Source organism: Pseudomonas sp. PHC1 (assembly GCF_046487845.1).
Taxonomy (GTDB): Bacteria; Pseudomonadota; Gammaproteobacteria; order Pseudomonadales; family Pseudomonadaceae; genus Aquipseudomonas; species Aquipseudomonas sputi.
This window is the reverse complement of sequence record NZ_JBJXHJ010000029.1, coordinates 1-57112: the sequence shown is the minus strand read 5'-3', so window position 1 is coordinate 57112 and position 57112 is coordinate 1. Positions and strand designations below refer to the sequence as shown.

At 60.2% G+C, this 57112-nt stretch carries 48 protein-coding genes and 2 pseudogenes (1 of these 50 cut by a window edge); 31 read left to right on the top strand and 19 right to left on the bottom strand.

Annotated features, from left to right (window positions below; all coding sequences use genetic code 11):
* Together mrdA and ACKJSM_RS26285 are read left to right on the top strand one after the other, a co-directional pair.
* Positions 1-1464, top strand: partial view of a penicillin-binding protein 2 gene (gene mrdA, locus ACKJSM_RS26290; protein WP_410239283.1) — the 3' portion only. The gene continues 429 nt to the left of window position 1, outside the view; only the last 1464 of its 1893 coding nucleotides appear in the window; its start codon lies off the left edge, out of view; it ends in the stop codon at positions 1462-1464.
* A gap of 28 nt (positions 1465-1492) precedes the next feature.
* Positions 1493-1745, top strand: a pseudogene (locus tag ACKJSM_RS26285) (IS110 family transposase); the annotation flags it as partial.
* Between the two features lie 78 nt (positions 1746-1823).
* Here ACKJSM_RS26285 and ACKJSM_RS26280 read toward each other — a convergent pair.
* Positions 1824-2228 (bottom strand): annotated as a pseudogene (locus ACKJSM_RS26280) (lysozyme inhibitor LprI family protein).
* A 55-nt stretch (positions 2229-2283) separates the two neighbouring features.
* On the bottom strand, positions 2284-3204 hold the full coding sequence (locus tag ACKJSM_RS26275) for an ADP-ribosylglycohydrolase family protein (RefSeq protein WP_410239282.1): 921 nt from the start codon (positions 3202-3204) through the stop codon (positions 2284-2286).
* A gap of 196 nt (positions 3205-3400) precedes the next feature.
* Between ACKJSM_RS26275 and ACKJSM_RS26270 the strand changes: the two genes are divergently transcribed.
* Both ACKJSM_RS26270 and ACKJSM_RS26265 read left to right on the top strand, forming a co-directional pair.
* Positions 3401-3889 carry an SRPBCC family protein gene (locus tag ACKJSM_RS26270; protein ID WP_221614298.1) on the top strand — a complete coding sequence of 163 codons (489 nt, stop codon included), beginning with the start codon at positions 3401-3403 and terminating at the stop codon, positions 3887-3889.
* Positions 3882-4046 (top strand): hypothetical protein, encoded by a 165-nt coding sequence (locus ACKJSM_RS26265; protein ID WP_236181594.1) that lies wholly within the window; start codon positions 3882-3884, stop codon positions 4044-4046. Before ACKJSM_RS26270 ends, ACKJSM_RS26265 begins: the two co-directional genes overlap by 8 nt.
* A 280-nt stretch (positions 4047-4326) precedes the next feature.
* On the opposite strand, the gene acnA is transcribed toward ACKJSM_RS26265, so the two are convergent.
* The gene (acnA, locus tag ACKJSM_RS26260; protein ID WP_410239281.1) at positions 4327-7068 is read right to left on the bottom strand and encodes an aconitate hydratase AcnA; all 2742 of its coding nucleotides are present in this window, start codon (positions 7066-7068) and stop codon (positions 4327-4329) included.
* Positions 7069-7289: 221 nt separating this feature from the next.
* Between acnA and rlmM the strand changes: the two genes are divergently transcribed.
* Both rlmM and tusA read left to right on the top strand, forming a co-directional pair.
* Positions 7290-8363 (top strand): 23S rRNA (cytidine(2498)-2'-O)-methyltransferase RlmM, encoded by a 1074-nt coding sequence (gene rlmM / locus ACKJSM_RS26255; protein ID WP_064598139.1) that lies wholly within the window; start codon positions 7290-7292, stop codon positions 8361-8363.
* A 65-nt stretch (positions 8364-8428) separates the two neighbouring features.
* Complete coding sequence (gene tusA / locus ACKJSM_RS26250; protein WP_410239280.1) at positions 8429-8680, top strand: sulfurtransferase TusA; 252 nt, start codon at positions 8429-8431, stop codon at positions 8678-8680.
* Between the two features lie 49 nt (positions 8681-8729).
* Here the strand turns inward: tusA and ACKJSM_RS26245 are convergent, their stop codons facing one another.
* Positions 8730-10139, bottom strand: coding sequence for an MATE family efflux transporter (locus tag ACKJSM_RS26245; RefSeq protein WP_410239279.1), 1410 nt, complete (start codon positions 10137-10139; stop codon positions 8730-8732).
* Between the two features lie 160 nt (positions 10140-10299).
* On the opposite strand from ACKJSM_RS26245, the gene pdxB reads away from it, so the two are divergent.
* On the top strand, positions 10300-11442 hold the full coding sequence (gene pdxB, locus ACKJSM_RS26240) for a 4-phosphoerythronate dehydrogenase PdxB (RefSeq protein ID WP_410239278.1): 1143 nt from the start codon (positions 10300-10302) through the stop codon (positions 11440-11442).
* Between the two features lie 57 nt (positions 11443-11499).
* Here pdxB and ACKJSM_RS26235 read toward each other — a convergent pair whose 3' ends face one another.
* Positions 11500-11679 carry a PA1571 family protein gene (locus tag ACKJSM_RS26235; protein WP_236181589.1) on the bottom strand — a complete coding sequence of 60 codons (180 nt, stop codon included), beginning with the start codon at positions 11677-11679 and terminating at the stop codon, positions 11500-11502.
* 259 nt (positions 11680-11938) lie between these two features.
* On the opposite strand from ACKJSM_RS26235, the gene ACKJSM_RS26230 reads away from it, so the two are divergent.
* Both ACKJSM_RS26230 and ACKJSM_RS26225 read left to right on the top strand, forming a co-directional pair.
* Positions 11939-13714 carry an ABC transporter transmembrane domain-containing protein gene (locus tag ACKJSM_RS26230; protein WP_410239277.1) on the top strand — a complete coding sequence of 592 codons (1776 nt, stop codon included), beginning with the start codon at positions 11939-11941 and terminating at the stop codon, positions 13712-13714.
* Positions 13715-13779: 65 nt separating this feature from the next.
* Positions 13780-14814, top strand: a complete 1035-nt coding sequence (locus ACKJSM_RS26225; RefSeq protein WP_410239276.1) for a Fic family protein — start codon at positions 13780-13782, stop codon at positions 14812-14814.
* Between the two features lie 84 nt (positions 14815-14898).
* On the opposite strand, the gene ACKJSM_RS26220 is transcribed toward ACKJSM_RS26225, so the two are convergent.
* Positions 14899-16827, bottom strand: a complete 1929-nt coding sequence (locus ACKJSM_RS26220) for a transglycosylase SLT domain-containing protein (RefSeq protein ID WP_410239275.1) — start codon at positions 16825-16827, stop codon at positions 14899-14901.
* A 215-nt stretch (positions 16828-17042) separates the two neighbouring features.
* Between ACKJSM_RS26220 and ACKJSM_RS26215 the strand changes: the two genes are divergently transcribed.
* Complete coding sequence (locus ACKJSM_RS26215; RefSeq protein ID WP_410239274.1) at positions 17043-18965, top strand: ATP-binding cassette domain-containing protein; 1923 nt, start codon at positions 17043-17045, stop codon at positions 18963-18965.
* 75 nt (positions 18966-19040) lie between these two features.
* On the opposite strand, the gene ACKJSM_RS26210 is transcribed toward ACKJSM_RS26215, so the two are convergent.
* The gene (locus ACKJSM_RS26210; RefSeq protein ID WP_236181584.1) at positions 19041-19478 is read right to left on the bottom strand and encodes a universal stress protein; all 438 of its coding nucleotides are present in this window, start codon (positions 19476-19478) and stop codon (positions 19041-19043) included.
* Positions 19479-19581: 103 nt separating this feature from the next.
* Between ACKJSM_RS26210 and ACKJSM_RS26205 the strand changes: the two genes are divergently transcribed.
* The 7 genes from ACKJSM_RS26205 to ACKJSM_RS26175 all read left to right on the top strand — a co-directional run bounded on the left by ACKJSM_RS26205 (position 19582) and on the right by ACKJSM_RS26175 (position 28032).
* Positions 19582-20019: a hypothetical protein gene (locus tag ACKJSM_RS26205; protein ID WP_410239273.1), complete on the top strand. Its 438-nt coding sequence runs from the start codon at positions 19582-19584 to the stop codon at positions 20017-20019.
* Between the two features lie 540 nt (positions 20020-20559).
* Positions 20560-22707 (top strand): fatty acid oxidation complex subunit alpha FadB, encoded by a 2148-nt coding sequence (gene fadB / locus ACKJSM_RS26200; protein WP_410239272.1) that lies wholly within the window; start codon positions 20560-20562, stop codon positions 22705-22707.
* 29 nt (positions 22708-22736) lie between these two features.
* Positions 22737-23912 carry an acetyl-CoA C-acyltransferase FadA gene (gene fadA / locus ACKJSM_RS26195; protein ID WP_007953060.1) on the top strand — a complete coding sequence of 392 codons (1176 nt, stop codon included), beginning with the start codon at positions 22737-22739 and terminating at the stop codon, positions 23910-23912.
* Positions 23913-24011: 99 nt separating this feature from the next.
* The gene (locus tag ACKJSM_RS26190) at positions 24012-24248 is read left to right on the top strand and encodes a DUF1653 domain-containing protein (protein WP_007953059.1); all 237 of its coding nucleotides are present in this window, start codon (positions 24012-24014) and stop codon (positions 24246-24248) included.
* Between the two features lie 114 nt (positions 24249-24362).
* Positions 24363-26993, top strand: coding sequence for a type I DNA topoisomerase (gene topA, locus ACKJSM_RS26185; protein ID WP_236181581.1), 2631 nt, complete (start codon positions 24363-24365; stop codon positions 26991-26993).
* A gap of 174 nt (positions 26994-27167) precedes the next feature.
* Positions 27168-27692 (top strand): DUF6586 family protein, encoded by a 525-nt coding sequence (locus ACKJSM_RS26180; RefSeq protein ID WP_410239271.1) that lies wholly within the window; start codon positions 27168-27170, stop codon positions 27690-27692.
* Positions 27693-27798: 106 nt separating this feature from the next.
* Positions 27799-28032, top strand: coding sequence for a hypothetical protein (locus ACKJSM_RS26175; protein WP_007953047.1), 234 nt, complete (start codon positions 27799-27801; stop codon positions 28030-28032).
* Between the two features lie 80 nt (positions 28033-28112).
* Here ACKJSM_RS26175 and sulA read toward each other — a convergent pair whose 3' ends face one another.
* Positions 28113-28586, bottom strand: a complete 474-nt coding sequence (gene sulA, locus ACKJSM_RS26170) for an SOS-induced cell division inhibitor SulA (RefSeq protein WP_410239270.1) — start codon at positions 28584-28586, stop codon at positions 28113-28115.
* A gap of 10 nt (positions 28587-28596) precedes the next feature.
* A complete protein-coding gene (gene lexA / locus ACKJSM_RS26165; protein ID WP_207983440.1) occupies positions 28597-29205 on the bottom strand; it encodes a transcriptional repressor LexA in 609 nt (202 codons plus the stop codon).
* A 230-nt stretch (positions 29206-29435) separates the two neighbouring features.
* Here lexA and ACKJSM_RS26160 point away from each other — a divergent pair, with 230 nt between their 5' ends.
* The 3 genes from ACKJSM_RS26160 (at position 29436) to ACKJSM_RS26150 (ending at position 32062) form a co-directional block, all read left to right on the top strand.
* Positions 29436-30143, top strand: a complete 708-nt coding sequence (locus tag ACKJSM_RS26160) for a TetR/AcrR family transcriptional regulator (protein WP_236181578.1) — start codon at positions 29436-29438, stop codon at positions 30141-30143.
* 158 nt (positions 30144-30301) lie between these two features.
* Complete coding sequence (gene nagZ / locus ACKJSM_RS26155) at positions 30302-31312, top strand: beta-N-acetylhexosaminidase (RefSeq protein ID WP_236181577.1); 1011 nt, start codon at positions 30302-30304, stop codon at positions 31310-31312.
* Positions 31313-31324: 12 nt separating this feature from the next.
* The gene (locus ACKJSM_RS26150; protein ID WP_410239269.1) at positions 31325-32062 is read left to right on the top strand and encodes an S-methyl-5'-thioinosine phosphorylase; all 738 of its coding nucleotides are present in this window, start codon (positions 31325-31327) and stop codon (positions 32060-32062) included.
* A gap of 42 nt (positions 32063-32104) precedes the next feature.
* On the opposite strand, the gene ACKJSM_RS26145 is transcribed toward ACKJSM_RS26150, so the two are convergent.
* The 3 genes from ACKJSM_RS26145 to mfd are packed head-to-tail and all read right to left on the bottom strand — an operon-like array spanning position 32105 to position 38848.
* Entirely contained in the window at positions 32105-34795 is a 2691-nt protein-coding gene (locus tag ACKJSM_RS26145) for an SNF2-related protein (RefSeq protein WP_410239268.1), read from the bottom strand.
* An 11-nt stretch (positions 34796-34806) separates the two neighbouring features.
* Positions 34807-35388, bottom strand: coding sequence for a CsiV family protein (locus tag ACKJSM_RS26140; RefSeq protein WP_236181574.1), 582 nt, complete (start codon positions 35386-35388; stop codon positions 34807-34809).
* A gap of 10 nt (positions 35389-35398) precedes the next feature.
* Positions 35399-38848 (bottom strand): transcription-repair coupling factor, encoded by a 3450-nt coding sequence (gene mfd, locus ACKJSM_RS26135; protein ID WP_236181573.1) that lies wholly within the window; start codon positions 38846-38848, stop codon positions 35399-35401.
* Between the two features lie 354 nt (positions 38849-39202).
* On the opposite strand from mfd, the gene ACKJSM_RS26130 reads away from it, so the two are divergent.
* Positions 39203-40666: a glyceraldehyde-3-phosphate dehydrogenase gene (locus ACKJSM_RS26130; protein ID WP_236181572.1), complete on the top strand. Its 1464-nt coding sequence runs from the start codon at positions 39203-39205 to the stop codon at positions 40664-40666.
* Between the two features lie 65 nt (positions 40667-40731).
* Here the strand turns inward: ACKJSM_RS26130 and ACKJSM_RS26125 are convergent, their stop codons facing one another.
* The gene (locus ACKJSM_RS26125) at positions 40732-42024 is read right to left on the bottom strand and encodes an MFS transporter (RefSeq protein WP_236181571.1); all 1293 of its coding nucleotides are present in this window, start codon (positions 42022-42024) and stop codon (positions 40732-40734) included.
* Between the two features lie 53 nt (positions 42025-42077).
* Here ACKJSM_RS26125 and ACKJSM_RS26120 point away from each other — a divergent pair, with 53 nt between their 5' ends.
* Together ACKJSM_RS26120 and sthA are read left to right on the top strand one after the other, a co-directional pair.
* Positions 42078-43127 carry an FAD:protein FMN transferase gene (locus ACKJSM_RS26120; RefSeq protein ID WP_410239267.1) on the top strand — a complete coding sequence of 350 codons (1050 nt, stop codon included), beginning with the start codon at positions 42078-42080 and terminating at the stop codon, positions 43125-43127.
* Between the two features lie 197 nt (positions 43128-43324).
* A complete protein-coding gene (gene sthA / locus ACKJSM_RS26115; protein ID WP_007953019.1) occupies positions 43325-44719 on the top strand; it encodes a Si-specific NAD(P)(+) transhydrogenase in 1395 nt (464 codons plus the stop codon).
* Between the two features lie 42 nt (positions 44720-44761).
* On the opposite strand, the gene ACKJSM_RS26110 is transcribed toward sthA, so the two are convergent.
* A complete protein-coding gene (locus tag ACKJSM_RS26110) occupies positions 44762-45484 on the bottom strand; it encodes a glycerophosphodiester phosphodiesterase (protein WP_064381085.1) in 723 nt (240 codons plus the stop codon).
* Between the two features lie 13 nt (positions 45485-45497).
* Entirely contained in the window at positions 45498-46079 is a 582-nt protein-coding gene (locus ACKJSM_RS26105; RefSeq protein ID WP_236181569.1) for a PilZ domain-containing protein, read from the bottom strand.
* A gap of 94 nt (positions 46080-46173) precedes the next feature.
* Between ACKJSM_RS26105 and ACKJSM_RS26100 the strand changes: the two genes are divergently transcribed.
* From ACKJSM_RS26100 to ACKJSM_RS26090, 3 genes are all read left to right on the top strand, one after another.
* Positions 46174-47424 carry a lipoprotein-releasing ABC transporter permease subunit gene (locus ACKJSM_RS26100; protein WP_011335182.1) on the top strand — a complete coding sequence of 417 codons (1251 nt, stop codon included), beginning with the start codon at positions 46174-46176 and terminating at the stop codon, positions 47422-47424.
* A 7-nt stretch (positions 47425-47431) separates the two neighbouring features.
* The gene (lolD, locus tag ACKJSM_RS26095; protein WP_178081301.1) at positions 47432-48115 is read left to right on the top strand and encodes a lipoprotein-releasing ABC transporter ATP-binding protein LolD; all 684 of its coding nucleotides are present in this window, start codon (positions 47432-47434) and stop codon (positions 48113-48115) included.
* Positions 48116-48178: 63 nt separating this feature from the next.
* Positions 48179-49423: a lipoprotein-releasing ABC transporter permease subunit gene (locus tag ACKJSM_RS26090; RefSeq protein WP_410239266.1), complete on the top strand. Its 1245-nt coding sequence runs from the start codon at positions 48179-48181 to the stop codon at positions 49421-49423.
* A 30-nt stretch (positions 49424-49453) separates the two neighbouring features.
* On the opposite strand, the gene ACKJSM_RS26085 is transcribed toward ACKJSM_RS26090, so the two are convergent.
* Positions 49454-50794 carry a heavy metal sensor histidine kinase gene (locus ACKJSM_RS26085; protein ID WP_410239265.1) on the bottom strand — a complete coding sequence of 447 codons (1341 nt, stop codon included), beginning with the start codon at positions 50792-50794 and terminating at the stop codon, positions 49454-49456.
* Positions 50794-51474, bottom strand: a complete 681-nt coding sequence (locus ACKJSM_RS26080; protein ID WP_236181566.1) for a heavy metal response regulator transcription factor — start codon at positions 51472-51474, stop codon at positions 50794-50796. The genes ACKJSM_RS26085 and ACKJSM_RS26080 overlap by 1 nt, the downstream gene beginning before the upstream one ends.
* Before the next feature lie 154 nt (positions 51475-51628).
* Here ACKJSM_RS26080 and ACKJSM_RS26075 point away from each other — a divergent pair, with 154 nt between their 5' ends.
* On the top strand, positions 51629-52162 hold the full coding sequence (locus tag ACKJSM_RS26075; protein ID WP_339486824.1) for a cupredoxin family protein: 534 nt from the start codon (positions 51629-51631) through the stop codon (positions 52160-52162).
* A gap of 61 nt (positions 52163-52223) precedes the next feature.
* A complete protein-coding gene (queF, locus tag ACKJSM_RS26070) occupies positions 52224-53054 on the top strand; it encodes an NADPH-dependent 7-cyano-7-deazaguanine reductase QueF (RefSeq protein ID WP_410239264.1) in 831 nt (276 codons plus the stop codon).
* A gap of 64 nt (positions 53055-53118) precedes the next feature.
* Here the strand turns inward: queF and ACKJSM_RS26065 are convergent, their stop codons facing one another.
* Positions 53119-53382 (bottom strand): DUF4404 family protein, encoded by a 264-nt coding sequence (locus ACKJSM_RS26065; protein ID WP_179694268.1) that lies wholly within the window; start codon positions 53380-53382, stop codon positions 53119-53121.
* A 108-nt stretch (positions 53383-53490) separates the two neighbouring features.
* Positions 53491-54111: an HAD family phosphatase gene (locus ACKJSM_RS26060; protein ID WP_410239263.1), complete on the bottom strand. Its 621-nt coding sequence runs from the start codon at positions 54109-54111 to the stop codon at positions 53491-53493.
* Positions 54112-54296: 185 nt separating this feature from the next.
* On the opposite strand from ACKJSM_RS26060, the gene ACKJSM_RS26055 reads away from it, so the two are divergent.
* The 3 genes from ACKJSM_RS26055 (at position 54297) to rssC (ending at position 56972) form a co-directional block, all read left to right on the top strand.
* On the top strand, positions 54297-54986 hold the full coding sequence (locus ACKJSM_RS26055; protein ID WP_236181562.1) for a VacJ family lipoprotein: 690 nt from the start codon (positions 54297-54299) through the stop codon (positions 54984-54986).
* A 322-nt stretch (positions 54987-55308) separates the two neighbouring features.
* The gene (rssB, locus tag ACKJSM_RS26050) at positions 55309-56490 is read left to right on the top strand and encodes a two-component system response regulator RssB (RefSeq protein WP_041475374.1); all 1182 of its coding nucleotides are present in this window, start codon (positions 55309-55311) and stop codon (positions 56488-56490) included.
* Positions 56490-56972 (top strand): anti-sigma factor antagonist RssC, encoded by a 483-nt coding sequence (gene rssC, locus ACKJSM_RS26045; RefSeq protein WP_003226553.1) that lies wholly within the window; start codon positions 56490-56492, stop codon positions 56970-56972. Before rssB ends, rssC begins: the two co-directional genes overlap by 1 nt.
* Positions 56973-57112: the final 140 nt, after the last annotated feature.

The following is a 57112-nucleotide window of genomic DNA, read 5'->3' as shown; positions in this document are numbered from 1 at the left end:
ATCGCCGTGTTGGCAGTCAACGAGTTCCGTCTTCCTGGTCTGGATGTCGAGCCACAATTCGTTCGTAACTACCCTCTGGGCGCGCACTTCGCGCACTCGATCGGTTACGTCGGCCGCATCAACGAGAAAGAATCCAAGACCCTCGATTCAGTCGAATACCGCGGCACCCAATCCATCGGCAAAACCGGTGTCGAACGTTTCTACGAGCCACAACTGCATGGCCACGTCGGTTACGAGGAAGTAGAGACCAACGCTCAGGGGCGCGTACTGCGCGTGCTGAAACACACCGATCCGATACCAGGCAAAAACATCGTCCTGAGCCTCGACGTCAAACTCCAGGAAGCTGCCGAAGCCGCACTGGGCGACCGTCGCGGCTCGGTCGTTGCGCTCGATCCATCGACTGGCGAAGTGCTGGCCATGGTCAGCAATCCGAGCTTCGACCCCAACCTGTTCGTGACCGGTATCAGTTCCAAGGAATATTCCGCGTTGCGCGATTCCATCGACCGCCCGCTGTTCAACCGCGTGCTACGCGGGCTGTATGCACCCGGTTCGACCATCAAGCCGGAAGTGGCCATCGCCGGCCTCGACGCCGGTGTGGTGACGCCCCAAACCCGCGTCTTCGACCCGGGCTACTACCAACTGCCGGACTTCGACCACAAGTACCGCAACTGGAACCACAGCGGCGATGGCTGGGTGGACATGGATGCAGCGATCATGCGTTCCAACGACACCTACTTCTACGACCTGGCGCACAAGCTCGGCATCGATCGCCTGCATGACTACATGGCAATGTTCGGACTCGGCGAGAAAGTCTCGCTGGACATGTTCGAGGAGTCGCCCGGCCTGATGCCATCCCAGGCCTGGAAGCGCGCCACGCGCCGGCAACCCTGGTTCCCCGGCGAAACCGTGATCCTTGGTATCGGGCAGGGCTATATGCAGGTTACGCCGCTGCAATTGGCTCAAGCCACCGCGTTGATTGCCAACAAGGGCATCTGGAATCGTCCGCATCTGGCCAAGACCGTCGACGGTGTAGCGCCAGTGGACGAACACCCGATGCCGAATATCCTGCTCAAGGATCCGCGTGACTGGGAGCAGGTCAACCACGGCATGCAGATGGTGATGCATGACGCCCGAGGCATCGCCCGGGCAGCGGCGGCCGGCGCGCAATACCGCATCGCCGGCAAGAGTGGTACCGCGCAGGTGGTGGCGATCAAGCAGGGCGAGCGCTACAACCGCGAGAAAACCCTCGAGCGCCATCGTGATAACGCCTTGTTCGTTGGTTTTGCTCCAGCCGAGCATCCGAAGATCGCCATCTCGGTGATGATCGAAAACGGCGAGGCCGGTGGCCGGGTCGCGGGTCCCGTGGTACGGCAGATCATGGACGCCTGGCTTCTAGATCAGGACGGTCACCTCAAGCCGCAATACGCGGCGCCGACCAAGGCGCCGGGCGATCCTCACGTCTAACCCGCCACAGCTTCACAGCACAGGCTCACGCAAGCATCGCCCACGGCATCTGACCAAAAAAGGAGACCCGGACATCCGACGCTTGGCTTACAACGCCGCAATGGCGGCATGTCGCTAGTCCAAATGGAAACCTTTTACGAGTCATGTCTGGCGAGGGGCTTTTCGAAAACACAGGCCTTGGTCGCCTTGGCCCGAAAGCTCTGTCGGGTGGCATTTGCTCTGATGAAAAATCAGAGCAAATGCCTGCCAGTCTGAGAGTTCAGGGTTGCCGGGCAACATAGAATCTCCCACATTTGAACCGCATTCGAAGTGTGGAAGCGCACTTTGCTCGCGATGAGGTCTTCAAAGACTCCCAATAATCAGGCCCCGGGTACCGGGCAGCTCATGTCACCTTCCTCACAGTTCAAATACTGCTTGAGCGCCTCGGTTCGCGTCTTTGTCACCGAAGCGATGCAATTGTTCTAGATCAATGGATAAACACTCCCGCCTGCCACCCCGGAGGCCGAAAACTTGCACTCGGCATCGCGAAATCCTATCCACGCCCGTTGCGCGCTCACCAGCAGTTTCTTGCCATCAGGGTTGTCCTTCAAACGGGCGGTGATCTGTTGATAAACCGTGTTCAACTCCTTGTCCGCAGCCTTGTTTTCCTGCGCGGCGCACTGATTCATCGTCGCCTGATTGCTGGCATTGGCGCAGTCCACGGCAGCGTGGGCTACGGAGGTGAAAAGAAAGGGTGTCAGGGCCAGCAGCAGGCGTGGGGACATGAGTCATCTCGCTTTGATGAATGAACGTGCCGGGCAGTTTAGCGACTTCGTGGCGCTAACAAGGTGTGCGATGTCTGGATGCGTTGAGCAACCGTTCGGCAGTCGCGGCAATTTCCTCTCCGTCATGCAGTTTTTCCAGCCACGCGGACGGGATTCCCTGCACGCCGTAATGGGCGCCGGCCAACTGGCCGACGATGGCGGCCGTGGTGTCCGCGTCATCGCCCAGATTCGCCGCTTGCAGTATGGCCGCGGTGAAGCTGTCGGTGTGCAGGAAGCACCATAACGCTGCTTCCAGCGATTCGACGCAGTAGCCACTGCCGTGAATTTCACGTTCGGTCTTGTGCAGGTATTCGCCCCGGGCAATCGCTGCCACCTTGGGCTGGCTGAAGGCTGTTTGCGGCAGGGTCCGCAGTTGCGCTTTCGATGCGCCTTCCAGAGCCTTGCAGAGCAGTTCGGCAAACAGTTGGCAGCATTCGACGGCCTCGGGCGCTGCGTGCGTGGTGCGTGAGCTGTCGGCGGCGAATCGCCTGATTTGCCGGGTATCCGGGAAATAAAACAGCACCACCGGTACCAGGCGCATCAACGAGCCATTGCCGGCGCTGTATGGGTCAGTGGAGCCGGCAAACGGCTCTCCAGTGTGTTGAAAGCGATCCAGCGCCTGACTCACGGTCATGCCAATGTCGAAACAATCACCGGTCGAACTCAGATAGCCCCATTGCCACCAGTTCAGATAGCGGCCCATCTGGTCAGCGGCATCGAATGCGTTCTTGTTCAGGAGACTTTCCGCCAGGCACAACGCCATCGAGGTGTCGTCGGTCCATTGTCCGGGCTTCAGGTGAAACGGCCCGCCACCGACCATGTCGGTCAGGGGCTGGAAGCTGCCTCGAGGCTGGAATTCGACGGTGGTTCCCACTGCATCGCCGCAGGCCAGACCGAGCAGGGCGCCACGGTAACGTTCGGAGAGGGAAGGCTGCATGATGACGTCCTTGTGTCGTTCAATTCGCTGGGAACGTTATCAGTTTCGCCGCGCTGAGCCGTCCGCATTCTGACGAACCGGCACCCCAAAATACTGCCGGATATTTCAACAAGACCCGATCGTTGCACCGGATTGATACAACTTCGGATTGGACATGTGGTCATACAAGCCTACTGTTCAAAACAGGAGGTGACGTATGAAACCAGTACCCAACAGCTTTGAACGTAAAATCATGCTCAGGTCGCCGCGCTCCCATGTCTGGCGCGCCCTGGTCGATGCCGAGGCGTTCGGCCAGTGGTTCGGTGTTGCGCTGGAGGGGCGGCGGTTTATCGCAGGCGAATGGACGCAGGGGCAGGTCACGTACCCCGGTTATGAACATGTGCTCTGGAACGTGCTGGTGGAGCGGGTCGAGCCGCAGCAGCTGTTCTCCTTCCGCTGGCATCCGTACGCGGTGAACCCGAAAATCGACTACTCCCAGGAGCCGACCACGCTGGTCAGATTCGAACTGCAGGACTACGAGAACGGCACGTTGCTGAAGGTCTCCGAGTCAGGCTTTGCGCACATTCCCGACGTGCGCCAGAAAGAGGCGTACTACATGGACAGTCGGGGCTGGGAGGAACAGTTGAGCCGGCTCGAACATTTCCTCACGGAGAGCGACCGTGCCCGCGAGCGTGAAGGTGGCTGATATCGACCTGTTCACGCCCTGGCTGGAACGCTGGGCGCTGGTATTCGCTGGACTGTCAGCCGCATGGTGCATGGAGGATGACGACCAGAAAGCCGCCGCCGGACAGCTGAAACTCGCAGATCTAGCGGATTCTGTACTCAAGGCCCGACACGCCTAAGGGTTTTCGGAAGGGGTGCTATGGCGAATGTCTTACACGCGATGGTAGCTTTTTCGACTATTGCCGATTGGATCCATCGCGTAATCTAGCCTCATCAACTGAAACACAGGGAGTGTTTCAGGATCATGGATGATCGACCATATGCAAGGATCGCTGCCGACAGGGAGTCGATAATGGTCTTGGGAAAAACCCGCTTCGGCGGGTTTTTTTTCGTCTGCAGAAAAGTGCCCCTCACAAACAGAAACACCGCCGATTGGCGGTGTTTCTGCATTTGCAGGCTTTACGAGGCGATCAGCTGCCGCAATACGTAATGCAGGATACCGCCGGACTTGAAGTACTCCACCTCGTTGAGGGTGTCGATGCGGCACAGCACTTCGATCCTCTCCTGACTGCCGTCTTCCCGGGTGATCACCAGGGTAAGGTTCATCCGTGGCGTCAGTTCGACCCCGGTCAGACCCTGAATCTCCAGGGTTTCCTTGCCGGTGAGGTTCAGGCTCTTGCGGTTCTGATCAAGCTTGAACTGCAACGGCAGCACGCCCATGCCCACCAGGTTGGAGCGGTGGATGCGCTCGAAGCTTTCGGCGATCACCGCTTTCACGCCCAGCAGGTTGGTCCCTTTGGCCGCCCAGTCGCGGCTGGAGCCTGTGCCGTATTCTTGCCCGGCAATCACTACCAGCGGCGTTCCCGAAGCCTGGTAACGCATGGCCGCGTCATAGATCGCCATCTTCTCGCCGGTCGGAATGTAGATCGTGTTGCCACCTTCCTCGCCGCCGAGCATTTCGTTGCGGATACGGATGTTGGCGAACGTGCCGCGCATCATTACTTCGTGGTTGCCCCGACGTGAACCGTAGGAGTTGAAGTCCCGTGGCTCGACGCCTTGCTCGCGCAGGTAACGCCCGGCCGGGCTGTCGGCCTTGATGTTGCCGGCGGGGGAGATGTGGTCAGTGGTCACCGAGTCGCCCAGCAGGGCCAGCACTCGCGCACCTTTCACATCAGCGATCACCGGCAAAGGCCCGGCAATGTCATCGAAGAACGGCGGATGCTGGATGTAGGTCGAATCCGCCTGCCAGACGTAGGTCGCGGCCTGCGGCACTTCGATGGCTTGCCATTGTTCGTCCCCGGCGAACACCTCGGCGTATTCCTTGTGGAACATCGCGGTGTTGACCTGATTCACCGCATCGGCGATTTCCTTGCTGCTCGGCCAGATGTCACGCAGGTAAACCGGATTGCCTTGCTGGTCGTTGCCCAGCGGCTCGCTGCTGATGTCGGTACGCACACTGCCCGCCAAGGCGTACGCGACGACCAGCGGCGGCGAGGCCAGCCAATTGGTTTTCACCAAAGGATGCACCCGGCCTTCGAAGTTGCGGTTGCCGGACAAGACCGAAGCCACGGTCAGATCGGCTTTCTGAATGGCTTTTTCGATCGGTTCCGGCAGCGGCCCGGAGTTGCCGATGCAAGTGGTGCAGCCGTAACCCACCAGGGAAAACCCGAGCTGGTCGAGGTACTGCGTCAGCCCGGCGGCCTTGTAGTAGTCGGTGACTACTTTCGACCCCGGTGCCAGCGAGCTCTTCACCCACGGCTTGCGGGTCAGGCCTTTTTCCACGGCTTTCTTCGCCAGCAGGCCGGCAGCCATCATCACGCTCGGGTTGGAGGTATTGGTGCAGGAGGTGATCGCGGCAATTACGACCGCGCCGTTTTTCAGACGATAGGTTTGGCCGTCGTACTCGTAATCCGTTTCGCCGACCAGATCGGCATTGCCCACCGCCACGCCACCGCCGCCTTCGCTTTCCAGGCGTCCTTCTTCTTTGCTGGTGGGTTTGAATTGCAGGTCGAGGAAATCACTGAAGGCCTGACCGACATTCGGCAGCGAGACGCGGTCCTGCGGACGTTTCGGCCCGGCGAGGCTGGCTTCGACGCTGCCCATGTCCAGCGCCAGGCTGTCGGTGAACACCGGTTCCTGACCGGGCAGGCGCCACAGGCCCTGAGCCTTGGTATAGGCCTCGACCAATTTCACCACTTCAGGCGGGCGGCCGGACAGGCGCAGGTAGTCCAGCGTCACGTCATCCACCGGGAAGAAACCGCAGGTCGCGCCGTATTCCGGGGCCATGTTGGCGATGGTCGCGCGATCCGCCAGTGGCAGGTCGGCGAGGCCGTCGCCATAGAACTCGACGAATTTGCCGACCACGCCTTTCTTGCGCAGCATCTGGGTTACCGTCAGCACCAGGTCGGTGGCAGTGATGCCTTCCTTGAGCTTGCCGGTGAGTTTGAAGCCGATCACCTCGGGAATCAGCATCGACACGGGTTGCCCGAGCATCGCCGCTTCCGCCTCGATCCCGCCGACACCCCAACCGAGCACGCCGAGGCCGTTGATCATGGTGGTGTGGGAGTCGGTGCCGACCAGCGTGTCGGGGAAGGCATAGGTGCGGCCGTCTTCGTCCTTGGTCCACACGGTGCGCCCGAGGTATTCGAGGTTGACCTGGTGGCAGATCCCGGTGCCCGGGGGCACCACACTGAAATTGTCAAAGGCGCTCTGGCCCCAGCGCAGGAAGGCGTAACGTTCACCGTTGCGCTGCATTTCGATGTCGACGTTCTGTTCGAATGCGCTTGCGCTGGCGAACTTGTCGACCATCACCGAGTGGTCGATCACCAGATCCACCGGCGACAGCGGGTTGATTCGCTGCGGATCACCGCCAGCCTTGGCCATGGCGGCGCGCATGGCGGCCAGATCGACGACGGCGGGTACGCCGGTAAAGTCCTGCATCAGCACGCGGGCCGGGCGGTACTGGATTTCCCGGTCGGAGCGACGCTCCTTGAGCCACGCGGCAATCGCCTTGAGGTCGGCGCCGGTGACGGTTTTTTCATCTTCCCAGCGCAGCAGGTTTTCCAGCAGGACTTTCAGCGACATCGGCAGCTTGTCGAGATCGCCCAAGGTCTTGGCGGCATCCGGCAGGCTGAAATAGTGGTAAGTCTTGTCGTCTATCTTCAGGGTTTTAAGGGTGTTCAGGCTATCAAGGGACGGCATTACGATCACTCCTTTGAGTCCGCACGGCTACGGACTGAGGGGACGGGCAGAGCTATCAACGTAGCCCTGTTTTCAGTAGCTGGCTAATAACTGGACTCTATGGGCAAGTCCAAGGTTCCGACATGGGCTATCATGCGCCGGTTTTCGTGACAGGCATTGCTTCAATGCAAGTCTGGGCATCGCGCAGGGGATGAATGATCGCCCTCTGCCCAGGAGTAAGAATGAACACCCTATTCATGCATTGCCGGCCAGGCTTCGAAGGCGAAGTCTGCTCGGAGATTTCCGACCTCGCCGCCCAACTCAACGTGGCCGGCTACGCCAAGGCCAAACCGGCCACTGCGTGCGCCGAGTTCGTCTGCACCGAAGAAGACGGTGCCGAGCGCCTGATGCGCGGCCAGCGTTTCGCTGAGCTGATCTTCCCGCGCCAGTGGGCGCGCGGCTTTTTCATCGATCTGCCGGAAAACGACCGCATCAGCGTGATCCTCGCGCACATGGCTGAATTCCCGGTTTGTGGCAGCCTGTGGCTGGAAGTCGTCGACACCAATGACGGCAAGGAACTGTCGAATTTCTGCAAGAAGTTCGAAGGCCCGCTGCGCAAGGCCCTGACTGGCGCCGGCAAACTGGTGGAGGACGCCAGCAAGCCGCGCCTGCTGCTGACCTTCAAGAGCGGCCGTGAAGTGTTTCTCGGTCTGGCCGATGCCGGCAACTCGGCGATGTGGCCGATGGGCATTCCGCGTCTGAAGTTCCCACGCGAGGCGCCGAGCCGTTCGACCCTGAAACTGGAGGAGGCCTGGCACCACTTCATCCCCCGCGATCAGTGGGAAGACCGCCTGCACAGCGACATGACCGGCGTCGACCTCGGTGCAGCACCGGGCGGCTGGACCTGGCAACTGGTCAATCGCGGCATGCTGGTGACGGCCATCGACAACGGTCCGATGGCCGAAAGCCTGATGGACACCGGTCTGGTGCAGCACTTGATGGCCGACGGCTTCACCTTCAAACCCAAGCAACCGGTGGACTGGATGGTCTGCGACATCGTCGAGAAGCCGGCGCGCAACGCCGCGATGCTCGAAGAGTGGATCGGCGAGGGGCATTGCCGAGAAGCGGTGGTCAACCTCAAGCTGCCGATGAAGCAGCGCTACGCCGAAGTGAAGCGCTTGCTCGAGCGTATCGCCGACGGTTTCAAGGCCCGTGGGATCAAGGTCGACATCGGCTGCAAGCAGCTGTACCACGACCGCGAGGAAGTGACCTGCCATCTGCGTCGCCATGACGTGAAGAAAGCCAAAGCCCGCTGAGCGCGCGACAGGTGACCGAACACCCGGCATTGGGTGACAATGCCGGCCAGTTTCAGGAGTGAATCATGAGTGAAATGATCAACGCGCCGGTCGACGGCACCCTCGACGCCACAGGCCTCAACTGCCCGGAGCCGGTGATGATGCTGCACCAGCACATCCGCGACCTGGTGCCCGGTGGCCTGCTCAAGGTGATCGCCACCGACCCGTCGACCCGCCGCGACATCCCCAAGTTCTGCGTTTTTCTCGACCATGAATTGGTGGGGCAGCATGAAGAAGCCGGGACTTATCTGTACTGGATCCGCAAGAAGTCCGGTTGATCGCAAGGCAAAAAAAAGACCTGCATCTGCAGGTCTTTTTTATGGCCGGTCAGCCCATCGAACGGCTGATGCGAATGCGTTTGCGTGCGCTGCGCGTCAGGCGGATCGACAGCATCAGTGCCGCGCAGCTCAGGCCGACGATCAGACCTTCCCACAGGCCGCTCGGGCCACGTGGCTCGCCGAGCCAGTCGGTCAGGCCGAGGGCGTAACCTACCGGCAGGCCGATGCCCCAATAGGCGAACAGAGTCAGGATCATCGTCACCCGGGTGTCCTGATACCCGCGCAGGGCGCCGGCGGCGGTGACCTGAATCGCGTCGGAGAACTGGAACAGCGCCGAGTACACGATCAGCATCGCCGCAATGTGAATCACCATTGGGTCAGAGGTGTAGATCGCCGCAATGTGCTCGCGCATCAGCAACATCATGCTCGCCGACAGGCAGGCATAGGCCAGCGCGGAGCCCATGCCGACACCTGCTGCGAAACGTGCTTCACGGGGTTCTTCACGGCCCAGGGCCTGGCCGACCCGCACGGTCACGGCCATGCCCAGCGAGTACGGGATCATGAACACCAGCGAACTGACGTTCAGCGCAATCTGATGCCCGGCCACCACCGTGGCGCCGAGGCTGCCGATCAGCAGCGCGATCACCGCGAAGATGCTCGACTCGGCAAACACCGCGACACCGATCGGCAGACCGATGGCCAGCAAACGCTTGATCACCGTCCATTGCGGCCAGTCGAAACGGCTGAACAGTTCGCTCGACTTGTAGGCCGGCGCCCAGCGCTCGTAACCGGCCAGGCCCAACGCCATCACCCACATCACGATCGCCGTGGCCCAGCCGCAACCGACGCCGCCCATGGCCGGTACCCCGAAGTGACCATAAATGAACACGTAGTTCAGCGGTATGTTCAGCGCCAGGCCGCACAGGCCAAGCACCATGGCCGGGCGGGTGCGACCGAGGCCGTCACTGGTGCAGCGCAGCACATGGTAGAAGGCCACCGCCGGCAGACCGCTGGCAATGCCGTGCAGGTACTGCATGCACGGCTCGATCAGTTCCGGATCGACTTTCATCAGGTGCAGGATCGGCTCGGCGCTGAACAGCATGGCGGTCGCCATCAGGCCAACCACCAGCGCCAGCCACAAGGCCTGACGCACGATCGGGCCGATCTCGCTGTGGGTGCCGGCGCCGAAGCGCTGGGCCACTTTCGGCGTGGTGGCCAGCAAAGTGCCGGTCATCAGCAGGAACACCGGCACCCAGATCGAGTTGCCCAGCGCCACGGCCGCCAGATCTTTTGGCCCGACGCGACCGGCCATCACCGCATCGACGAAGCCCATGGCGGTGGTCGCCAGTTGCGCGATCATGATCGGCAGGGCCAGGCCGAGCAGATTTTTCAGCTCCAGGCGAACCCGGGCAGGGCGGTTGAGGGAAACGGCAGCAGGGCGGTCAGTCACGGAATTCACAGGCAAAGCGTCCACAGGGGTTGATGCGCAAGGTCGGGCATTCTACGCCGCTGACATAACGGTCAGGAAAAATCCTCTGTTGCGGATTTGTAATCGAACAGCCTGCTGGCTCATCGCAGCCCCAGCGCCTACACTGCCGATCCGCCCAAGGAGCCCTGCCATGCTGATTGTTGCCGACGAAAATATCCCGCTGCTCGATGCTTTTTTTGCCGGTTTCGGCGAGATCCGCCGGGTTTCGGGTCGTTCCATCGACCGGGCCACGGTTGAACAGGCCGACGTGCTGCTGGTGCGCTCGGTGACCCACGTCAATCGCGCACTGCTCGAAGGCAGCAAGGTGCGTTTTGTCGGCACCTGCACGATCGGCACCGATCATCTGGATCTCGATTACTTCAACGAGGCTGGCATTACCTGGTCCAGCGCCCCCGGCTGCAATGCCCGGGGCGTGGTCGATTACGTGCTTGGCAGCCTGATGACCCTGGCTGAAATCGAAGGCGTCGATTTGAGTGAACGCACTTACGGTGTGATCGGTGCCGGTGAAGTCGGCGGTCGCCTGATCAAGGTGCTCAAAGGCCTGGGCTGGAACGTGAAAGTCTGCGACCCGCCGCGCCAGGCGGCCGAGGGCGGTGACTATGTCAGCCTGGAGCAGATCATCGCGCAGTGCGACGTGATCAGCCTGCATACCCCGTTGACCCGCAACGGCGATGACGCGACCTGGCACTTGTTCGACGAGCCGCGTTTGCAGCAGCTCAAGCCCGGTGCCTGGCTGATCAACGCGGCTCGCGGTCCGGTGGTGGATAACACCGCGTTGCGCGAGGTGCTGCTGGAGCGTGAAGACCTGCAAGCAGTGCTCGATGTCTGGGAAGCCGAACCGCAAGTCGATGTGGCGCTGGCCGAACTCTGCGTGCTGGCGACGCCGCACATCGCTGGTTACAGCCTTGATGGCAAGCAGCGCGGCACCGCGCACATCTATCAGGCGTACTGCCAGTTCATCGGTCAACCCGCCAGCATTCAACTCGGTGATTTGCTGCCAGCGCCGTGGCTGTCGGAAGTTTCTCTGCATGCCGACAGCGATCCGGCCTGGGCGCTGGCGATGTTGTGCCGTGGCGTGTATGACCCGCGCCGGGACGACGCGGATTTCCGTCGCACGCTGCTGGGCAGTGTCGGTGAGCAACGCGCGGCGTTCGATGTGTTGCGCAAGCAGTATCCGTCGCGGCGCGAGATCGAAGGCTTGAAGGTGCGGATCGAGGGCGATTCGCCCGTCTTGCGCCAGATCGTGACCGCGCTGGGCGCTGTGGCCGTATAAACAGCGGGCATAAAAAACCCGGCCTGCTGGGGCCGGGTCAGGAAGACGGTGGCGATATCACTTTTGTTCGGCAGGCTTGACCAATCGCTTCTCCAGTTCGCGGCATGCTTGCTGGATCATTTTTTCAGTGATCGGCTTTTCGTTGCCATGTTCATCAATAATTGAACAACCCAGAGACTGATCTGGCTGTGTGCGGATCACTTGAATCTTGTCATCGCTGCTGTGTTGCAAGGACATGGCCTGTCTCCTCATCAGGTTGTGTGCCTAGGTTAAAACCGTCAGGTGACCAGGCTGTGACAGCTCCCTGCGGTCGGTCCGGAACGGCATCTCCACTCAAACAGAAATGACCGCCTGTCTCAACCCGGACCTTAGACCAATAGCATCTAGGGAGTAGTCGGGCCGGTCATATTTAACCTGACTCATTGTGATTTACAGAGTTCCACCCCATTTGAGTCTGTAGGCTGGCCCTATCCATCAGCACACGACGTGAACCTGAATGATCCCGATGCTTTCCTCGCGCCACCGCCGGGCCTTGCGCCTGGCCCGTTCGTTCCTTGCCCCTTATCGCTGGCCGGCGGTCGGCGCGCTGCTCGCGCTGATCGTCACGGCGGGCATCACCCTGTCGATGGGGCAGGGCATCAAGCTGCTGGTCGATCAAGGGTTCATGACCCAGTCGCCGCACCTGCTCAATCAATCCATCGGCCTGTTCATGCTGTTGGTGTTCGGCTTGGCGGTCGGCACCTTTGCGCGGTTTTATCTGGTGTCCTGGATCGGTGAACGGGTGGTGGCGGACATCCGTCGACAGGTGTTCAACCATCTGGTGTATCTGCATCCCGGGTTTTACGAGGACAACCGCAGCTCGGAAATCCAGTCGCGGCTGACCGCTGACACCACGCTGCTGCAATCGGTGATCGGCTCGTCGCTGTCGCTGTTCCTGCGCAATTTGCTGATGGTCATTGGCGGTGTGGTGCTGTTGTTCATTACCAACCCCAAACTCACCAGCATCGTGGTGATCGCGCTGCCATTGGTGATTGCGCCGATCCTGATTTTCGGCCGCCGCGTGCGCAATCTCTCCCGGCTGAGTCAGGACCGGATTGCCGACATCGGCAGCTACGTGTCCGAAACCCTCGGTCAGATCAAGACCGTACAGGCCTACAACCATCAGGTGCAGGACGAACAGCGTTTCGCCAGCACTGTCGAGCAGGCGTTCGACACCGCACGCAAACGGATTTTTCAGCGGGCCTGGCTGATCACCCTGGTGATCGTGCTGGTACTCGGCGCCGTCGCGGTGATGTTGTGGGTCGGCGGCATGGACGTGATCGCGGGGCGGATTTCGGCGGGTGAACTGGCGGCGTTTGTGTTTTACAGCCTGATTGTTGGCAGTGCGTTTGGCACGTTGAGCGAAGTGATTGGCGAGTTGCAGCGAGCGGCCGGCGCCGCTGAGCGAATTGCGGAGTTGCTGCGTTCGGAGAACATCATCCAGCCACCGACCACGGGATTGGTGACGTTGCCGGATCGGGTCAAGGGCGAGCTGGAGTTGCAGGATGTGCGTTTTTCCTACCCTTCGCGTCCCGAAAGCCTTGCTGTCAACGGCTTGAGTCTGACGATCAACGCCGGCGAAACCCTCGCGCTCGTCGGGCCGTCCGGCGCAGGCAAATCGACGGTGTATGACTTGCTGCTGCGTTTCTATGATCCCCGGGAAGGGCGGATCCTGATTGATGGCGTGCCGCTGACGAGCCTCGACCCGTTGGATTTGCGCCGCTGCTTCGCGCTGGTCTCGCAAACCCCGGCGCTGTTCTTCGGCAGCGTCGAAGAGAACATTCGCTACGGCTGCCCGACCGCCACGCTGGAGCAGGTGCGGGAAGCCGCGAAAATCGCCCACGCCCACGATTTCATCGAACCGATGCCAGACGGTTACCAGACCCATCTGGGCGACGGCGGCCTCGGCCTGTCAGGCGGACAACGCCAGCGGCTGGCCATCGCTCGGGCGTTGCTGGTTGACGCGCCGATCCTGCTGCTCGACGAAGCCACCAGCGCCCTCGACGCCCAGAGCGAACACCTGATCCAGCAAGCCCTGCCCAGCCTGATGCAAAACCGCACCACGCTGGTCATCGCCCACCGGTTGGCCACGGTGAAAAACGCCGATCGGATCGCTGTGATGGATCAGGGCAAACTCGTGGCGATCGGCACGCATCAGGAGCTGATTGCGAGCAATCCGCTGTATGCGCGGTTGGCGGCGTTGCAGTTCAGTGATGGTCATAAAACACATTGAATAAGGCTGCCAAGCTCGATGGCATCGGGCACTATGGCGACCACTGAGATGCCCCCGGAAAGGATATGAGCCGCTACCAGCCCCCATTGACCCTGACACCTCGAATGCTCGCCCTGATCGCGGAGATCAGTGAGCAGATCGGTCAGCTTTCGGCTGCCGACAGTGGGCGACAGACACCCCAGTTGCGTCGTGGGAATCGTATTCGAACGATCCAGGCTTCTCTGGCAATTGAAAACAACACACTCAGCGTCGAGCAGGTGACTGCTGTATTGGCCGGGCAACGGGTGCTGGGTTTGCCTCGAGAAATTCAGGAAGTGCGCAATGCTTTTGCCGCTTATGAATGCTTGACTGACTGGAAACCCGGCAATCGATCCGATTTGCTGCGCGCTCACGAGCTGTTGATGCAGGGGCTGATTGACGAGAGTGGTCGATTTCGACGGGTAGGTGTCGGTATCTATCGAGGTGAGCAACTGGTCCACATGGCGCCGCCGCCAAGCCGGATTGCCCAATTGGTGGACGACTTGCTGGCGTGGCTTGATGCTTCGGACTGGCATCCGTTGATCACCAGTTGTGTCTTTCACTATGAGTTCGAGTTCATCCATCCATTTGCCGATGGCAACGGACGAATGGGGCGGCTCTGGCAAACGTTGATACTCAGCCAGTGGCGCCCGGTGTTGGCGTATTTGCCCGTTGAGGCGGTGATTCGCGAGCAGCAGGATGATTACTACGCGGCGTTGTCGGCTGCTGACCGAATGGCAGAATCAACGCCGTTCGTGGAGTACATGTTGAATGCGTTGAATCTGGCGTTGCGTGAGGCTATCCAAAGTGAACCCTCCACCGACCAAGTAACCGACCAAGTAACCGACCAAGTAAAGAAGCTGCTTCATTTGCTCGCTGGAACCGTTCCGCTCAGCGTAAATGAGTTGATGAGTGCGCTGGGGCTGGCCCATAAAGCAACTTTTCGCGCGAACTACCTTACACCTGCATTAGCCGGGGAGCTGATTGAAATGACTGATCCTGACTCACCCAGGAGTCCGAATCAGAAGTATCGGCTGACGTCACTCGGCAAATTGAAGGTGCAGAAGTTGCAACACATGTAGCCAAGTGTTGATTCAAAAAAATGCCCGCATCTCTTGATGCGGGCATTTTTGTTTACGTCGATCTGTCGGCGATGCGCGCCCCGATCACTGATCGTCGAAATACCGCTCATGCCAGTCCACCAGCGGTTGCGGCGAGTTGAGTTTCTGACCGTAGATCACCGAGTAGGACAACACGTTCTGCACATACTGGCGTGTTTCGTCGAATGGGATGCTTTCCACCCACACGTCGAAGCTCAGGTGATCGGCGCCACGTAGCCACTGGCGTACGCGGCCGGGACCGGCGTTGTAGGCGGCGGAGGCGAGTACGCGGTTGCCGTTGAACTGGCTGTGTACCTGGCTGAGGTAAGCGGCGCCGAGCTGGATGTTTTTATTCGGATCCAGCACTTGCTGCGGCGAGGCCAGCGGAATGCTGAACTTGCGCGCGGTTTCCTTGGCGGTACCGGGCATCAGTTGCATCAGGCCGCTGGCGCCGACGCTGGAACGGGCGTCGTCCATGAACGCACTTTCCTGACGGGTAATGGCAAACACCCAGCTCGAATGCAGGCCGCGCACCTTGGCTTCGCGTACCAGAGTGTCGCGGTGAGCCATCGGGAACCGGATGTCCAGATCATCCCAGTACTGCGCCTGACTGATGGTGCGGATGGCCGGGAAGTACCATTTCAGGTCAAAAGCCAGTTTCGCCTGGGCGACCATTTCGTCGCGGCTGAAATGCCGGCTGACGTGATACCACTCGCGGCGTCCGTCAACGATCTGGCCACGGGCATGGAACTCCAGCGCACGACGTACGCCAGGCGTGTTGCGCACCCTGTTGATCAGCGCCTGACTGAGTACCAGCGGCTTGTTGTTCAGCGAGTACGGCGATTGGGAGCGGTCAGCGGCGAGGAAACCGTAGAAATCCCGTTCCCGCGACAGATTCTTGTACAGCGTCTGTACTTCCGGGTTCTGCGGTTGCGCCAGTTCCAGGCTGCGAGCCTGCCAGTAACGCCAGCGGTTGGTGGTGGCCAGGTCCTGCGGCAGACGGCGGGTCAGTTGGTAGGCGTCATCCCAGCGCGCCAGACGCAACAACAGACGCAGACGCCATTCGGATACGGTGTTGTCGCGCAGTTCCGGATCGTATTTGGTCATCACGTCCAGCGCTCGGCTGTCGAAGCGGCGGGCGAGGGTCAGGCCGATTTCCCGGGCGATCGCGACTTTTTCATCCCGGGAGAAATGCATGCTGCTGGCATAACCGTCAAGCAGGGCCATGGCCTTGTCCGGATTCTGACGCGCGAGGCGGCGCAGGCCGAGGCTGACCACATCCGACATCGGTTCATCGGCCGGCGTAAAGCGCGAAGGCTGGTTGAGCAGTTCCGGTTTTTGCGCCACGTCCACCAGCAGGCGGCCGCGCGGGGCGAGGGTGGTCAGGCCGTTGACCAGACTGTTCGCCAGCGGATAGTTGCGGTGCTGGGCGGCGAGTTTGGCGCGTTCCCAACGTTTCTGCTCGGTCAACTGGCCTTCGGCGGCCCACATGCCGAACAGTGCATCGCAGGCGGCGGGCTGGGATTTGCCGGTCAGCCAGAGCTTTTCGGCATTGGCGAAGCCCTCGGCCTTCTTGTTGTGGCTGATCTGGTACTGAGCGTTCAGACAGTCCAGTTCGGTGAAATTCAGTTTCGGGTCGTAATACTTGACGAACGTCGCCCAGTCGCCGCGATCGGCCAGCCAGCGCAACCAGCGCAGCTTCATCCAGTTGGCCTGGGGCAGGTCGCCATGTTCGGCAAGGAATTTTTCGATCTCCGCGTTGCTGGCGGATTTCAGCCGGGCAGTCAACTCGTCGTAGGCCAGGTACGGTTCCAGCGGATAGTCGGCGAGGGCCTGGCTGTAGCGGAAATACGGGCCGCTGTCGCCCTTGGCCAGGGCGCGCTTGGCTTCATCGTAATACTGACGTTGGGTGGACAGGTCCACCGCCTGGGCGGATTGAACGGCAGCGGCGGAAAGCAGCAAACATGACAAAACACTGAAGAGGCGACTGCGCATGAGACATCCGGGCAGAGAAATCATGACAAGTACCGGCCCAAAACCGGCACTGAATTGCTTGTAGCTTAGCCTTTTGCCAGCAGCGGGCGAAAGCTTTGCCGGCCTTGCAGCACAAGTTCGCAACAATTGTTGTGCAGAGTGCGTCAGCGGCGAAATTGCCGGCCTGCTCGGGGCCCGATTCAGGTAGAATGCGCGCCCGGTTTTTGGAGAAGCTCATGACCCTGCTCAAATTCAGCGATGTGTCCCTTGCATTCGGCGCGATGCCGTTGTTGGACAAGGTGTCCTGGCAGATCGCCCGTGGTGAGCGGGTGTGCATCATCGGCCGCAACGGCACTGGCAAATCCAGCATGATGAAACTGGTCAAGGGCGACCAGAAGCCTGATGACGGCTCGGTGTGGCGTGCCCCCGGTCTGAAAATCGGTGAATTGCCGCAGGAATTGCCGGTGGCCGACGAGCGGACAGTGTTCGACGTGGTCGCCGAAGGCCTCGACGGCGTCGGCGCCTTGCTCGCCGAATACCATCACCTGAGCCAGAACATCGTCAACGACGCCGATCTGGACAAACTGATGCACGTCCAGCACGACCTCGAAGCCCGCGATGGCTGGCGCTTGCAGACCCTGGTCGACAGCACCCTGAGCCGCCTGCAACTGCCGGCCGACAAGACCCTCGCCGAACTGTCCGGTGGCTGGCGCCGTCGCGTGCTGCTGGCGCAGGCGCTGGTGTCCGAGCCGGATCTGCTGCTGCTCGACGAGCCCACCAACCACCTGGACATCGGCGCGATTGCCTGGCTTGAAGAAGCGCTGAAGGATTTCCAGGGGGCCGTGCTGTTCATCACGCACGACCGTTCTTTCCTGCAAAACCTCGCTACCCGCATCCTTGAACTGGATCGCGGCGGCCTGATCGACTGGAACGGCGACTACGCCAGTTTTCTCGTTCACAAAGAAGCCATGCTGGCGGCCGAAGAAACCGCCAACGCGCTGTTCGACAAGCGGCTGGCTCAGGAAGAGGTGTGGATTCGTCAGGGTATCAAGGCCCGTCGTACCCGTAACGAAGGCCGCGTCCGTGCCCTGAAAGCATTGCGTGTGGAGCGCAGCGAGCGTCGCGAGCGCACCGGCAAGGCCAACATCCAGCTGGAAACGGCGGAAAAATCCGGCAAGCAAGTGATGGTGCTGGATAACGTGAGCTTTGCGCATCCGGGTGGTCCGTTCCTGATCCGCGATTTTTCCATGGTGCTGCAACGCGGCGACCGGATCGGCCTGCTCGGTGCCAACGGTACCGGCAAGACCACCCTGCTGAAACTGATGCTCAGCGGCCTGCAACCGACCAGCGGCAAAGTGGAAGAGGGCACCAGGATCGATGTGGCCTACTTCGACCAGTTGCGTCATCAGCTGGATCTGGAAAAGACCGTGATCGACAACGTCGCCGAAGGTCGCGACTTCATCGATATCGACGGCCAGAGCCGCCACGTGCTGAGCTATCTCGGCGACTTCCTGTTCAGCCCGCAGCGTGCTCGAACGCCGGTGAAGGCATTGTCCGGTGGTGAGCGTGCGCGTCTGCTGCTGGCCAAGCTGTTCAGCAAACCTGCGAACCTGCTGGTGCTCGACGAACCGACCAACGACCTCGACGTGGAAACCCTCGAGCTGCTCGAAGAAGTGCTGTTGACCTTTAACGGCACTGTGCTGATGGTCAGCCACGACCGGGCATTCCTCGACAACGTGGTCACCAGCACCCTGGTCTTCGAAGGGGAAGGCAAGGTTCGCGAATACGTCGGCGGCTATCAGGACTGGATCCGCCAGGGCGGCTCTCCGCGCCTGCTGGGTGTGACCGAAAGCAAATCCGGCAAGGCTGATCTGAATTCGGCGGTGGTCACTGCTGAACCGGCGCCGGTCGCCGCGCCGGTTGCTGCGGCCCCGGCTACGAAGAAGAAGCTGAGCTACAAGCTTCAGCGTGAGCTGGAAGCCTTGCCAGGCGACATCGACGCCAAGGAGCAGCAGATTGCTGCTATTGAGGCTGAAATGGCTGAGGTCGGGTTCTATCAGCGTCCGCCGGCCGAGACGGCCAAGGTGATTGCTATGCTTGAGCAGTTGCAGGCGGAGCTGGATGCGCTGGTGGAGCGTTGGGCCGAGCTGGACGCCTGATTGATTCCAGGCATGAAAAAGCCCGGCGTCCAGTGATGGGCGCCGGGCTTTTCAGCTTTTCACAAGTGACTGGAATCAGCGTTTGACCAGATGCACCGCCAGCACGTCGCAGGGTGCACCGTGCAGCACATCATTGGCGGTCGAACCCAGCAACAATGCCAGACCATGCCGGCCATGGCTGCCGACCACGATCAGGTCGCATTCCTTTTCCTTGGCGAAATGGTGGATCTCCTGACGCGGCTGGCCGTAGGTGAGGTGGCAGTTGGCGCCTTCGAGTTCGGTGTACTTGTGCTTCAGGCGTTCAAGACGTTCCTTGGCCTGATCGAACTGCTGTTGTTGCAGTTGTGACAGATCCATCGGCACGTCACCACCGAAGGCCATGGCCATCGGTTCGACGATATGCACCAGCGACAGCTTGGCGCCATTGCTCACCGACAGCTCTCGGGCACGGTGAATCACAGGGTCGCACTCTTCGGTCAGATCTACGGCGACCAGAATATGGTGGTAGGGCATGAGGTGCTCCTCGTGAGGGATCAATATTGGTAAGTATGGCTGGTTTCAAGCGCATTGGTTCCAAAGTGACGCAATGGGCTCGTTCAAATTCGGGAGTAGAGATATGACGGTCTGGCTGGTGGTGTCAATCCTGCTGGTGGTGTTGAGTCCGCTGGCATGGTTGCGTCCGTCCCGTGCCCAGAGTGGCCGGATAGCCTTGCGCACGGAGGCTCGGCGCATCGGGCTGGCCATGCAGCTGGCGCCCCAGGAGTGGCCGCACTGGATGTCTCAGGAGCCGCCTAACCCGTGCGCGCAATACCATCGGCCACGCCGTGGCAAGCAGCCGGCGTGCTGGACGTATTGGCAGAAATCCCCGGGGATGTGGGTTAATCAGTGGCAGGAAGTCTGTGAAGAACCGCTGTTGCTCAATCATTTCGAAAAATTGCCGGGCAATGTTTTCAAGGTCGAAGCGGACAAGCAGATGATCGCCCTCTATTGGGGCGAGAAGGGGGAAACCTCGGTTTTGCTGGACATTGACGCCACGCTGAAAGCGCTGGCATGACTCGCGGACTTTTCGCGCTGCAACGGTGCGAAACGTCTGGCATACGAGCAATAAAAAGCCCGACATGATTCATCGGGCGGGGTTGGCCAGGCAGGCCGGAAATTCTTTTTGGTGTTGAGCCGGAGCGATTCGGCCAGTGAATGTGCGCCAGTTTTCCTTCGTCGTCCAGCCAGCGTAGCCTGTTAAACAAGGCTTGCGGTGAATTAGGGCGACTTTTCTAACTATTAATCTTATGAATGCCCTCACATGCAAGCGTGTGTGGCCGGGCTGCGTCCTACAGAAATGACCGCAAAGTCGCATTTCAACCCGTATTTAGGGCGATTGACAATTGTCGGAAATTCCGTGAAGGTGGCGTACCCAAATCAAACGGGCGTATGAATTGAGCGTTTGTATTGCAGACTGCTCCTACAGAATCCCGACTATCGCGTTGGCGGGTGTGCCGGGTGGATGGGTGTCAGCATCGACGAAAAAACGTCCTGCCGAGCCATTTGCCTGCGTCCGACGTGTACTGTTCAGCTTCCATATCGTGGAGATCAGTTGATGATTTACGAAGGTAAAGCCATCACGGTTAAAGCTCTTGAAAGTGGCATCGTCGAATTGAAATTCGACCTCAAGGGTGAGTCCGTCAACAAGTTCAACCGTCTTACCCTGAACGAACTGCGTCAGGCCGTAGACACCATCAAGGCAGATGCTTCGATCAAGGGCGTGATCGTCAGCAGTGGCAAGGACGTGTTCATCGTCGGCGCCGACATCACCGAATTTGTCGACAACTTCAAGCTGCCGGATGCCGAGCTGGTTGCTGGCAATCTCGAAGCCAACAAGATCTTCAGCGATTTCGAAGACCTCAACGTGCCGACCGTCGCCGCGATCAACGGCATCGCGCTGGGTGGCGGCCTGGAAATGTGCCTGGCAGCGGACTACCGCCTCATGTCGACCAAGGCCAAGATCGGTCTGCCGGAAGTCAAGCTGGGCATCTACCCGGGCTTCGGCGGTACCGTGCGTCTGCCGCGCCTGATCGGTGCCGACAACGCCATCGAGTGGATTGCCGCCGGCAAGGAAAACCGTCCTGAAGACGCGCTGAAAGTCGGCGCCGTCGATGCCGTGGTTGCCCCTGAAAAACTGCAGGATGCTGCCCTTGAACTGATCAAGCGCGCCGTCTCCGGCGAGTTCGACTACAAGGCCAAGCGTCAGCCGAAGCTGGAAAAGCTCAAGCTGAACGCCATTGAACAAATGATGGCTTTCGAAACCGCCAAAGGTTTCGTGGCTGGCCAGGCCGGCCCGAACTACCCGGCCCCGGTCGAAGCGATCAAGACCATCCAGAAAGCCGCGAACTTCGGTCGTGACAAGGCACTGGAAGTCGAAGCCGCAGGTTTCGTGAAAATGGCCAAGACCTCTGCCGCGCAGAGCTTGATCGGTCTGTTCCTGAACGATCAGGAACTGAAGAAAAAGGCCAAGGCCTACGACGAAATTGCCCGGGACGTGAAGCAGGCCGCTGTATTGGGCGCCGGCATCATGGGTGGCGGTATCGCCTATCAGTCGGCTTCCAAAGGTACGCCGATCCTGATGAAGGACATCAACGAGCACGGTATCGAGCAAGGTCTGGCTGAGGCCGCCAAGCTGCTGGTCGGTCGCGTTGACAAGGGCCGCATGACGGCCGCGAAAATGGCTGAAGTGCTCAATGGCATTCGCCCGACCCTGTCCTACGGCGATTTCGGTCACGTTGACCTGGTCGTTGAGGCCGTGGTCGAGAACCCGAAGGTCAAGCAAGCCGTTCTGGCGGAAGTCGAAGATGAGGTCAAAGAGGACACCATCCTCGCGTCCAACACTTCGACCATCTCCATCAGCCTGCTGGCCAAGGCCCTCAAGCGTCCGGAAAACTTCGTCGGCATGCACTTCTTCAACCCGGTGCACATGATGCCGCTGGTGGAAGTGATCCGTGGCGAGAAGTCCAGCGAGCTGGCCATCGCCACCACCGTCGCCTACGCCAAGAAAATGGGCAAGAACCCGATCGTCGTCAACGACTGCCCGGGCTTCCTGGTCAACCGCGTACTGTTCCCGTATTTTGGCGGTTTCGCCAAGCTGGTCAGCGCCGGTGTGGACTTCGTCCGTATCGACAAGATCATGGAAAAATTCGGCTGGCCGATGGGCCCGGCGTACCTGATGGACGTGGTCGGTATCGACACCGGCCACCACGGTCGTGACGTCATGGCTGAAGGCTTCCCGGACCGCATGAAGGACGACCGTCGTTCGGCCATCGACGTGCTTTACGAAGCCAAGCGTCTGGGTCAGAAGAACGGCAAGGGCTTCTATGCCTACGAGGCCGACAAGAAAGGCAAGCAGAAGAAAGTCGCCGATCCGTCGGTACTGGAAGTGCTCAAGCCGATCGTCTACGAGCAGCGCGAAGTCACTGACGAAGACATCATCAACTGGATGATGATCCCGCTGTGCCTGGAAACCGTGCGTTGCCTGGAAGACGGCATCGTCGAAACCGCCGCCGAAGCCGACATGGGTCTGGTTTACGGTATTGGTTTCCCTCCATTCCGTGGCGGTGCGCTGCGCTACATCGATTCGATCGGTGTTGCCGAGTTCGTTGCCCTGGCCGACCAGTACGCTGATTTGGGCGCGCTGTACCACCCGACCGCGAAGCTGCGCGAAATGGCCAAGAACGGCCAGAGCTTCTTCGGTTAAGCGCCCCCAACTAGAGTGAGAGTGAACTTATGAGCTTGAATCCTAGAGACGTCGTGATTGTCGACTTCGGTCGTACTCCGATGGGCCGCTCCAAGGGCGGCATGCACCGCAACACCCGCGCCGAAGACATGTCGGCGCACCTGATCAGCAAACTGCTTGAGCGCAACACCAAGGTCGATCCTGCCGAAGTCGAGGACGTGATCTGGGGCTGTGTGAACCAGACCCTGGAGCAGGGTTGGAACATCGCGCGCATGGCGTCGCTGATGACCCAGATCCCGCACACCTCGGCCGGCCAGACTGTCAGCCGTCTGTGTGGCTCGTCGATGAGCGCGCTGCACACCGCTGCGCAAGCGATCATGACCGGCAACGGTGACGTGTTCGTGGTTGGCGGCGTCGAGCATATGGGCCACGTGAGCATGATGCACGGTGTCGATCCGAACCCGCACATGTCCCTGTACGCGGCGAAAGCTTCGGGCATGATGGGCCTGACCGCTGAAATGCTGGGCAAAATGCACGGCATCACTCGCGAACAGCAGGACGCCTTTGGCGTGCGCTCCCACCAGCTCGCCCACAAGGCGACTGTGGAAGGCAAGTTCAAGGATGAAATCATCCCGATGCAGGGTTACGACGAGAACGGTTTCCTGAAAACCTTCGACTACGACGAAACCATTCGTCCGGAAACCACCCTGGAAAGTCTGGCGGCTCTGAAGCCGGCGTTCAATCCAAAGGGCGGCACCGTGACTGCCGGTACTTCGTCGCAGATCACTGATGGTGCTTCGTGCATGATCGTGATGTCGGCACAGCGTGCACAGGATCTGGGTATCCAGCCACTGGCCGTGATTCGCTCGATGGCGGTAGCGGGTGTTGACCCGGCCATCATGGGTTATGGTCCGGTACCGGCAACTCAGAAAGCGCTGAAGCGTGCGGGCCTGGGTATCAACGATATCGACTTCTTTGAGCTTAACGAAGCGTTCGCCGCACAGGCTCTGCCAGTGCTCAAAGACCTGAAAGTGCTCGACAAGATGAATGAGAAGGTTAACCTGCACGGCGGCGCGATCGCCCTGGGTCACCCGTTCGGTTGCTCCGGTGCCCGTATTTCCGGCACGTTGCTGAACGTGATGAAGCAGAATGGCGGCACCTTCGGGGTGGCTACCATGTGCATTGGCCTCGGCCAAGGCATCTCCACCGTCTTCGAACGCGTCTAAGCGTCTCGTCGATGGAAGCCGGGGCCAAGTGCCCCGGTTTTTGTTTTTGTGGATTTATTTTTGTTTTTATTTTGAAAATATTTGAGTGAGGGCCGAAGCATGCCGATACAACCAGGGCTCTACCAGCATTACAAAGGTCCGCAGTACCGCGTATTCAGTGTCGCGCGGCATTCCGAGACCGAAGAAGAAGTGGTCTTTTACCAAGCCCTGTATGGGGATTACGGCTTTTGGGTGCGTCCCTTGAGCATGTTCCTGGAGTCCGTCGAGGTTGACGGCGAGCAGGTCCCACGCTTTGCTTTGGTGCAAGCCGAACCGAGCCTTTTTTCGAAGCCGTAAGGCGAGTGCGCGCAAAACCCTGCGCTTGACCTCACCTTGTAGCCACTATATATAGCGGTGCCGCGTCAGGCGCCAACCGCCTTTCACTTCTAGAATTCAGGAATTTTCTGATCCATGGGCAAATCGCTGGTCATTGTGGAATCCCCGGCTAAGGCCAAGACCATCAACAAGTATCTGGGCAACCAATACGTGGTGAAGTCGAGTATCGGCCATATCCGAGACCTGCCCACCAGCGGTTCGGCTAGCGCCAGCAAGGAGCCAGCCGCCAAGCGCGGCAAGGCTGCTGCGGGCGAAGCGCCAGCGCTGTCGCCGAAAGAGAAGGCGCGCAAGCAGCTGGTCTCGCGCATGGGTGTCGATCCCGAACACGGCTGGAAAGCCAAGTACGAGATTCTCCCGGGCAAGGAAAAGGTCATCGAAGAGCTGCGCCGGCTCGCCAAGGATGCTGACACCATCTATCTCGCAACCGACTTGGATCGCGAGGGGGAAGCCATTGCCTGGCACCTGCGCGAAGCCATCGGTGGTGACGACAGCCGCTACAAGCGCGTGGTGTTCAACGAAATCACCAAGAAGGCGATTCAGGAAGCCTTCTCGGAGCCTGGCGAACTCGACATCGATCGAGTGAACGCCCAGCAGGCCCGTCGTTTCCTCGACCGCGTTGTCGGCTACATGGTCTCGCCACTGCTATGGGCGAAGATCGCCCGTGGCCTGTCCGCTGGCCGCGTGCAATCGGTTGCCGTGAAGCTGGTGGTCGAGCGTGAGCGTGAGATCCGCGCGTTCAACCCGGAAGAGTACTGGGAAGTGCATGCCGATCTCGGCACCGCCAAGGGCTCAACCGTACGTTTCGAAGTCGCTCGCGAAAAAGGCGAAGCCTTCAAGCCGTTGAACGAAGCGCAGGCGACGGCCGCACTGGAGAAGCTCAAGTCCTCCAGCTACAGCATCGTCAAGCGTGAAGACAAACCGACCAGCAGCAAGCCGTCGGCACCGTTCATCACCTCCACACTGCAACAGGCCGCGAGCAACCGCCTGGGCTTCGGTGTGAAGAAAACCATGATGATGGCCCAGCGTCTCTATGAAGCCGGCTACATCACTTATATGCGTACCGACTCGACCAACCTCTCGGCTGATGCCGTGGCGATGGCACGTGATTACATCGAAACCGAGTTCGGCAAGAAATACTTGCCGGAGTCGCCGAACGTCTACAGCAGCAAGGAAGGCGCACAAGAGGCTCACGAAGCGATCCGTCCTTCCGACGCCAACACCACGCCAACCAAGCTGGCCGGCATGGAGCGTGACGCTGAGCGCCTCTACGAGCTGATCTGGCGCCAGTTCCTGGCTTGCCAGATGCTGCCGGCGCAATACCTGTCGACCACCGTCAGCGTCGCTGCCGGCGATTTCGAGCTGCGTGCCAAGGGCCGTATCCTGAAGTTCGACGGTTACACCCGCGTGCTGCCGCAAATCACCAAGCCTGGCGATGATGACGTTCTGCCGGACATGGCGCAGGGCGACGTGATGAAGCTGATCAAGCTCGATCCGTCCCAGCACTTCACCAAGCCACCGGCCCGTTATTCGGAAGCCAGCCTGGTGAAGGAAATGGAAAAGCGTGGCATCGGCCGTCCTTCGACCTATGCGGCGATCATTTCGACCATTCAGGATCGCGGCTACGTGACTCTGCACAACCGTCGTTTCTATTCGGAAAAGATGGGGGACATCGTTACCGAGCGTCTGTCGGAAAGCTTCTCGAATCTCATGGACTACGGCTTCACCGCCGGCATGGAAGAGAACCTCGATGACGTGGCTCAGGGCGAGCGCGACTGGAAAAACGTGCTGGACGAATTCTATGGCGACTTCAAGAAAAAACTCGAAGTGGCGGAGAATCCGGAAGCCGGCATGCGTGCCAACCAGCCGGTGATGACCGACATTCCTTGCACCACTTGCGGCCGTCCAATGCAGATTCGTACTGCGTCGACTGGCGTGTTCCTCGGTTGCTCGGGTTACAGCCTGCCGCCGAAAGAGCGCTGCAAGGCTACCGTCAATCTGGTGCCGGGCGATGAAATCGCGGCGGACGATGAAGGTGAATCGGAATCCCTGGTCCTGCGCGGCAAGCACCGCTGCCCGATCTGCAGCACGGCCATGGACGCCTACCTGCTCGACGAGAAGCGCAAGCTGCACATCTGTGGTAACAACCCGGATTGCGCCGGCTATGAAATCGAAGAAGGCAGCTACCGCATCAAGGGCTACGAAGGTCCAAGCCTGGAATGCGACAAGTGCGGCAGCGAGATGCAGCTCAAGACTGGCCGTTTCGGCAAGTTCTTCGGTTGCACCAACCCGACCTGCAAGAACACCCGCAAGCTGCTGAAGAGCGGTGACGCGGCGCCGCCGAAGATGGATCCGGTGAAGATGCCTGAGCTTAAGTGCGAAAAGGTCAACGACACCTACATTCTGCGCGACGGTGCCTCCGGTCTGTTCCTGGCGGCCAGCCAATTCCCGAAAAACCGCGAGACCCGTGCTCCGCTGGTGATTGAGATTTTGCCGCACAAGGACGAAATCGATCCGAAGTACCATTTCCTGTGCGAAGCGCCGCAGAAGGATCCGGATGGCCTGCCGGCCGTGATCCGCTACAGCCGCAAGACCAAGGAGCAGTACGTGCAGACCGAGGTCGACGGCAAGCCGACTGGCTGGAAAGCGTTCTTCGACGGTGGCAAGTGGACGGTGGAGGACAAGCGTCCGGCAAAAGCCAAGGCTTGAGCTGACTCCGACCTTGTGATGGGCTGATATTATCGGCCCAGTACAACAAAAGGCCGCATGACAATCTTCGGGATATCATGCGGCCTTTTTGTTTAAAGCTTGCGGACGGATCGGCTGATCCATGACACTGTCCGGCCTGTGTGAAGCCAATATTTCGTTGTGGAGAGTGCCGACATGGCCCACGAACTCTATACTCGCACCAATCAGAAGATTTATTTCGCGGGTTTGTCGCTGGAAGCGCTGGCCAGGGCCGAAGAGGGGCGGGCGATGAACTCGCTGGCGCTGATTCAGGCCGGGCGAGAATCCGCACTGTTTCATCTCTACGGCGCATTGTTGGGGTTGTGTCATGAAATCGCCGGCTTCTATCGTCTGCCGCAAGCCAATGCGTCGCGGGCGGAAGCGCTGCTGACCCGTGATGTGCTGGAGTCGATTGCCATTCCAGAGTTGGCAGAGATGATTGAACTGGCGGGAAATCCGGAAACCTGGCTGGCTAAATTGCTGTCCGCGCACTCGGCGCTCTTTCAGCCGCCACGGGTGCCGCACAAGCCGAAGGGTGATGTGACGCAGCCGTTGATTCAGGCGGTGAACCTGGATGAGGAAGAGGTAGTTGAAGAATTGAGTCGCGAAGAGCTCGAGGGCTGGCGGCAGAACCTCAAGGGGCTGGCGATCCGTTTCCGTGAAGGCTTGAACGAGTGCTGAGGAGCTGTGGACTGGCGGCGACGAGAGGCGTGCTGCTGGTCAAGATCCCGAGCGAAGCCTGAATGATGTCTATATAATCCCTGCCTTTCGTGGAGAACAGACCTATATGCCAACGTCCTTTCTAGAAATTGTCGAGTTACCAGACGGCCGAATCGAACTGCGCAGGGCCGAGGACGAGGGGTCTCTGGTGACTCTGGATTTCTCCGAGGATGCCAAGGCGTTTCTGCAGGGGCAACACGTTGAAATTGCCAAGGCCATGTTGAGCGTCGGTGTGCAAATGGCGGGGCGTATGGTTGAAGGCGAGTTCGATAAAGATGAGGGGCCGCGGGTTCTTCATTGATCACCGCCCGTCGATTATCGCTTCGGTTCGGCTTCTCTATCCCTTGAGAAGCCCCCGCGCTCCAAGTAGCGCGCATGCAGTCAGCCCAGTCGAATATTCAGGCTTTGAGCGTCCCCGGTGCGGGCGGCGCTGATCAGTTGTTGGCGTGAGCCTGAGTTGAGCGGGTTCAACCATGTCACCACCGTATGGCTACGACCCAGGCGCAGGGCTTCGCAAGCCAGTTGCTGAGCACTCTGTGTGCCGCGCGGTTGTAACAGCAGGATACGTTCGCGATTCAATCCGGCATCCCGCAACCAGGTCTGGGTCAGGCTGGCAGGCGGTGCAATCAGGGTCAACCAGCGTGCGTCCTGATCCTCGCTCAGTTCGCGAAGAATCGGTGCCAGCAGGCTCAGGCAGTTCCCGGCCGCGCCGCGCAGTGACAGCTCGCTAAACGCTTCAGGTTCGGTATTCCACGGACGCTCCACGACATCCTTGAGGATGGGGGCGAGCGGTTGCGCGAGAAACGCTTCGAACAACGGCAGTTGTGTTTGCTGAGGTACGTGTGGGAACTGCATAAAGCCTCCTTTAGCGGCGGATGACGCCGACACTCAAGCCTTCGATGACCAGTTCCTGGTCTTTCAGGTTGACTTCGATAGGGGCGAACTCGGGGTTTTCGGCAATCAACCAGACTTTGCTGCCATCACGCTTGAAGCGTTTGACGGTGACTTCGTCGCCGATCCGCGCAACTACGATCTGACCGTTGCGTGCCTCGCGAGTGGTGTGAACCGCCAGCAGGTCGCCGTCGAAAATACCGATGTCCTTCATGCTCATGCCGTGGACCCGTAGTAAGTAGTCGGCGCGTGGATGAAAGAAGGCCGGGTTGATGTTGCAGGACTCTTCGATGTGCTGCTGAGCGAGAATCGGCGCACCGGCAGCCACTCGACCGATGATCGGCAGGGTGGATTCGTCAATCTTGGCTTCGAAGCCAGGGATGCGAATGCCGCGAGAGGCGCCGGGAGTCATCTCGATCGCGCCTTTGCGGGCGAGCGCCTTGAGGTGCTCTTCGGCCGCGTTGGGCGATTTGAATCCCAGTTCCTGAGCGATTTCCGCACGGGTCGGCGGGTAGCCGTTGTCTTCGAGGCAGCGTTTGATAAAGGCCAGAATCTCGGCTTGGCGTGGCGTCAGCTTAAGCATATTGATCGCTCTGTCTTTTTATACAGTGACTGGGATTATATACAGTGAAGCGGTCTTGGCAATGATCGTTTTTTGCCATGCCGCCGGACGGTCAGTGACGACCCTAATTAATGTGGCGTCCTTGATGTGGTTAAATAACTGACCGACCATTCCCAAAACGAACTGGCAGGCTTGACAAGGCATAGGCTGAAACGTATGTTTCAAACAAGTGTTTGTCAGGCGGAGTAGCCATGGCCCAGTCGGAAACCGTTGAACGCATTCTTGATGCTGCAGAACAGCTGTTCGCGGAAAAAGGTTTCGCTGAAACCTCGTTGCGTCTGATCACCAGCAAGGCAGGGGTCAACCTCGCGGCGGTGAACTATCACTTCGGCTCGAAGAAGGCGCTGATCCAGGCGGTTTTCTCGCGCTTCCTCGGTCCTTTCTGTATCAGTCTCGACAAAGAACTTGAGCGCCGTCAGGCCAAGCCGGAGAACAAGCCTTCGCTCGAAGAACTGCTGGAAATCCTCGTCGAGCAGGCGCTGGTAGTGCAGCCACGCAGTGGCAACGATTTGTCGATCTTCATGCGTTTGCTGGGGCTGGCGTTCAGTCAGAGCCAAGGCCACCTGCGCCGTTATCTGGAAGATATGTACGGGAAGGTTTTCCGTCGCTACATGTTGCTGGTGAACGACGCTGCACCGCGGATTCCTCCTATCGAACTGTTCTGGCGCGTGCACTTCATGCTCGGTGCCGCGGCGTTCAGTATGTCCGGGATCAAGGCTCTGCGTGCGATCGCCGAGACAGATTTCGGCGTCAACACCTCCATCGAGCAGGTGATGCGTCTGATGGTGCCGTTTCTGGCAGCCGGCATGCGTGCTGAAACCGGCGTCACCGACACGGCCATGGCCACGGCGCAGTTGCGACCTCGCAGCAAATCAGCGCCGGCACCTGCCAAGGTTTAATCGGTCATGGGTGGGCGCGGCAACTGACATCCGCTAAGCTAGCCGCCCATGTCGACTCTCGTTCTGAATCCGTTTCTCATTGAAATCACCGACCCTCCGGGCAATGCCCCAGGTGGTGGTTTCGTGGGCGACGGGTTTTTCGTTTTCAAGGAATCTCTATGACTGCTGGCCTGCAAGGCTCGTTGATGGTGGACGTCGCCGGTACCTGGCTGACGGCCGAAGATCGCCAATTGTTGCGCCAGCCGGAAGTGGGCGGCCTGATCATCTTTGCCCGCAACATCGAGCATCCGCGACAGGTGCGTGAGCTGAGCGCGGCAATTCGTGCCATTCGTCCGGACTTGCTGCTGGCGGTGGATCAGGAAGGCGGTCGCGTCCAGCGCCTGCGCCAGGGCTTCGTACGCCTGCCAGCGATGCGCGCCGTCGCTGACAATCCGAACGCCGAATACCTGGCCGAACAATGCGGCTGGATCATGGCCACTGAAGTGCTGGCGGCCGGCCTCGATCTGAGCTTCGCGCCGGTGTTGGATCTGGATTACCAGCGCAGCGCCGTCGTCGGCACTCGCTCGTTTGAAGGTGACCCGGAGCGCGCCGCGCTACTTGCCGGAGCGTTCATTAAAGGCATGAACAGTGCCGGGATGGCCGCCACTGGCAAGCATTTCCCTGGCCACGGTTGGGCGGAAGCCGACTCTCACGTTGCGATCCCCAATGACGAGCGCAGTCTCGATGAGATCCGCGCCAACGACCTGGTGCCGTTCGCCAGACTCAGCAAGCAATTGGCCGCCGTCATGCCGGCTCACGTGATTTACCCGCAAGTCGACGCACAGCCCGCCGGTTTCTCCCGGCGCTGGCTGCAGGACATCCTGCGCGGCGAGCTGCAGTTTGACGGCGTGATCTTCAGCGATGACCTGTCGATGGCCGGCGCGCATGTAGTGGGCGATGCCGCCAGCCGTATCGAAGCGGCACTCAGTGCCGGTTGCGACATGGGCCTGGTGTGCAACGACCGCGCGGCTGCCGAACTGGCCCTGAGCGCCGCGCAGCGCATGAAGGTCAAACCGTCGCCGCGTATTGCACGCATGCGAGGTCAGGCGTTCGCCAGTACCGAATACCGTCAGGATCCGCGCTGGCTGACCGCTGTCGGTGCGCTCAAAGACGCTCAACTGATCGATTAAGGATTTTTCGCTATGACGGTTTACGCAATCATCGGCGGCACCGGCCTGACCCAGCTGGAAGGCCTGAGCATTCGTCAGTCGCTGGCTGTGGATACGCCCTATGGCGCGCCCTCGGCCGAAGTCCAGATTGGCGAGTACGCCGGCAAGGAAGTGCTGTTCCTCGCTCGTCACGGTCATCCGCATCGCTTTCCGCCGCACAAAGTCAACTATCGCGCCAACCTGTGGGCGTTGAAGCAGGCCGGGGCCGAAGCGATCATCGCGGTCAACGCCGTGGGCGGAATTCATCCTGCAATGGGCACCGGACATTTCTGTGTCCCGCATCAGATCGTGGACTACACCAGCGGTCGCGAGCACACCTATTTCGCCGATGATCTGGAACATGTCACACACATCGACTTCAGCTTTCCCTACAGCGAATCGCTGCGTCAGCAGCTGATTGCTGCGGTGGCTGCCGAAGGTTGCGAGTACAGCGATCAGGGCGTTTACGCCTGCACCCAGGGCCCGCGTCTGGAAACCGTGGCCGAAATCGTGCGTCTGGAGCGTGACGGTTGCGACATTGTCGGCATGACCGGCATGCCGGAAGCGGCCCTGGCTCGTGAATTGGATCTGGATTACGCCTGTCTGGCACTGGTGGTGAATCCAGCGGCGGGCAAGACCACTGAAGTGATCACCATGGCCGAGATCGAGCAGGCGTTGCACGATGGCATGGGCAAGGTGAAATCGACGCTGGCGCGCGTACTCAAGGGCTGAGTCTGGCTCCGGAACAACTTGAATGAACAGGCGCTGAGAATCTCAGCGCTTTTCAAACTTGTCCGGCAACGGCGCAAACAACGCCTCGATATCATCACTCTGCAACTTCCAGTCTCCGGCCTTGCGCCCATCCAGCACGCCGGCCGCCAGGTCGGATTTTTCCCGCTGCAAGTGCTGAATCTTCTCCTCGACCGTGCCCCGGGCAATCATCTTGTAGACGAACACCGGTTTCTCCTGACCAATGCGATACGCACGGTCGGTTGCCTGATTCTCGGTCGCCGGGTTCCACCACGGATCGTAGTGAATCACTGTGTCCGCTTCTGTCAGGTTCAAACCCACACCGCCAGCCTTCAGGCTGATGAGAAAGATCTGACGCTTGCCGCTCTGGAATTCCTTCACCGGTGTGCGCCGATCACGGGTCTGACCCGTCAGCAGCGCATACGCGATATTGCGCTTTTTCAGTTCATCCTCGATCAGTGACAGCATCGAAGTGAATTGCGAGAACAACAGAATCCGCCGACCTTCCTCAAACAGCTCCTCAAGCATTTCCATCAGGCTGTCGAGCTTGCCCGATGTGCTGCCGCGAGCGGGCAGGGCGGCGTCGTTGACCAGGCGCAAATCGCAGCAGACCTGACGCAGCTTGAGCAATGCTTCAAGAATAATGATCTGACTGCGCGCCACGCCTTTACGGGTGATTTCGTCGCGAACCTTTTTATCCATCGCCAGACGCATGGTTTCGTACACGTCGCGCTGCGCTTCGTTGAGCTCGACCCAGTGGATGATCTCGGTTTTCGGCGGCAGCTCGGTGGCAACCTGCTCCTTGGTGCGACGCAGCAGGAACGGTTTGATCCGACCGTTGAGGTGCTGAAGTCTGACTTCGCTGGCGCGTTTTTCGATCGGTACGCGGTAATCGGCGTTGAAGCTTTTGACGTCGCCGAGCCAGCCGGGCAGCAGAAAGTGAAACAACGACCACAGTTCGCCCAAGTGGTTTTCCAGCGGCGTCCCGCTCAGGCACAGACGCTGACGCGCATTGAGTTCACGGGCAGCCTGTGCGGCTTTGCTGTTCGGGTTCTTGATGTACTGCGCTTCATCCAGCACCAGCACGTGCAGTGGCTGTTGCGCCAGGCGCTCGACATCCTTGGGCAGCAGCGCATAGGTTGTGAGGATCAGGTCGTATTCGGCCAGATGCTCGAAATGCTTTTTGCGGCTGGCGCCGTACAGGGCAACCACCTTGAGCTGTGGTGTGAAGTGCGCCGCTTCATCGAGCCAGTTGGGAATCAGGCTGGTGGGCATCACCACCATGCAAGGTCGATCCAGGCGTCCGGCGTTCTTCTCGCTGAGAATGTGCGCCAACGTCTGTAGGGTTTTACCCAGGCCCATGTCGTCCGCGAGGATCCCGCCGACCTCAAGTTGCCGCAACGACTGCATCCAGCTCAAGCCTTCGAGTTGATAGGGGCGCAGTGTCGCATTCAGCCCCTTCGGTGTTTCGGCGCTGTAGTCGCGGATGTCCCGCAAGCGCTGGGCGAAGCTGCGAATCTGCTCGCCACCTTCCCAGAGCAGGGGAATGCCTTCCAGGGAATTCAGGCGCGTGGCGTCGGCCTTGCTCAGGCGCAACGTGGTTTCACCCGGCTCCTGCAAATAAAACTCGCCAAGGGTCGCCAATACCGGTTTCAGACGGCCGAGGGGCAGGGCGACTTGTAACGGCCCGTGCTCGCTGTTGCGTTGCGGGATGTTCACCAGAATCAGTTCATCGTCGCGACGTCGGGCGAGACGTTCCGGATTGAGGATTTCCGTGTGCGAACGCATCAGATTGAGCAGGATCGGCAGCAGGCTCAGGCGCTCACCGTTGACGATGATCCCCAGCTCCAGGTCGAACCAGTCGCGCTCCGGCGTCTGCTCGACGGTGGCGTACCAGTCGTCGACGGCGGTCAGGTCGAAGCCGAACTCATCGTCGACCAGCAGCTCCCAACCCTGAGTGCGCAGCTTTGACAGGTCGTTGAGGGTGAACGTCAGCCAGGCGCTGTCGTTGACCATCTCGTAGAGTTCGCCGGCGCTTTCCGGCAGGGCCTTGCTTTGCCGGGTGGCAATGCGGAAACCGAGAATTCTCAGCTGCTCGCGGTAGCTCTGTTCTACCTCCGGGTGGCGTTTGACCCGCAGGGTCTGGGCTTCCTGGCGAATCAGGATGTCGCTGTTTTTCTGCCCGCTGACGTATTCGTCGAGGTAGCTGAAAGACAGCGCCGCGCGATGCTGGATGTAGCGCTGCATCTTGCCATTGCGCGGCTCGAACGCGCTGAACTCGACGCTCGCCAGCCACAGGCGCGGCACCGGTTGCACGTTGTCCACCAGCACTTGCGGCGGCGCTTTCGGACTGCGGTTTTCCAGTACTGCCTGGAGTTTTTCCAGCAGTTCGACGTCTTTCGCAGCGGCGGGGTATTCGAGGGTCTCCTGCACTTGCAGCAGCACCGCCGCGCAGTGTTTGCAGTTGCTGTGAACCGGGCAGGTGCAGGTGGCATCGACCATCAGCAGCGTGCCTTTGGCTGACTCGCGCAGGTGAATCGTCTGACGGTAGACGTTACCCCCGGAGCCTTCGCAGCTGGCGGTAATGGTTGCGTCGCCGACCTGCACGAATCGCACCCGGTTCTCCAGAGCATAGCGGCGGCCACGCTCCAGACTTTGTTCCTTGAATCGGCTGACCCAGGAGGAGGCCAGCGGTTTACTCAGAGACGGGGGCATAAGGACTTCGATCAGTCCGGAATGGCTTCAGGCGCTTCCCGAGGCGCAGGCGCCGTCAGTGAAGTGATCTTGATCAGCAGGGCCAGGTGGCCGTTATCGAGGTAGTTGAGTTGGCCGTTTTTGGTGTGGCTGTCCTGTTTCAGGCGTTCGCTGGCGGTGACCATGCCGTTGGCGTCGATCTGGTTGACCCAGAAGTCGGCGCTCACATCGGTAAAGCGCCCGAGCTTCATTTCAATGGTGCCTTCGATCGGGAACTGGCCGAACTGCTCCTGACCTTCGCTGACTGCGACCTTGGCTGGCGTCTCGCCCAGTGTCTGCTGCCAGGCCTTGTGCATCAGTACGCTGTAGTCGCCACTGGCGGTGAGTTTGGTCGCAACATCGTTCAGCGCCGGGGTGCGTTTGCTGTCATCGCCCAAACGTTGGGCGCCAGCGGCCCAGTCTTCCGGTGCGGCGCGGCTGACAATCGCCGGCACGGCGTTCTGGCGCACCAGAATCATTTCAACCTGATACAGGTCATCGGCGAACGCCGTCGGTGCTGCCAGCGTTATCAAGAGCGAGGTCAGTAGCAAGGTCAATGAGCGAAACAGGCGCATGCGGCGTCCTTCAAGCAGTTTTCGGGATGAGGCGCTCGAACAGCGCCTCCACAGTATTAAAGCGCTCTTCCGGGCGCTCCATCGGCACCTGGAACTTGAACATCGTGGCGCCTTCGAATTTGTAGCGCTTTGGCTGGCTCTGGATCAGTTTGATCAGGGTCATCGGGTCGACCGGCGTCTGCGCCGCAAACTCGATACGACCACCTTGCGGGCCGCCATCGACTTTCTTGATGCCCAGCTGTTCGGCCTGCAACTTCAGCGCCGTGATGCGCACCAGATTCTTGGTCGGCTCCGGCAGCAGGCCGAAGCGATCGATCATCTCCACTTGCAGATCCTTCAGGCCTTCCTCGTCGGTGGCCGAAGCGATGCGCTTGTACAGGATCAGGCGGGCGTGCACATCCGGCAGATAGTCTTCCGGAATCAGCGCCGGCACCCGCAAGTTGACTTCCGGACCGCCGCCAAGCGGTTGGTCGAGGTTCGGCTGTTCGCCCTTGCGGATCGACTTCACCGCACGCTCGAGCATCTCCATGTACAGAGTGAAACCCACGGCCTGGATCTGCCCGCTCTGGCCATCGCCCAGCAGCTCGCCCGCACCCCGGATTTCCAGGTCGTTGGTGGCCAGCACGAAGCCCGCACCCAGATCCTGCGTGTTGGCAATCGCCTCCAGACGTTTTTCCGCATCGCCGGTGATTTGCTGGCGCGGCGGGGTCAGCAGGTAGGCGTAAGCCTGGTGGTGGCTACGGCCAACGCGGCCGCGCAACTGGTGCAACTGCGCCAGACCGAACTTGTCGGCGCGCTCGATGATGATGGTGTTGGCGCTCGGCACGTCGATACCGGTCTCGATGATGGTCGAGGCGATCAGCACGTTGAAGCGCTTGTGGTAGAAGTCGCTCATCACCTGTTCGAGTTCACGTTCGCGCATCTGCCCATGGCCGATGCCGATGCGCGCTTCCGGCACCAGTTCGGCCAGTTCGGCGGCGCATTTCTCGATGGTCTTCACGTCGTTGTGCAGGTAATAGACCTGACCGCCACGCAGCAACTCACGCAGCAGGGCTTCTTTGACCGTGCTCTTGTTCTGCTCCATGACGAAGGTGCGCACCGACAGGCGTCGCGCTGGCGGTGTGGCAATGATTGAGAGGTCGCGCATGCCCGACACCGCCATGTTGAGCGTGCGCGGAATCGGCGTGGCGGTCAGCGTAAGAATGTCGACTTCGCTGCGCAGGGCCTTGAGCTGTTCCTTCTGACGGACACCAAAACGGTGCTCTTCGTCGATGATCACCAGCCCGAGATTTTTGATCTTGACGTCGTCCTGCAGCAGCTTGTGAGTGCCGATGACGATGTCGATATTGCCTTCGGCCAGTTCGGCCACCGCAGCGTTCACTTCCTTGGCCGACTTGAAGCGGCTCATCACTTCCACGGTCACCGGCCAGTCGGCGAAGCGGTCGCGGAAGCTGTTGTAGTGCTGCTGGGCGAGCAGGGTGGTCGGCACCAGGATCGCCACCTGCTTGCCGCCGTGTACGGCGATGAACGCGGCGCGCATGGCCACTTCGGTCTTGCCGAAACCGACGTCGCCGCAGACCAGTCGATCCATCGGTTTCGGCGCGAGCATGTCCTCGCGCACGGCTTCGATGGTGGACTGCTGGTCCGGAGTTTCCTCGAACGGGAAACCTGCGCTGAAGGTCGCGTAATCGGCCTTTGGATCGGCGAACGCATAACCTTCGCGGGCGGCGCGGCGGGCATAGATGTCGAGCAGTTCGGCAGCGACGTCGCGCACTTGCTCGGCGGCCTTGCGCTTGGCTTTTTGCCAGGTCTCGGAGCCGAGGCGGTGCAGCGGGGCGAGCGCATCGTCGCTGCCGGTGTAGCGGGCGATCAAATGCAGGTTGGCCACCGGCACGTAAAGCTTGGCGTTCTCGGCGTATTCAAGGGTCAGGAATTCGGCAGCCTGATTGTCGATTTCCAGAATCGTCAAACCCAGGTAGCGACCGACACCGTGGTCGATGTGCACCACCGGCGCGCCTTCGCGCAGCTCGGTGAGGTTCTTGATCACTGCATCGTTATTGGCGTCGGCGCGTTTTTCGCGACGGCGACGCTGCATCACGCGTTGGCCGAACAGCGGACTTTCCGCGACCAGTGCCAGTGCCGGCTCCTCCAGCATCAGGCCTTCGTCGAGCGGGGCGATGGTGATCGCCAGACGATCCTTGCTCGCGACAAAGTCCGGCCAGCTGTCGACGGTTTTCGGGCGCAGCTTCAGGCGCTCGAGCAATTCCAGCAGCACTTCGCGACGGCCTGCGGATTCGGCGGTGAACAGCACGCGCCCGGGGAACTCGTCGAGGAACGCCGAGAGCGCAGCCAGTGGCTGGGTGGCCTTGGCTTCGATCGCCAGGTTCGGCAGTGCTTGCGCCGGAAAGCGTTCACGGCCGGCGCCGGTTTCCACGTCCTGTTGACTGGCGACTACGCGCGGCCAGTTCTTCAGGCGGGCGAAGCAGTCTTCCACCGGCAGGAACAGCTCGGCGGGCGGCAATAAAGGGCGGGATGGATCGACGCGGCGCTCTTCATAGCGGTTGCGCACATCGTTCCAGAAGTTTTCCGCCGCTTGCTCGATGCCCGGCAGCGAGAACACTTGCGTGTCTTGCGGCAGGTAATCGAACAGGGTCGAGGTTTCTTCGAAGAACAGCGGCAGGTAGTACTCGATACCCGCCGGCGTGATGCCGCTGCTCAGGTCCTGAAAGATCGGGCAGCGGCGGAAATCGACGTCGAAGCGCTCGCGAAAGCGCGCCTTGAAGCGGGTGACCGCCTCTTTCTGCAGAGGGAACTCCTTGGCCGGCAGCAGCTTGACCGAATCGACCTTTTCGATGGAGCGCTGGTTTTCCGGGTCGAAGGTGCGCAGGGTTTCGATTTCGTCGTCGAACAGGTCGATGCGATAGGGCAGTTTGCTGCCCATCGGGAACAGGTCAATCAGCGCGCCGCGCACCGTGAACTCGCCGTGCTCGTAGACGGTGTCGACGTAGCGATAGCCGCTGGCTTCGAGCCGCGAGCGCATTTGCTCGACATCGAGTTTCTGCCCGACATCCAGCACCAGGCTGCTGCCAAGCAGGAATTTGGTCGGCGCCAGGCGATGCAGGGCGGTGGTGATCGGCACCACCAGCACGCCATGTTCCAGCTCTGGCAGTCTATAAAGGCTGGCGATGCGCTGGGAAATGATGTCTTGGTGCGGCGAAAACAGGTCGTAGGGCAGGGTCTCCCAGTCCGGGAAATGCAGTACCGGTAAATCCGGGGCGAAGAAACTCAGCTCCTGCTCCAGCCGTTCGGCACTCTGGCTGTCGGCGGTCAAAAGCAGCGTGAAGCGCTTGGCAGCGCTGGCAGCCTCGGCAATCGCCAGGCTCAGGGCGGCACCGGGGAGGTTGCCCCAGTGCTGTTTACCTGCCGCGGCAGGGAGAAGCGGTAGACGCAGAACAGGCACGGAAGGTTGAGCTCCAGGCGTTGCGACAAAGTCGGTAATTGTAGCGGCGTCCGGTGCCGCCTGTCAGTTGCAGGATGCGTCTATCTGCGCTGTTTTGGAGAAATGTAGTGGTAACCATAAAAACCAGCGCTTTTTTTGCGGTTATGTAGTGCCAAAAGTCGATGGTGTTACGGAGGGTTACAGACATCGTCTAACAGTCGTCGAAAAACTGACTGCTCTGGAAGCCCCGGTTTTACTGGGCTGGCGAAGGGCGTTATTTTTTTGGACGGATTTTTGTTACCGATTGCGCGACAGGCGCGCATTGCTACAAGAGGTTCTCGGCGGCATAATGTAGCCCCTTTTTTCTGCCCCTACATGTGGAAGGTTACCGTGACTCAGAAGCCCGACCAGTGTCTTGGTGAATGGATCGACCGTGAAGCACTCGCAGAAGCGATGATTCCGCTTATCGGTCAGCTCTACCGCAACAACAACGTGGTGAGCTCGATCTATGGCCGCAGCCTGATCAACCAGTCTGTCATCGCGATTCTTAAAGCTCACCGCTTTGCTCGCCACCGTTCTGCCGACGACAGCGAACTCTCCGTCCACGAAACATTCCCACTGCTCAAGGCCATGAGCGAGCTCAAGCTCGGCGCGGCTTCGGTAGATCTGGGCAAGCTGGCGTTCAAATTCCGCAACGAAGGCAACGGCCGTACCGCCGAGCAATTCGTGCGCGAAGAAATGGCTGACGTGGTTGGCCAGCAAAACGCTTCGGCCCGCAAAGGCACCGACGTTGTTCTGTACGGCTTCGGTCGTATCGGCCGTCTGCTGGCGCGCATCCTGATCGAAAAAACCGGTGGCGGCGACGGTCTGCGTCTGCGTGCCATCGTGGTGCGCAAGGGCGCCGAAAACGACCTGACCAAGCGCGCCAGCCTGCTGCGTCGCGATTCGGTACACGGTTCGTTCAACGGCACCATCACCATCGACGAAGAAAACAACACCATCACCGCCAACGGCAACCTGATCCAGGTTATCTACGCGAAGAACCCTACCGAAGTGGATTACACCCAGTACGGCATCAAAGATGCGCTGCTGGTGGACAACACTGGCGTATGGCGTGATGCCGATGGTCTGGGTCAGCACCTGGCGTGCCCGGGTATCGACCGCGTAGTTCTGACCGCGCCTGGCAAGGGCAAGCTGAAGAACATCGTTCACGGTATCAACCACAACGAAATCACTGCTGACGACAAGATCGTGTCCGCCGCTTCCTGCACCACCAACGCCATCGTGCCGGTGCTCAAAGCCGTGAATGACAAGTTCGGCATCATCAACGGTCACGTCGAAACCGTTCACTCGTACACCAACGACCAGAACCTGATCGACAACTTCCACAAGGGCGATCGCCGTGGCCGTAGTGCTGCGCTGAACATGGTCATCACCGAGACCGGTGCTGCCACCGCTGCTGCCAAGGCCCTGCCTGAACTGGCCGGCAAGCTGACCGGTAACGCGATCCGCGTTCCGACGCCGAACGTGTCGATGGCCATTCTCAACCTGAACCTTGAGAAAGCCGCCACCCGTGAAGAGATGAACGAGTACCTGCGCTACATGGCGCTGCACTCCGATCTGCACAAGCAAATCGACTTCGTCAACTCGCAGGAAGTGGTTTCGACCGACTTCGTAGGCTCGCGTCACGCCGGTGTGGTCGACGCTGAAGCGACCATCGTTCAGGACAACCGCGTTGTTCTGTACGTCTGGTACGACAACGAGTTCGGCTACAGCTGCCAGGTGGTTCGCGTAATGGAAGACATGGCCGGTGTAAACCCGCCAGCGTTCCCGCGCTAAGCCTTAGCTGCAAATGAAAACGCCCCGACTCTGGTCGGGGCGTTTTTGTTTGCGCGCGATTTGCCTTAGCGGGGGATGGCTGCTTGTGCCGTACGCAACTCGTGCCGGTTGCCCCGAAACAGCACCAGCGTGGCGATCAAGCCCAGTATCGCAGCGCCGCTGAGCCAGATCCCCGGCGCCGCCTTGTTGTCCAGCACATGAATCAGATAAGTGCAGGCCGCCGGCGTAAATCCGCCGAAAGTCGCCGTGGCCAGGCTGTAGGCCAGCGAGAAACCAGTCGTACGAACTTCTATTGGCATGATCTCAGTGAGTGCCACCACCATTGCCCCGTTGTACGAGCCATACAGGAACGACAGCCACAATTCGACGATCAGCAGATGGCTGAAGCTCGGGTTCGCCACCAGCCACGACAGCGCCGGATAAGCGGTCAGAATCGCCAGAATCGTCGCCGCCAACAGCAGGGGTTTGCGACCGACCTTGTCAGACACCGCGCCCATCACCGGCAGCCAGAAGAAGTTCGACAGACCGATGCACACAGTCACCAGCAACGCGTCGAAATCCGACAGGTGCAGCTCCGCCTTGCCAAAGGTCGGCGTGTAGGCCGTGATCAGGTAGAACGACACCGTTGTCATCACCACCAGCGCCATGCCGGCGATGACGATGCCAAAGTTCTGACCGATCGAACGGACGATCTCCTGCAGGGTAGGGCGATGTTTGCGCGCCTGGAACTCCGGGGTTTCCTCCAGCGAGCGGCGGATGACAAAAATCACCGGGACGATCATGCAGCCGATCAGGAACGGTACGCGCCAGCCCCATTCGCCCATCTGTTCCGGGCTCAGCCAGTGGTTGAGCCCGACACCGAGCAGGCCGGCGAACACCACCGCCGCTTGCTGGCTGGCGGACTGCCAGCTGACGAAAAAGCCCTTGCGGCCGGGCGTGGCGATTTCCGCCAGATACACCGACACACCGCCCAGTTCCACGCCGGCCGAGAAGCCTTGCAGCAATCGACCGAACAGCACGATCAGCGGCGCGGCCACCCCAAGGGTGGCGTAGCCCGGCACGCAGGCAATCAGCACGGTGCCGGCCGCCATCATGGCCAACGTGATGATCAGGCCCTGGCGCCGGCCATGACGGTCAATGTAGGCACCGAGAAAAATCGCCCCCAGTGGACGCATCAGAAAGCCGGCGCCGAACGTGGCCAGGGACAGCATCAGGGACGCGAAGGCGCTGTCGGTGGGAAAGAAGGTCTTGGCAATGGCCGTGGCGTAAAAGCCGTAGACCATGAAGTCGAACATCTCGAGAAAGTTGCCGCTGACAACGCGAAAAATCGCTTTGCCTTTGCCGGTCGTGGAAGACATGGGTAGGTACTCGCTCTAAATCTTGTAAGAAAGCGTTGCGCTCGTAGCCCATAATGGCCGGCGCGGTTTTGCGGGGAGATGAAGAATTGTTAACTGGACGGTGGGGAGTTCTCGTGTTGCTGATCGGGTTTTTGTCCGGCTGCGGCAACGGCGATTCCCTCGAGACTTTCGGTGGCCCGACGATGGGCAGCACCTATTCGATCAAGTACGTGCGCCACGCCAATCTGCCTGCCCCGCAGGAGGTGCGTGTCGAAGTGGAAAAAATCCTCGCGGACGTCGACCGGCAGATGTCGACTTACCGCGCAGACTCTGACATCTCGCGCTTCAATGCCTTGCCGGCTGATCGCTGTCAGGTCATGTCCGCGCCGATCCTTGAATTGATCCGCGTCGGTGAGCAGCTGTCGCAACAAAGCGAAGGTTCCTACGACCTCACGGTGGAACCGCTGATGAATCTGTGGGGCTTCGGCCCGCAGGGGCGTGAAGAAACAATCCCGGATGCCGCGGCGCTGGTCGAGGTGCGCCGGCGAGTCGGCCATCAACATCTGCGCATCGACGGCGACCGGTTGTGCAAGGATGCGGCGGTCGAGGTGGATTTCAACAGCGTCGCCGCCGGTTACGCGATCGACACCATTGCTGCGCGGCTCAAGGCCCTTGGTATCCATGACTATCTCGCGCAAGCCACCGGCGAACTCAAGGCGTCCGGCAAGAAACCCGACGGTTCGCCATGGCGTATCGCTCTGGAAGAGCCGCGCGACGATCAACAGATGGCCGAGCGCATCATCAAAGTCGATGGCTACGGTCTCTCCACCTCGGGCGACTACCGCAACTATTTTCAACAGGATGGTCGGCGCTATTCCCACACCTTCGATGCCAGGACCGGTGCACCGGTCCTGCACAATCTGGCGTCGGTCACGGTGATTCATCCTTCAGCGCTGATGGCCGATGGACTATCGACGCTGTTGCTGATTCTCGGGCCCGAAAGGGCTTGGGACTATGCCGAAAAACACGACATTGGTGCATTCTTTGTGATTCGTGCCGATACAGGTTTCGTCACACGCACCAGCCACGCTTTCGAACGGCTCAGTGGCGCAAAAGTTGACTGAGAACTGTACGAAAGCTGGCGTTGTAGTGCAGGCAAAAGTAGCCTACGACGCGACCAAGGGTTAATGTGCGCGGCGTTGACGCTTCTATAGACTGTGTCCGGGTTTTCTACTGGCCCCCAATTGTTCCTTCGCGCCGTCGTTCGGCGTGATTTAGCCGCCGGTGCTGCTGGCACCGCGGCCTGTTCTGAGGAGTACGCATGGCTGTCTACAACTACGACGTGGTGGTGCTGGGTTCCGGCCCGGCGGGAGAAGGCGCGGCAATGAACGCCGCCAAAGCAGGGCGCAAGGTGGCGATGGTCGACAGCCGTCGCCAGGTCGGCGGCAACTGCACCCACCTGGGCACCATCCCGTCCAAGGCCCTGCGTCACTCGGTGCGGCAGATCATGCAGTTCAACACCAACCCGATGTTCCGTGCGATCGGCGAACCGCGCTGGTTCTCCTTCCCGGACGTGTTGAAAAGCGCCGAGAAAGTCATCTCCAAACAAGTCGCTTCGCGTACCGGCTACTACGCCCGTAACCGCGTCGACGTGTTCTTCGGCACCGGCAGCTTCGCCGACGAGCAAACCATCGAAGTGGTCTGCGCCAACGGCGTGGTCGAGAAACTGGTGGCCAAGCACATCATCATCGCCACCGGTTCGCGTCCTTATCGCCCGGCGGACATCGATTTCCACCACCCGCGTATCTACGATAGCGACACTATCCTCAGCCTCGGCCACACCCCGCGCAAACTGATCGTTTACGGCGCCGGCGTGATCGGCTGTGAATACGCTTCGATCTTCAGCGGTCTGGGCGTGCTGGTCGAGCTGGTGGACAACCGCGGTCAGTTGCTGAGCTTCCTCGACTCGGAAATCTCCCAGGCGTTGAGCTACCACTTCAGCAACAACAACATCACGGTGCGTCACAACGAAGAGTATGACCGTGTCGAAGGCGTGGACAACGGCGTGATCCTGCACCTGAAGTCCGGCAAGAAGATCAAGGCCGACGCCCTACTCTGGTGCAATGGCCGTACCGGTAACACCGATCAGTTGGGTCTGGAAAACATCGGGGTCAAGGTCAACAGCCGTGGCCAGATCGAAGTCGACGAGAACTATCGCACCTGCGTGCAGAACATCTATGGCGCCGGTGACGTGATCGGCTGGCCGAGCCTGGCCAGTGCCGCCCACGACCAGGGCCGTTCGGCCGCCGGCAGCATCGTCGACAATGGCAGCTGGCGTTTCGTGAATGACGTGCCGACCGGTATCTACACCATTCCGGAGATCAGCTCGATCGGCAAGAACGAGCAGGAACTGACCCAGGCCAAAGTGCCGTACGAAGTGGGCAAGGCGTTCTTCAAGAGCATGGCGCGGGCGCAGATCGCCGGCGAGCCGCAAGGCATGCTGAAGATCCTGTTCCACCGTGAAACCCTGGAAGTGCTGGGCGTTCACTGCTTCGGTTATCAGGCGTCGGAGATCGTGCACATCGGTCAGGCGATCATGAACCAGCCGGGCGAACTCAACACCCTGAAGTACTTCGTCAACACGACGTTCAACTACCCGACCATGGCCGAAGCCTATCGGGTAGCGGCGTACGACGGCCTCAACCGGCTTTTTTGACGGGCTCCGGCCGGTGGCCTGAGCCGGCCGGGGAGACCGATTTCAGCCATTCCCGAGGGTGGCAGTGGCCAAACCGGGAAAGTCTGTAATCAGGCTGTCAACGCCGAAGTCGGCGAGTCTGCGCATCAGCGCAGGCTCGTTGACGGTCCACACCGACACATGCAGCCCCTGACGCTGTGCCTTTTGCAGGCGTTCCGGCGTACACAGCGTCCAGTTCAACGCCAGAATCTCGCAACCGTAGCTTTGTGCGACCTTCAACGGGTCGAGCCAGGCGTATTCGGCCACCAGGCCACGTGACACGTCGGGCACCAGATCCAGCGCAGCCTTCAATACTTCCCGCGAACTCGAGGTGATTGTCACCTTGTCGAGCAGTCCGTGTCTGACCGCCATTTCACGGATGGCCAGTACGGTGGTCGCGGCGCGGGTGCGCGAAGCGCTTTTGACTTCCAGCTGCCAGTGCTCGAAATCACACTTTTCGAACAGCTCTTCCAGCGTTGGAATCGGGCATGGTTTGATCCAGCCCGGACCGCCCTTGCGCGCGTCGTAGGTCACCAGCTCGGCGGCGGTGTGCTCGACCACCTTGCCGCGCCGGTCGGTGGTGCGCTTGAGGGTTGGGTCGTGGATGACCATCAACTCGCCGTCCTTGGACAGGTGCAGATCCAGTTCGCAGCGGCGCACGCCGTGCTTGAGACATTCCTGAAAACTGCTCAGGGTGTTTTCCGGTGCTTCGCCCTTGGCGCCGCGGTGGCCGTAGATGAGGGTCACGGTTCTTCCTTAATTAAATGCCTGTTTCGTTCTGTTCGCGGGCCAGACGTCGTTCCTGGGCCTGCTTCTGCAAGATATAGCGGGCAAGCAGTTGGCGCTGGGCGTCGGTCAGGTGTTCGAACTCGGTGCCGACGTCGTAGCCGTCGCCCTTGCGGTCGCAATGGGTGACGCGGGCGCGCAGCAACAGGCCGAGGGCCTGGGGCATCAGCACCAGTTTCACCGACAGGTGGGCGCCGGTAGCGATCGGGGTCGAGTGCTGAAAGTCGATGCCGCCCTCGGAGATGATCACCGGTTGCGGCTCGCCGATATGGCCGAGCACGGTCAGGGCGACCACCTGGCTGAGCAGGTCGATGCGTTTGTTCTGGGATTTCAGGAACGCCGCGATGGCACGGTCGCGTTCGCTGATCTGGCGCAGCAGGTGCTGCGACTCGAATTCGCTCAGGTGCAATTCGCTGAGCAGGTTGAACAGTGGAGAAGCATCCTGCAACACTTCCTGGCCTGCGGCTTCGGGAGCGGACAGGGGCCGAATTTCCAGTGCGATCGTGTCCTCGATACGGTAGTATTCGCGGCGATCTTCTTCATCTAATGTCGACATGGCGAACCCATGGTAGCGGCGGTGGTCTGAGTGTAAAGCTGGTTATCGACCCCCGCCACAAGGACGTTCCTTTTCCCTCCGAACAAGCCCCGACATGTTCAGACCTCTTTTCGTATTTATCGGCACGCGTTATACCCGTGCAAAGCGTCGCAATCATTTTGTGTCATTCATTTCCCTGACTTCGATGATCGGGCTCGCCCTTGGCGTGGTCGTGATGATCGTGGTGCTGTCGGTGATGAACGGTTTCGATCATGAGATGCGCACCCGCGTGCTGGGCATGGTGCCCCACGCGACCATCGAGTCCGGTGAGGCCATCAACGACTGGCCGAGCCTGGCTGCCAAGGTCAAGCAGAACCCGCAGGTGGCGGCCGTTGCGCCGTTCACCCAGATGCAGGGGTTGCTGACCAATAACGGCCAGGTGTCCAAGGTGTTGCTCAATGCCATCGACCCGGCGCTGGAGCGCAACGTCTCGATCATCGACAACTTCATGAAGCAGGGCAAACTCGACGATTTGACCCCGGGCAGCTTCGGCATCGTGATTGGCGACAAGGCCGCGACCAAGCTCGGTGTGGGCATCGGTGACAAGATCACGTTCGTCGCGCCGGAGGTCAGCGTGACCCCGGCCGGAATGTTCCCGCGCATGAAGCGCTTCACCGTGGTCGGCATCTTCCATGTCGGTGCCGGCGAACTGGACGGTTACCTGGGCGTCACCAACCTGCAGGATCTGGCGAAGATGCACCGCTGGAAGCCTGACCAGGTGCAGGGCCTGCGCCTGAAGTTCGACGATCTGTTCCAGGCGCCGCGTGAAGCGTGGAACATCGCGCAGCGCCTCGGCGAAGACCGTTACTACGCCCGCGACTGGACCCGTACCCACGGCAACCTGTATCAGGCGATCCGCATGGAAAAAGCCATGATCGGCCTGCTGTTGCTGCTGATCGTCGCTGTTGCGGCTTTCAACATCATTTCCACGCTGGTGATGGTGGTGAATGACAAGAAGGGCGATATCGCCATTCTGCGCACCCTGGGCGCTACGCCGGGCACGATCATGCGCACGTTCATGGTCCAGGGCACGGTGATCGGCGTGGTCGGCACGGCCATCGGCGCGGTGGTCGGGATCTTCGCCGCGCTTAACGTCAGCGCCGCGATTTCGGCCCTCGAAGGCGTGATCGGACACAAATTCCTCAACGCCGACGTGTATTTCATCGATTACCTGCCGTCGCAGGTGCAGAGCCAGGACGTGGTCATGGTCTGCGCCGCTGCGTTGGTCCTGAGTTTCCTCGCCACCCTGTATCCAGCCTGGCGTGCCGCGCGCACCCAGCCGGCGGAGGCGCTACGTTATGAGTGAGTCGGGCATGAGTGAAAAAGCAATCTTGAGCTGCCGCAACCTGGGCAAATCCTACGAGGAAGGCCCGGAGTCGGTGGAAGTGCTGGCCAACCTGCAACTGGAGTTGCATCCAGGCGAGCGAGTGGCAATCGTCGGAAAGTCTGGTTCGGGCAAAAGTACCTTGCTCAACCTGCTGGGCGGTCTCGACACGCCGACCAAGGGCGGTGTCTGGCTCGACGGTGAAGAACTCTCGGCGCTGAGCGAGAAGAAGCGTGGCCTGCTGCGTAACCGTGCCCTCGGGTTCGTGTACCAGTTCCACCACTTGCTGCCGGAATTCACCGCGCTGGAAAACGTCTGCATGCCGCTGCTGATCGGCAAGACCGCAATCCCGGAAGCGCGTCAGCGTGCCACGGCGTTGCTGGAGCGTGTTGGTCTGGGTCATCGCCTGGAGCACAAACCGGCAGAGCTGTCCGGCGGTGAACGCCAACGTGTGGCCATCGCCCGGGCGCTGGTCAACAATCCAGGCCTGGTGATGCTCGACGAGCCGACCGGCAACCTCGACTCCCACACCGCCGAAGGCATTCAGGATCTGATGCTGGAGCTCAGCACGTCGATGCGCACGGCGTTTCTGGTGGTGACTCACGACATGAACCTGGCTCGCCAGATGGACCGCGTCCTGCACCTCAATGAAGGCTGCCTGACGCCAATCTGACGCGTTGAAACCCGATGCCTGAAAAGGCGTCGGGTCTTTTATTTTTATACGGTGCCCCAGCGAATGTTCAGACCGTTATCGATCTTTATCGGCACGCGCTATACCCGCGCCAAGCGCCGCAATCGCTTTGTTTCGTTCATTTCGATGACCTCGATGATCGGCCTTGCCCTCGGCGTGCTGGCGATGATCGTGGTCCTGTCGGTGATGAACGGCTTCCAGCGCGAAATGAGCTCGCGCATCCTCGGCATGGTTCCTCACGCAACCATCGTCGGCGTCAAGCCGATCGATGACTGGCAGCCGGTGGCCGCCGCCGCGATGAAGAATCCGGAAGTCACGGCCGCCGTGCCGTTCACCGAGATGGAAGGCATGTTGTCCTACAAGGGCATGATGCAGCCAATCCAGATCAGCGGCGTCGATCCGGCCCAGGAAGGCAAGGTGTCGATCGTTGCCCAGCATATTGTTCAGGGCCGTCTCGACGCCTTGAAACCGGGTGAGTTTGGTGTGGTGCTGGGTGAAATCACCGCCCGGCGTTTCCGCCTCAATGTCGGCGACAAGATCACCCTGATCGTGCCGGAAATCAGCACCGCACCGGGCGGCATCACCCCACGCATGCAGCGCTTGAACGTGGTCGGCGTGTTCAAGGTCGGTGCCGAGCTTGACGGTTCCATGGGCCTGATCCACGTTTCCGACGCCGCGACCATGCAGCACTGGGAGCCGAATCAGGTGCAGAGCGTGCGTCTGGCGGTGAAGGATCTGTACGCCGCGCCGAAGGTTTCGTCGGACATTGCCACTGGCCTCGGCGCCGATTTCAAGGCTGACGACTGGACCCACACCCAGGGCAGTCTGTTCAGCGCGATGAAGATGGAGAAAACCATGATCGGCCTGTTGCTGTTGATGATCGTCGCGGTGGCGGCGTTCAACATCATCGCGACCCTGATCATGGTGGTGAACGACAAGGGCGCGGACATTGCGATCCTGCGCACCATCGGCGCCACGCCACGGCAGATCATGGCGATCTTCATGGTGCAGGGCACGGTGATCGGCATCGTCGGCACCATCATCGGTGGCGTGCTGGGCGTGATTGCCGCGCTGAACGTCAGTGAAATGGTGGGTTGGGTCGAGCGAGTGACCGGGCAACACATCTTCAGTTCGGACGTGTATTTCGTCAGCAACCTGCCATCGCAATTGCAGGGCGGCGACGTGCTGCTGATCTGCTCGGCGGGCTTCATCCTCAGCTTCCTGGCCACCGTTTACCCGGCCTGGCGGGCGGCGAAGATCGAACCGGCGCACGCGTTGCGTTATTCGTAAGTTCCCCCATTGAGGCCGGCATTGCCGGCCTCAATCGTTTTTCGGCAACTCAATCACAAACCGCGTCCAGCCCTGATCCGATTCGCAATGAATCTGCCCGCCATGGGCCCGAATGATCGACTGAGTAATCGCCAGCCCTAACCCCGCATGCTCGCTGCTGCCTTCCTGGCGCGCCGGATCCGCCCGGTAGAAACGGTCGAACAGGCGCGGCAACAATTTCGCAGAAATCCCTTCGCCACTGTTCTCCACGGTCACCCTCAAGGATTTCGCCTGCCCGGCCAACCGTATGCGCACTTCGCCGTTAGCAGGAGTAAAGCGCAAGGCGTTATCCAGCAGATTCGACAGCGCCCGGCGCAACATCGCGCGATCACCCTCGAACTGCCCCGCACCGTCACGGCTCAGTCTGACCTCAGCGTCTTCGGCCAGCGGCGCAAAAAACTCCAGCAATGCATCGGCTTCTTCCGCCAGCTCCAGCGGTTCACGCTTGGGCACCAGCAAGCCGTGGTCAGCCTTGGCCAGATAAAGCATGTCGTTCACCAACTGCGCCATCCATTGCAGTTCTTCAAGGTTGCTGTGCAGTGCCTCGCGGTAGTCTTCAAGGGGGCGAGGGCGGGTCAGGGTGACCTGGGTGTGAGTCAGCAGGTTCGACAGCGGCGTGCGCAGCTCATGGGCGATGTCGGCAGAGAACGCTGACAGCCGCTGAAAAGAATCGTCGAGGCGTCCGAGCATGGCGTTGAAGCTGTGGGCCAATTCCGAGAGTTCTGCAGGCATCCGCGCTTCCGGCAGTCGGGCATTCAGCGATTGCGCCGAAATCCCCCGGGCGACCGCACTCATACGGCGTAACGGGCGAAGACCACTGCGAGCGGCCCAGGCACCGAGCAACGCGGTGGCCAGCGCCGAAAGGCCGACGGTCAGCCAGATCAGATGTTGCATGCGTTGCAGGAAGTGCTGGTGGTGGGTGATGTCCAGCAGCAAGGTCAATTGCGGGGAATCGGGTTTTCCCGGTTCAAGCGCGGCATTGAGCAGGCGATAGTCGGTGCCGTTGTCGTTGATCGTGGCCAGACCGGGCTGTTGCGGCAGATTCGCCGGGGTGTGCAATGAACGCCCGAACCAGCGCTGGCCCTCAGGGCCGCTGATGCGCAACGTGACATCGCCCTGTTGGCTCAATTCATCGGTGATGTGGGCGGCGTCGCTGCCACTGCGCAGTGTCTGACGCACGCTGAGCAGTTTTCCTTCGAGCAGTTGCTGGTCGAGTTCAATGAAGTGGCCCTCGCTGGCCCGATTGAACACCACCCCAGCTACCAGCGAAACCGCGGCGGTGCAGCCGGCGAACAACAGCGCGAGCCGGCCGCTCAAGGACAGTCGGCGCATCAGTCGGCACGCTCTTCAAGGACGTAACCCATGCCGCGCACGGTGTGGATCAGCTTGTTGGGGAAGTCATCATCAATCTTCAGGCGCAGTCGGCGAATCGCCACTTCGATGACGTTGGTGTCACTGTCGAAGTTCATGTCCCAGACCTGCGAGGCGATCAGCGATTTGGGCAGCACTTCGCCCTGGCGGCGCAGGAGCATTTCCAGCAGGGCGAACTCCTTGGCGGTGAGGTCGATGCGTTGGCCATTGCGTTCGACCCGGCGGCGGATCAAGTCCAGGCTCAGGTCGGCCAGGCGCAGGCTGGTTTCCTGGGGCGCGGAACTGCCGCGGCGCAACAGGCTGCGCACCCGTGCGAGCAACTCGGAAAAGGCGAACGGTTTGACCAGATAGTCGTCGGCGCCCAGTTCCAGGCCGTGAACCCGATCTTCAACGGTGTCCTTGGCGGTCAAAAACAGAATCGGTGTTTCCAGGCCGGCGCTGCGCACTGCTTGCAGGATTTGCCAGCCATTGCGACCGGGCAGCATCACGTCGAGGATCAGCAACGCATAGTCGCCGCTCAACGCCAATTGCTGGCCGGTGGTGCCGTCGGCCACCAGTTCGGTGTTGAAGCCGGCCTCGGTCAGGCCCTGGCGCAGGTACTGGCCGGTTTTGGGTTGGTCTTCGACAATCAGCAGTTTCATGGGCGGCTCGGGTAGCGGGAACGAGGACGTTATACCGTGGGCGAACGCGACGAGCGCCCACCTGACAAAGTTGTAATGTGCCTGTCAGGTCGCTGCCAGCGCAGGCGGGCTAGAGTTTCCCACAGGCTGAACCTTATCTTGTTGGAGTACGACTATGTTTTTGCGCAATCCTCTGGCCGTCGCCGCCTGTTTGCTGGCGTTGAGTTCACCTGTCCGGGCGGCGCCTGCGCACACGTATGACTTCGGCCAGCCGGCCCCGGCGGCCCAGGCCACTCGCAGCATCGAAGTGGTGATGGGCGACATGAGCTTCGATCCGAAGACGATCGAGATCAAGACCGGTGAGACCGTTCGTTTTGTGCTGGTAAATAAAGGCCAGTTGCTGCACGAATTCAACCTGGGCGCCGCAACGATGCATGCACAACACCAGCAGGAAATGTTGCAGATGCAGCAAAGCGGTATGCTGACGCCGACTGGCATGAAGGCAATGTCCCACGACATGGCGGGCATGGATCATGCCTCGATGGGGCATGGCATGAAGCATGACGACCCCAACAGCGTGCTGGTGGAGCCGGGCAAGACCGCCGAGCTGACCTGGACCTTCAGCAAAGCGGTGAACCTGGAGTTTGCCTGCAACATTCCCGGGCATTACCAGGCGGGAATGGTCGGCAAACTGACTGTCAGTCAGTAAGCACTCAAAGGCGGGAGCAAAGGCTGGTAGAATCCGCTGATTCTTCAGTCAGGTTTCCGCCATGCATCCCGCAGCCGAACATTCGCCGCTGGGCAAATCCAGCGAATACATCGCCACGTACACGCCGTCCCTGCTGTTCCCGATCCCGCGCACCGCGAAATGGGCCGAGCTGGGCCTCACCGCCGAAACCCTGCCGTATAAAGGCGTGGATTTCTGGAACTGCTTCGAACTGTCGTGGCTGCTGCCGTCGGGCAAACCGGTGGTGGCGATCGGTGAATTCTGCATTCCGGCGGATTCGCCGAACATCATCGAATCCAAGTCGTTCAAGCTGTACCTGAACTCGCTGAATCAGACCCCGTTCGCCGATATCGCGAGCCTGGAAGCGACGCTGGTGAAGGACTTGTCCGCTGCTGCCGGCAAACCGGTGGGCGTGCGCGTCCGCAGCCTGAAAGACGTCGAAGCCGAAGGCGTTGTGGCGCTGCCGGGCGTATGCATCGACGATCTGGATATCAGCGTCAGCAACTATGAACATCCACGTCCTGAACTGCTGCGTTGCGACGATTCACGCGTGGTGGAAGAGAGCGTGCACAGTCATCTGCTCAAATCCAACTGCCCGGTGACCAGCCAGCCGGACTGGGGCAGCGTGGTGGTGGAGTACCGTGGCGCGGCGCTGGATCACGCCAGCCTGCTGGAATACATCGTCAGCTTCCGTCAGCACTCGGATTTCCACGAACAGTGCGTGGAGCGGATCTTCCTGGATCTGCAGCGCCTGCTGAAGCCGGAAAAACTCACGGTGTTTGCGCGTTATGTGCGCCGGGGCGGGCTGGACATCAACCCGTACCGCAGCACTGAAAGTGTGCAACTGCCGAACCACCGTCTGGTTCGTCAGTAACCCGCATCACGGACATGAAAAAGCCCTGCCAGTGATGGCAGGGCTTTTTTGCATTCGCGGGTTTTCAGATGCCCATGCTGACCAGGGAATTCATGATGTTGCGCAATGTGCCGGCGATGGCGGGGTGTTCGAGTTCGAAGCGATCAACCGCCAGATTCACTCCATCGGCAATGCTGGAGTCCTGGGTCTTCGTTTCCAGTTCAAGTTCCAGTTCGATCTGTTCCATCAGTGCATGTAGATCAGCGCGCTCGGCTTCGGTCAGCGGGGGATTTTGATCCAGTTGCTCGCGCAGGGCGTTGAGCTGTTTTTGCAGTTCTTGAGCGGGCATGGTTGTTTCCTTTTATCGAGAGGCACTGGCATAGACCGCAGCCGTGCGCCAAAGGTCTATGGCTCTCCTTAAGACTAATCCACTCTTGGCCAACCTGCATGATCCCGGTCAGGGCTTTTCGCCTTTGAGACGACGCAGGCTGATGTCCGCGAGACACGTGTCGAGTTCGCCCAGATGATCGATCACCGAGTGCACGCCCAGTCCGAACAGTTGCACCGTCGCCTTGCCGCGCAGCTGTTCGCGCTCCTTCTGGCCAAGGGTCTGCCATTCGCTCGGCGCCAGGCCGCACAGCGAGCCGCAGGACGCCAGGCCAATGGTCCACAGCCCGGCATTCAGGCCCGATTGCAGCAGGCGCGGTTCGCCACTGACCAGTACGCAACCGTCGAGGCGATGGACATTCAATGCCATCAACGCTTGCCAGCAGGCGTGTGGCGCCGGCCAGGGATTGATTGTTGCTGAATGTTGCGACGGTTTGATCCAGTCTGGCAGCGCCGATGCCAGTACCTGAGTGCTCGCGGTTGACAACTCATCCAGCCAGGCGCAGGGAATTTGCTGGCGCTGCAGGCTGCGCAGGCTGTCGAGTGCGCCGGGTGTGACATCGGCGTATTCCGGGCCGATGCTGGACTGATGGCGGGCGCGCGCGCCGAAGTCCACCAGACAGCCGCTGAGTCCGAACAGCACGGCGGTCAGCGTCGGCGCCGCGAGGGGCAAGGCTTCGGCTTGAGGCATGGAAAACATCCCTGAAATAGCGATCAGGCTAAGCGTTACCGGTGACAGTTACGTGACAGGCGAATGACGAAGCGTCCTACAGAGGGTTTCACCGGGGAACTGCCTAAAGCGCCGTTTCCGTCTTATACTGACGCACTAATCGCCGCAGCCCAGGTGCTGCGTCTGTACTATCCAAGGAGCTTTCTATGCGCTGGAGCCATCCTCTTGCTCAGCTTTGTGTATGTGCCAGCGTGATGCTGGTGCCGTTCGCCGCTCAGGCCGCAACGGAAGAAGACCCTTGGGAAAGCGTCAACCGTCCGATTTTCCAGTTCAACGATTTCGTTGATACCTATGCGCTGAAGCCTTTGGCGCAGGGCTACGAATTTGTTACTCCGCAATTCCTGGAAGACGGCATCCACAACATGTTCCGCAACGTCGGTGATGTCACCAACCTGGCGAACAACATTCTTCAGGCCAAACCGGCCGCCGCTGGCGTCGACACCGCTCGCCTGATCTTCAACACCACCTTCGGCCTGCTCGGTTTCTTCGACGTCGGAACCAAGATGGGCCTGACCCGCAGCGACGAAGACTTCGGCCAGACCCTCGGCTACTGGGGCGTCGGCAGCGGTCCTTACGTGATGCTGCCGCTGATGGGCCCGAGCACGCTGCGCGATGCGCCGTCCAAGTACGTCGACAGCTTCACCGGCCCGTATCGCTACATCAACGATGTGCCGGTGCGTAACTCGATTTTCGGCCTGAACATCGTCGACACCCGCGCCAGCCTGCTGTCGAGCGAGAAGCTGATCAGCGGCGACAAGTACACCTTCATCCGCAACGCCTACCTGCAGAACCGCGAGTTCAAGGTCAAGGACGGGCAGGTCGAAGACGATTTCTGATCGCGACTGATCGGCAGAAAAGGGCGACCGCGAGGTCGCCTTTTTTATGGACGCGACCAATGATTGGGTTACGGTCGAAGCCGTTCTTATAACTGCGAGTGATTTGACAAACAAAGTCTCCAAGCGAGCATCGGCGCATGCTTGAAACGCTCGAAGGATGGGAGTACCGTCTGCGCCTTAGAAGGGCACCTCTGGTGCAACCGTGTGCGGGGCAAATGCTCCGAAGCGGTGCAGCAGAGAGGCTAGAAAGCGAATCCAGTAGTCTGCGCCGGGCCGTTGCCCCGCCTGCTACGCCAACCTAATTCTGGCGCCGTTTGCCCACATGCCAAAAACCAGTGCCACGCTGCTGATAATCGATGATGACGAAGTAGTGCGCGCGAGCCTCGCGGCCTATTTGGAAGACAGTGGTTTCAGCGTCTTGCAGGCCAGTAACGGTCAGCAGGGTCTTCAGGTATTCGAGCAAGACACGCCCGACTTGGTCATCTGCGATCTGCGCATGCCGCAGATGGGCGGTCTCGAACTCATCCGTCAGGTCACTGAGCGGTCGCCGCAGACACCGGTGATCGTGGTCTCGGGCGCCGGCGTGATGAACGACGCAGTCGAGGCCCTGCGCCTGGGTGCGGCGGATTACCTGATCAAGCCTCTCGAAGACCTGGCCGTGCTCGAGCACTCCGTGCGCCGGGCCCTGGATCGTGCGCGCCTGCTGCTGGAAAACCAGCGCTACCGCGAGAAACTGGAAAAGGCCAACCGCGAACTCGAAGCCAGTCTGAACCTGCTCCAGGAAGACCAGAATGCCGGTCGCCAGGTGCAGATGAACATGCTGCCGGAAAGTCCGTGGGCCATCGACGAATTCAGGTTCGCGCACCAGATCATCCCGTCGCTGTACCTGTCGGGTGATTTTGTCGACTACTTCCGGGTCGACGAGCGCCGGGTGGCGTTCTACCTGGCGGACGTTTCCGGTCATGGCGCCTCTTCGGCGTTCGTCACCGTACTGTTGAAGTTCATGACCACGCGCTTGCTGTTCGAATCCAAGCGCAATGGCACGCTGCCGGAATTCAAGCCTTCGGAAGTTCTCGGTCATATCAACCGCGGGCTGATCAGTTGTAAGCTGGGTAAACACGTCACAATGGTCGGTGGAGTCATCGACGAGGAGACCGGTTTGTTGACCTATAGCATCGGCGGCCATCTGCCGTTGCCTGTGTTGTACACGCCTGACAGTGTTCGCTACCTCGAGGGGCGCGGTCTGCCGGTGGGGCTTTTCAACGAAGCCACCTACGAAGACCACGTGCTCGAGCTGCCACCGACGTTCAGCCTGACGCTGATGTCTGATGGCATTCTGGATCTTTTGCCAGAGCCCACACTCAAAGAGAAAGAAGCCGCTTTACCGCAAAAGGTGAAGTCGGCGGGCGGCAGCCTGGATGGTCTGCGGCAGGTTTTTGGATTGGCCACGCTAGGGGAGATGCCGGATGATATCGCCCTGTTGGTGTTGAGCAGGAATCTTTGATGAGTACTGGTAGAATCCAGTTCGCCGAGCAGGACGGCACCTTCGTCCTGAAGTTCGTCGGTGAAGTTCGCCTGACCCTGTGTTCGGCGTTGGATGCGACTATTGAAAAAATCTTCACCGCGCTGAATTTCAACGCGATCGTGATCGATTTGACCGAAACCCGCAGCATCGACAGCACCACGCTGGGCCTGCTGGCCAAGCTGTCGATCCTGTCGCGGCAGAAGGTCGGCCTGCTGCCGACCGTGGTCACCACCCACGAGGACATTACCCGTCTGTTGCAGTCGATGGGTTTTGAGCAGGTGTTCAATATCGTCAACCATCCCGTGCCGTGCCCGGAATGCCTCGATGACCTGCCGGATCAGGATCAATCCGAAGAGGTGGTGCGGATCAAAGTGCTCGAAGCGCACAAGATCCTCATGGGCCTGAATGACTCCAACCGCGAAGCCTTCCATGACCTGGTGAATGCCCTCGAGCGGCATTGATCGATCAATCCGCCAGGCACAAAAAAGGGCGAACCTGTGAGGGTTCGCCCTTTTTGCGTTTGTTGTCCCGTCCTGAATAAGGTTTACACCTTCTGATCTATTTTCAGGAGGACGTAATGGAAACGGCTAAAAGGCGTAGT

What these genes read in the sequence shown, in the direction of transcription:
- ACKJSM_RS26125 (WP_236181571.1), bottom strand. Translation starts at nt 42,024, where the DNA reads ATGTCTTCCACGACCGGCAAAGGCAAAGCGATTTTTCGCGTTGTCAGC.
- ACKJSM_RS26205 (WP_410239273.1), top strand. Translation starts at nt 19,582, where the DNA reads ATGACGGTCTGGCTGGTGGTGTCAATCCTGCTGGTGGTGTTGAGTCCG.
- ACKJSM_RS26140 (WP_236181574.1), bottom strand. Translation starts at nt 35,388, where the DNA reads ATGCGCCTGTTTCGCTCATTGACCTTGCTACTGACCTCGCTCTTGATA.
- topA (WP_236181581.1), top strand. Translation starts at nt 24,363, where the DNA reads ATGGGCAAATCGCTGGTCATTGTGGAATCCCCGGCTAAGGCCAAGACC.
- ACKJSM_RS26105 (WP_236181569.1), bottom strand. Translation starts at nt 46,079, where the DNA reads ATGTCGACATTAGATGAAGAAGATCGCCGCGAATACTACCGTATCGAG.
- ACKJSM_RS26160 (WP_236181578.1), top strand. Translation starts at nt 29,436, where the DNA reads ATGGCCCAGTCGGAAACCGTTGAACGCATTCTTGATGCTGCAGAACAG.
- ACKJSM_RS26100 (WP_011335182.1), top strand. Translation starts at nt 46,174, where the DNA reads ATGTTCAGACCTCTTTTCGTATTTATCGGCACGCGTTATACCCGTGCA.
- ACKJSM_RS26090 (WP_410239266.1), top strand. Translation starts at nt 48,179, where the DNA reads ATGTTCAGACCGTTATCGATCTTTATCGGCACGCGCTATACCCGCGCC.
- nagZ (WP_236181577.1), top strand. Translation starts at nt 30,302, where the DNA reads ATGACTGCTGGCCTGCAAGGCTCGTTGATGGTGGACGTCGCCGGTACC.
- ACKJSM_RS26180 (WP_410239271.1), top strand. Translation starts at nt 27,168, where the DNA reads ATGGCCCACGAACTCTATACTCGCACCAATCAGAAGATTTATTTCGCG.
- lolD (WP_178081301.1), top strand. Translation starts at nt 47,432, where the DNA reads ATGAGTGAAAAAGCAATCTTGAGCTGCCGCAACCTGGGCAAATCCTAC.
- ACKJSM_RS26060 (WP_410239263.1), bottom strand. Translation starts at nt 54,111, where the DNA reads ATGCCTCAAGCCGAAGCCTTGCCCCTCGCGGCGCCGACGCTGACCGCC.
- ACKJSM_RS26080 (WP_236181566.1), bottom strand. Translation starts at nt 51,474, where the DNA reads ATGAAACTGCTGATTGTCGAAGACCAACCCAAAACCGGCCAGTACCTG.
- ACKJSM_RS26220 (WP_410239275.1), bottom strand. Translation starts at nt 16,827, where the DNA reads ATGCGCAGTCGCCTCTTCAGTGTTTTGTCATGTTTGCTGCTTTCCGCC.
- ACKJSM_RS26270 (WP_221614298.1), top strand. Translation starts at nt 3,401, where the DNA reads ATGAAACCAGTACCCAACAGCTTTGAACGTAAAATCATGCTCAGGTCG.
- ACKJSM_RS26225 (WP_410239276.1), top strand. Translation starts at nt 13,780, where the DNA reads ATGAGCCGCTACCAGCCCCCATTGACCCTGACACCTCGAATGCTCGCC.
- ACKJSM_RS26085 (WP_410239265.1), bottom strand. Translation starts at nt 50,794, where the DNA reads ATGCGCCGACTGTCCTTGAGCGGCCGGCTCGCGCTGTTGTTCGCCGGC.
- ACKJSM_RS26120 (WP_410239267.1), top strand. Translation starts at nt 42,078, where the DNA reads ATGGCCGGCGCGGTTTTGCGGGGAGATGAAGAATTGTTAACTGGACGG.
- rssC (WP_003226553.1), top strand. Translation starts at nt 56,490, where the DNA reads ATGAGTACTGGTAGAATCCAGTTCGCCGAGCAGGACGGCACCTTCGTC.
- sthA (WP_007953019.1), top strand. Translation starts at nt 43,325, where the DNA reads ATGGCTGTCTACAACTACGACGTGGTGGTGCTGGGTTCCGGCCCGGCG.
- ACKJSM_RS26145 (WP_410239268.1), bottom strand. Translation starts at nt 34,795, where the DNA reads ATGCCCCCGTCTCTGAGTAAACCGCTGGCCTCCTCCTGGGTCAGCCGA.
- rlmM (WP_064598139.1), top strand. Translation starts at nt 7,290, where the DNA reads ATGAACACCCTATTCATGCATTGCCGGCCAGGCTTCGAAGGCGAAGTC.
- fadA (WP_007953060.1), top strand. Translation starts at nt 22,737, where the DNA reads ATGAGCTTGAATCCTAGAGACGTCGTGATTGTCGACTTCGGTCGTACT.
- rssB (WP_041475374.1), top strand. Translation starts at nt 55,309, where the DNA reads ATGCCAAAAACCAGTGCCACGCTGCTGATAATCGATGATGACGAAGTA.
- ACKJSM_RS26075 (WP_339486824.1), top strand. Translation starts at nt 51,629, where the DNA reads ATGTTTTTGCGCAATCCTCTGGCCGTCGCCGCCTGTTTGCTGGCGTTG.
- ACKJSM_RS26190 (WP_007953059.1), top strand. Translation starts at nt 24,012, where the DNA reads ATGCCGATACAACCAGGGCTCTACCAGCATTACAAAGGTCCGCAGTAC.
- ACKJSM_RS26175 (WP_007953047.1), top strand. Translation starts at nt 27,799, where the DNA reads ATGCCAACGTCCTTTCTAGAAATTGTCGAGTTACCAGACGGCCGAATC.
- lexA (WP_207983440.1), bottom strand. Translation starts at nt 29,205, where the DNA reads ATGCTTAAGCTGACGCCACGCCAAGCCGAGATTCTGGCCTTTATCAAA.
- ACKJSM_RS26230 (WP_410239277.1), top strand. Translation starts at nt 11,939, where the DNA reads ATGATCCCGATGCTTTCCTCGCGCCACCGCCGGGCCTTGCGCCTGGCC.
- pdxB (WP_410239278.1), top strand. Translation starts at nt 10,300, where the DNA reads ATGCTGATTGTTGCCGACGAAAATATCCCGCTGCTCGATGCTTTTTTT.
- ACKJSM_RS26275 (WP_410239282.1), bottom strand. Translation starts at nt 3,204, where the DNA reads ATGCAGCCTTCCCTCTCCGAACGTTACCGTGGCGCCCTGCTCGGTCTG.
- ACKJSM_RS26215 (WP_410239274.1), top strand. Translation starts at nt 17,043, where the DNA reads ATGACCCTGCTCAAATTCAGCGATGTGTCCCTTGCATTCGGCGCGATG.
- ACKJSM_RS26055 (WP_236181562.1), top strand. Translation starts at nt 54,297, where the DNA reads ATGCGCTGGAGCCATCCTCTTGCTCAGCTTTGTGTATGTGCCAGCGTG.
- ACKJSM_RS26065 (WP_179694268.1), bottom strand. Translation starts at nt 53,382, where the DNA reads ATGCCCGCTCAAGAACTGCAAAAACAGCTCAACGCCCTGCGCGAGCAA.
- ACKJSM_RS26235 (WP_236181589.1), bottom strand. Translation starts at nt 11,679, where the DNA reads ATGTCCTTGCAACACAGCAGCGATGACAAGATTCAAGTGATCCGCACA.
- sulA (WP_410239270.1), bottom strand. Translation starts at nt 28,586, where the DNA reads ATGCAGTTCCCACACGTACCTCAGCAAACACAACTGCCGTTGTTCGAA.
- ACKJSM_RS26130 (WP_236181572.1), top strand. Translation starts at nt 39,203, where the DNA reads ATGTGGAAGGTTACCGTGACTCAGAAGCCCGACCAGTGTCTTGGTGAA.
- acnA (WP_410239281.1), bottom strand. Translation starts at nt 7,068, where the DNA reads ATGCCGTCCCTTGATAGCCTGAACACCCTTAAAACCCTGAAGATAGAC.
- ACKJSM_RS26210 (WP_236181584.1), bottom strand. Translation starts at nt 19,478, where the DNA reads ATGCCCTACCACCATATTCTGGTCGCCGTAGATCTGACCGAAGAGTGC.
- ACKJSM_RS26150 (WP_410239269.1), top strand. Translation starts at nt 31,325, where the DNA reads ATGACGGTTTACGCAATCATCGGCGGCACCGGCCTGACCCAGCTGGAA.
- fadB (WP_410239272.1), top strand. Translation starts at nt 20,560, where the DNA reads ATGATTTACGAAGGTAAAGCCATCACGGTTAAAGCTCTTGAAAGTGGC.
- tusA (WP_410239280.1), top strand. Translation starts at nt 8,429, where the DNA reads ATGAGTGAAATGATCAACGCGCCGGTCGACGGCACCCTCGACGCCACA.
- queF (WP_410239264.1), top strand. Translation starts at nt 52,224, where the DNA reads ATGCATCCCGCAGCCGAACATTCGCCGCTGGGCAAATCCAGCGAATAC.